Genomic DNA, 57209 nt, shown 5'->3' with positions numbered 1-57209 from the left:
AGGTCCGGCGTCAGACGCTCGCGCGCCGCAGACGGCTCCAGCACGAGGCTTGCGCAGTGGTGCACGACGCGATCGGACGGCCCGAGCACGCGCGTCCCGAAGGGCTGAACCACGAGCTTGAGGATCACCGCGACAAAGCGATTGGGCAGATTGGCGAGGATTTCGGCCAGCCTGATCTCGATGGTCTTGAAGCCGCTCGCCATGCACGATTCCAGCGCGACAAAATCCTCCTTCTGCCGGCCCTCGTCCTCCCAGCGCTTGAGCGCAGCGGAGAGCAAGTACAGCTCGGAGAGGATGTCGCCGAAGCGCGCCGACAGCATCTCCTTGCGCTTGAGCGCGCCACCGAGCGTCAGCAGCGCCATGTCGGCGCAGAGCGCAAACGCCGCGGAATAACGCGAGAGCTGGCGATAGAATGGCGTGGCATCGCCCGCTTCGGGCGCCAGCGCGAAGGCGCCAAAGGTCCAACTCCGGCCGAAGGCCCGGAACAGGGTCTTAAAGCTATGGCCGACATGTTTCCAGAATACCTTATCGAAAGCGGAGAGCCCGCGCTCGCGGTCGGTATCGGCAAGCGCGTTCATTTCCTCCAGCAGATAGGGATGCGCGCGGATCGCGCCTTGCCCGAACACGATGAGATTGCGGGTGAGGATGTTGGCGCCCTCGACCGTGATGCCGACAGGCACGGCGCGGTGCAGATTGCCGAGATAGTTTTGCGGCCCGTCGATCACGGCCTTGCCGCCATGGATGTCCATGGCGTCGTCGACCGCGGTGCGCATCCGTTCGGTCGCATGCAGCTTCATGATGCCTGATATCACGGCGGGGTGGACGCCGGCGTTGAGCGCCGCGCAGGTCAGCCGGCGCGCGGCGTCGAGTTGGTAGGCGGTGGCGACGATGCGGGCGAGCGGCTCCTCGACGCCCTCGAATTTCGAGATGGAGATGCCGAACTGCTCGCGGATGCGGGCATAGGCGCCGGTGGTGCGCGCGGCATAGGCGGCGCCCGCGGCGGAGAGCGACGGCAGCGAGATGCCGCGGCCGGCGGCAAGCGCCGTCATCAGCATCTTCCAGCCCTGCCCGAGCCGCTCCTTGCCGCCGATCACATAATCGAGCGGGATGAAGACGTCGCGACCCCGGTTCGGGCCATTCTGGAATACCTGCATCGAGGGCAGATGGCGATGGCCGATCTCGACGCCGGGCAGGTTGGTCGGGATCAGCGCGACGGTGATACCGAGGTCTTCCCGGTCGCCGACGAGATGATCGGGATCATGGGCCTTGAAGGCGAGACCGAGCAGCGTCGCGACGGGACCGAGCGTGATGTAGCGCTTGTGCCAGTTGAGCCGTAGGCCTGTGACCTCGCGCCCGTCGAAATCGCCTTTGCAGATGATGCCGGTGTCGACCATCGAAGCGGCATCGGAGCCCGCTTCCGGGCTGGTGAGCCCGAAACAGGGAATGTCACGACCGTCGGCGAGACGCGGCAGCCAGCGCTCCTGCTGCTCTTTCGTACCAAACCGCATCAAGAGCTCGCCGGGCCCGAGCGAGTTCGGCACCATCACCGTGACGGCCGCGGCGATCGAGCGGGTCGAGATTTTTCGGACGACTTCCGAATGCGCATAGGGCGAAAAGCCGAGGCCGCCAAACCCCTTCGGGATTATCATGCCGAAGAATTTTTCACGCTTGATGAAATGCCAAACGTCCGGCGGCAGGTCGCGCCATTCCCAGAAGATCTTCCACTCGTCGAGCATGGCGCAGAGTTCGTCGACGGGACCGTTGAGGAAGGCCTCCTCCTCATCGGTCAATTTCGCCTGCGGGATTTTCAGCAGCTTCGACCAATCGGGATTGCCCGTGAAGAGATCGGCATCCCACCAGACATCACCGGCCTCCAGGGCTTCGCGCTCGGTGTCGGACATCGCCGGCAGCACGCCGCGTGCGAGAGCGAAGATCGGCTTTGTGATGGTGTCGCGGCGGAAGCTCATGGCGGACCTCATGCATCGGCGCGGATAGCGGGCATTTTAGCGGAAACTGGCCGGGGGCGGTGAACATCTCACGCGCAAAGTGATGCGAATTGACGCGGCCGGGCGACCGCCCTGGCGACCATAACGGCCGGGGCGTGCTGGCAGTTCCGGGAAGCATGGGGCGCAATCTCTCCCCACGTCATTCCGGGGCGCGCCTCTTGCGCGAGCTAAGATGCGAAATTGCGCATCTGAGAATCCATACTCCCGAGGGTGGTTATGGATTCCGGGCTCGACGCTCACGCGTCGCCCCGGAATGACGGTGGGGAGCGAGGTCGGCTAATCCGGCCGGACCATCTCGAACATGTTTTCCGGCTTGATCTCGAAATAGTCGCCGCGGCGGCCGGCGCGCGTGATCGGGCGGGCAGCGGCGGTCTGGTAGACGCCGTCCTTGATCATCGCCTTGTCGATATGAACGGCGACGACCTCGCCGAGCGTCAGCCAGGCATCGGCCTCCTTGCCGTTGGCGCCCTTGAGACGGATGATATCGGAGACCTTGCATTCGAACGCGACCGGGCTCTCGCCCACCCGCGGCACGTTGACGAGCTTGCCGGGCACGGCGGTCAGCCCCGCGATCTCGAATTCGTCGACCTCGGGCGCAACATGGGCAGCGGTCGCGTTCATGTGCCTGGCGAGATCCATGGTGGCGAGATTCCAGACGAATTCGCCGGTCTGCTGGATGTTCGAGACCGTGTCCTTCCAATTGGTGGAGGAGAAGCCAATGATCGGCGGCACATAAGCAAACGCATTGAAGAAGCTGTAGGGCGCGAGGTTGACGTGGCCCTTGACGTCGCGCGAGGAGATCCAGCCGATCGGCCGCGGCGCGATGATGGCATTGAAGGGATCGTGCTTGAGGCCATGGCCCTTGGCGGGCTCATAGAAGTGCAGGTCTTTCTCGGTCACGCGCTGCTTCCTTGTTCGTCATTGCGAGCGCGGCGAAGCAATCCAGAATCCCACCGCAGAGACTGCCTGGATTGCTTCGCTCCGCTCGCAATGACGGAGTTTGTTGATCCGTCGTCGCATACCGTTAGTCCGGCGCGCTCGACCTGCTTATAAGGGGAAACGCCCGACGCCGTCAGTGGCGCGGCGACAGACCCGCGATGACGAAATCGATCATCTGGTCGATGGTCGGACCCGGCTTGGTGGCGCACTGGGCGATCATCTGGGGGTGGAAGAAACGCATCATGGCCGTGCAGGCACACAGTGCAGCCAGCTGAAGGTCGGGGGCCTCGAACTCGCCGGAGGCCACACCCTGGGCGATCATCTGGCCGACCACGCCGGCGATGCACTCCATATGGTTGACGCAGACCGCCCAATCCTCCTGCATCGCGATCTCGACCATCTCGTGCAGCTTGTTGTCGCCGACATAGCGCTCGGTGTTCATGCGATGGACGGTGGTGAGCAGCTCGCGGAAGCGTTCCTTGACCGGACCGGGCTTCGCCACGATCCGCTGCGCCTCGAGCTCGACCTCGCCCATCAGCCCTCGCGCCACCGCCTGGTGGATCGCCTTCTTCGATTCGAAGAAGCGATAGACGTTGGCGGGGCTCATCCGCAGCTCTTTGGCGATGTCTCCGACCGTGGTCTTCTGATAGCCGATCAGGCGGAACAGCCGCTCGGCCACCTCGAGGATACGCTCCCGGGTGTCGCCTTCGATATGTTCCGAAATCAGGGCCATCAATCAGGACTCGCTCACCAGCACTTCATCTCACTTATTCAGCCGCCTCAGCAAGCGGAATTGCGTGCTCGTCATCGCTCCCATGCTGCGACGCGGCAGGCTGTTCGGGGGTACCGGCCTCATCCAGGCTCTTGCGGAACCAGAGGGCGTAGAGACCCGGCAGGTACAGCAACGTCAGGAAGGTCGCAACGAACAAGCCGCCCATGATGGTGATCGCCATCGGGCCCCAGAAGGCCGAGCGCGACAGCGGGATCATGGCGAGGATTGCCGCCAGCGCCGTCAGCACCACCGGTCGGGCGCGACGGACGGTCGCCTCCACGATCGCCTCCCGGCGCGTCAGACCATGGGACACGTCGGTCTCGATCTGGTCGACCAGGATAACCGTGTTGCGCATGATCATACCCGCGAGCGCGATCAGGCCGAGCAGCGCCACGAAGCCGAACGGGGCATTGGCCACGTTGAGGCCGAACGAGGCGCCGACGATGCCGAGCGGCGCGGTCAGGAACACCAGGAACAGGCGCGAAAAGCTCTGCAGCTGAATCATCAGCAGCGTGAGCATCACCATGACCATCACCGGGAAGAGGACGAAGATCGAGGCATTGCCCTTGGCCGACTCCTCGAACGCACCACCCGGCTCGATGCGGTAGGCCGGCTCGAGGTAGTCCTTGATCTGCTGGAGCTTCGGCGTGATCTGGTTGGTGACATCGGGCGCCTGCACGCCGTCGATGACGTCGGAGCGCACGGTGATCGCCATGTCGCGATTGCGCCGCCACATGATCGGCTCCTCGTGGGAATACTCGATCCTGGCGATCTGCTGCAGCGGCACGGCAACGCCGTTCTTCGAGGTGATGGTGAGATCGCCGACACCGCCGAGGTCGAGGCGTTCGGACGGGATCGCCCGGGCGACCACGGCGACCTTCTCGATGCCGTCACGCACGGTCGTCACCTGCGCGCCGGAGATCAGCATCGACAGCGCCTGCGAGACGTCCTGGGGCGTGAGCCCCATGGCGCGGGCACGATCCTGGTCGACGACAAGCTTGAGGTAGGGCGACTGCTCGTTCCAGTCGAGCTGGACGTCCTTGACGTTCTTGTTCTGACGCATGACGTCGCGGACCTGGTAGGCGATCTCGCGCACCTTGTTGGCGTCGGGGCCGATCACGCGGAACTGGACGGGGAAGCCGACCGGCGGACCGAAGTTGAAGCGGTCGACGCGGACGCGCGCTTCCGTCAGCATGCCATCGGCAACCGCGCCCTCGATCTTGGCCTTGACCCGCTCGCGCGCCTCGACGCCCTTGGCGACGATGACGATCTCGGCAAAAGCCTCGTTCGGAAGTTGCGGGTTGAGGCCGAGCCAGAAGCGCGGCGAGCCCTGGCCGACATAGGACGTATAGGTCTCGATGTCCTTGTCGTCCTTCAGCAGCGTCTCGGCCTGCTTCACCGCCTTTTCGGTGACGTTGAAGGCGGTGCCCTCGGGCAGACGCAGCTGGAGGAACAGTTCGGGCCGCTCAGACAGCGGGAAGAACTGCTGCTGGACATGGCCGAAGCCGACGACGGAGGCGATGAAGATGCCGACGGTCGCGGCCACCACCGTGATGCGGTGATTGACGCACCATTGCACGATCGCGCGCAGGCCCTTGTACATGCGCGTCTCGTAGACCGCGTGCGGATCGTGGTTGTGGTGCACCTTCATCTCGGGCAGCAGCTTGACGCCGATATAGGGCGTGAAGATCACCGCCACGAACCACGAGGCGACCAGCGCGATCGCCACGATCCAGAAGATGCTGCCGGCATATTCGCCGACCGCAGAATTGGCAAAGCCGATGGGGAGGAAGCCAGCGGCCGTGACCAGCGTTCCCGTGAGCATCGGAAACGCAGTTGATTCCCAGGCAAAGGACGCCGCGCGCATGCGGTCCCAGCCCTGCTCCATCTTCACCACCATCATCTCGACCGCGATGATGGCGTCGTCGACGAGAAGGCCGAGCGCGATGATCAGCGCGCCGAGCGTGATGCGGTGCAGGTCCAGCGACATCGTGTTCATCACGATGAAGACGATGCCGAGCACCAGGGGCACGGACAGCGCGACCACGATGCCCGTTCGCCAGCCCAGCGCCAGGAAGGAGACGAACAGCACGATCACGAGCGCTTCCATGAAGGAGTGCACGAACTCGCCGACGGCGTGCTCGACCACCTTGGGCTGGTCGGCGATCATCTTGAAGTCGATGCCCTGCGGCACGGCTTTCATGAACTCGTCCGTGGCCTTCTCGACGTCCTTGCCGAGCTCGAGGATGTTGGCGCCCTTGGCGGTGACGACGCCGATGCCGATCGCCGCCTTGCCTTCCTGGCGCACCACGAAGCTCGGCGGATCGACATAGCCGTGGGTGACGGTGGCGATGTCGCCAAGACGGAACACGCGGCCGTTGCTCTCGACCGGGGTCTCGGCGACGGCCTTGGCGCCGTCGAGCGCGCCGGTGACGCGCAGCGGCACGCGCTGCGAGGAGGTTTCGACCGTGCCGGCCGGCGTCACGTTGTTCTGCTTGGCGAGTGAATCGAACAGTGCCTGCGGCGTGATGCCGAGCGTGGCGAGCTTGGCGTGGCTGAACTCGACGAAGATGCGTTCGTCCTGGTTGCCGTACATGTCGACCTTGGTCACACCAGGCACCTTGAGGAGGCGCTGACGGAAACCTTCGGCGACCTTCTTGAGCTGGGCGTAATCGGCGCCGTCGCCGGTCACCATGTAGAGGATGGAATCGACGTCGGAGAACTCGTCATTGACGACCGGCCCGAGAATGCCCGAGGGCAACTGCCCCTGGACGTCGACGAGCTTCTTGCGCAGCAGATAGAAGAGGTAAGGCACGTCCTTCGGCGGCGTGGAGTCGCGGAAGGTGACCTGAAGCGCGGTGAAGCCGGGCTTGGAATAGGTCTGCACCTTCTCGAAATAGGGCAGCTCCTGGATCTTCTTCTCGATGGGATCGGCGACCTGCTCCTGCATCTCCTGCGCGGTCGCGCCCGGCCACATCACGGAGACGTTGACCACCTTCACCGTGAAGAACGGATCCTCGGCGCGGCCGAGTTTCTGATACGAGAAGAAGCCTGCGACGCCGAGCACGAGCATCAGGAAGAGAACCAGCGTCGGATGACTGACGGCCCAAGCCGAAAGGTTGAAGCGCTTCATCGCACTCTCCGAAAGAGAATCCAGTTGTCCAAAACGACAGCCGCTCTGTTCAAGGCGTCGTCGCGAGGCAGCGAAGCAATCCAGGGGGCTGGGCAGGTTCTGGATCGCTTCGCCGCTTCAGCCTTTGCGTAGGGGCAAGGGCCGAAACTCACCTCACACGACGTAACGCGTAAACTCTAGAAAGACAGCGACGACACGACCCGCACCTTCTGGCCGGGATCGAGCTTCTGCACACCGAGGGCGACGATCTTGGCGCCTTCCTCCACACCACTGGTGATGACGACGTCGTTGCTGTCGTAGGCCTTCACCGCGACCGGCTTCAAGGTGACCTTGCCGTTGTCGTCGACGACGTAGAAGGACGGCTTGCCGCCTTCGTTGAACAGCGCCGATAGCGGCAGCCGGGCGACACGCTCGGTGGCGGCGTCCGACAGCGTCAGCGTCGCGGTCATGCCGAGCGCGACCTTGTCGTCGGCCTCGGGCAGCGAGAATTTTGCAAGGTAAGTCCGCGTGGCGGGGTCGGCAGCCGGCGCGATCTCGCGCAGCTTCGCCGTATATTTCTTGTCCGGTTCGGACCAAAGAGTGACGCTGGCGACGCCCGATTTGGCGCGTCCAACCAGCGTCTCAGGGATCGCGACGACCGCCTCCTTTTCAGCAAAGCGGGCCACACGGATCGAAGCCTGGCCTGCGGCGACCACCTGGCCGGGCTCGATCAGCGTTGCGGTGACGACGCCGCGGGCGTCGGCAACGAGCGTCGCGTAGGAAAGAGAATTCCTGGTGAGTTCGACCGAACGGACGGCGCGGTCGAGGCGCGCACGCGCTTCGTCGGCCGCGGCCCGGCTCGAATCCATCGCAGCATCGGTCGTCCAGCCCTTGGCCTTCAGGTCCTTGGCGCGTTGCTCGGCGGCGGCGGCCTGGGCCAGCACGCCGGTGGCGGCGGTCTGTTCGGCGACCGCCTGCTCGGCCTGGAGCTTCAGGTCGACCTCGTCGAGAGTCGCGAGCGCCTGGCCGACTTCGACGGTCTGGCCGACCTCCACCAGGCGCTTGGCAACCTTGCCCGCGACGCGAAAGCCGAGATCGCTCTCGATGCGGGGCTTGATGGTGCCGACGAAGCTGCGCTCCGGAGTCTCGGCATCATAATGCGCAGTCGCGACCAGAACTGGCCGCGGCGGTTCGGCCTTTTGCGCCACGGTATCGTTGCACCCGGCTAGCGCGACGGCCATCACGGCCAGCGACACGCCCGCCAAGAGCCTGGAATAGCTGGACAAAACGGACCGAACGAACATCGGAGGACACTCCTGCGTCTGCAATGAGAGGAATGTCGACTAATCACTGATAAAAGTCAATAATCGTCAGTCATCAGGAAACCGTGATCGTTAAGGGGTGGTAACCTCTCGTCGTCCCCTTGGCGAAAGCCAAGGCCCTGCGGTCGGTTGATGAAAGAGGACGTCTCCTCGCGTGCCCCAAGAGCAACCGCGAGGCATGGGCTTTGGCTTTCGTCAGGGCGACGTTGGATTACCTCCCCCTTTCGGCAAACTCATGCTTGCTGTCATGACCGCCGATGAAGGCCAGGATACCGGCGATCAGGGGCAGCACAGCGAGCACGAGCAGGCCGGTCGAGGTCTGCCCCGTCGCTTCCTTGACCCAGCCGATCAGGTAGGGGCCGCCGAAGCCCGCGAGATTGCCGATCGAGTTGATCAGAGCGATCGCGCCGGCCGCGGCCGTGCCTGACAGCCAGGCGGTCGGCAGCGTCCAGAACACGCCGAAGCAGCAGAATATGCCGATCGCGGCAACCGTCAGGGCCACCATCGTCATGGTGGGATCGGTGAGGTAGCTGGAGATGGCAAGCGCCAGGGCCGTCAGCAGCAGCGGCGCGCCGACATGCATCACGCGCTCGCGCGTCGTGTCGGAGTGCCGCGCCCACAGGATCATCGCGATGGTGCCGAACAGAAACGGGATCGCAGTGACGAAGCCGGTCTGGGCGTTGGTGAGGCCGAACGCCTTGACGATCTGCGGCAGCCAGAACTGCATGCCATAGAGCGCGCCGACGAAGCCGAAATAGATCAGGCTGAGTGCGATTACCTTCGGCGAGGACAGGGCTTCACCGAGCGAGAAATGCTTCACAGCTTGCTTGGCGGCGATCTCCGAATCGAGCTTGGCCTTGAGCCAGGCCTTCTGCTCGGCCGAGAGCCAGTCCGCCTTCTCCGGCTTGTCGGTGAGATAGAACCAGGTGACGATGCCGAGCAGCACCGAGGGGACGCCCTCGAGGATGAACAGCCACTGCCAGCCCTTCAGACCCATGGCGCCGTCGAGCCCGAGCAGGAGGCCCGAGATCGGCGCGCCGATCACGGTCGAGACCGGCACGGCGATGGCGAAGGCCGCGAGGAAGCGGGCGCGATATTCGGCCGGGTACCAATAAGTGAGATAGAGGATGATGCCGGGGAAGAAGCCGGCCTCGGCGACGCCGAGCAGGAAGCGCAGCACGTAAAAGCTCGTGACACCGCTGGTGAGCGCCATCAGCGCCGAGATGATGCCCCAGGTCACCATGATGCGGGCGATCCAGCGGCTGGCGCCGAACTTCTCCAACGCCAGGTTGCTCGGCACCTCGAAGATGAAATAGCCGATGAAGAAGATGCCGGCGCCCCAGGAGAAGATCAGCGGCGTGAACTTCAGCTCGGCGTTCATGGTCAGCGCGGCGAAGCCGAGATTGACGCGGTCCAGATAAGAGAAGAAGTAGGCCAGCACCAGGAACGGGATCAGGCGCCAGGAGATGGCGCGGATGGTCGAGGTCTCGACGGCGCTTTTCGTACCGGCCGAACCGGTATAGGTCGTGGTCTGGCTCATGGCTTCCCCCGGGTTGTTGCTTTTGTGGGCCAACTGGCGGTTTTGAGCATCGCGGGCAAAGAGTCAATGGAAGCCATGCAGATCGCGCAGCCGGTCAACACCATTGCGCCGCGACGGAGGATGCTGATCCGCGCTGGACTGGCGCTGCTCGTGATCGCCTGCGGGCTGGGCTTGCGCTGGTACGGCTTTCCGCTCGGCCTCCCCGCTCTCGTGGTGAAGTATGGCGGCTCGCTGCTCTGGGCCACGATGGTGTTTCTGCTGGTCGGAGTGTTGCTGCCGCGGCTGACGCGGAGGCAGATCGCGGCCATCGCGATCATGATCGCAGTTTTGGTCGAGTTGTCCCGGCTGGTGCATACTCCATGGCTAGACGCGTTCCGGCTCACCACGGCCGGCGCGTTGCTGCTCGGGCGCATCTTCTCGCTGTGGAATCTGGTGGCGTATGCGGTCGGAATTGCGTTCGGCGTTTGGCTCGATCGGATTGCCGCGATGCGCGGTCTCCTAGGGTGGGCAAAGGCGCGCTAGCGCCGTGCCCACGATGTGTCGCCAATCACGACAGGTGGTGGGCACGCTTCGCTTTGTCCACCCTACGAGACAGCCGTTGCGGCGAACACTCACTCCGCCAATTGAAACCGCTCGAACCGATCGAGCTCATCCTCGATCTTCTGCTTGAGCTCCTTCCGCCCTGCCGTCTTCTTCCCCCGCCCGATCCAGGTCCATTTCTGCATCAAGAGCTTCCTGGCCTTCCGGTCTGTCTTGAGGTCCAGCGCGGCGACGATCTCGTCGCCGACGAGCACGGGCAACGCGAAATAGCCGAGCTTGCGCTTGTGCTTCGGCACGTAGGCCTCGAACAGATGGTTGTAGCCGAAGATGAGATTGGTACGCTTGCGCTGGATGATCAGCGGATCGAACGGCGAGAGGATGTGGACGAGTTCGGGCGGGACTTCGGCAGGCTCGAGCGTCTCAGGCGCGGCCCAATGCTCCTGCTTGCCGGCGCCCTCGATCGCGACGGGAACGAGCTCGCCGCGGCGGACGCGCGCGGCGATCAGGGCGCCGACCGCCTTCTTGCTCGGGGCATCGAGATGACAGACCGAATCCAGGCTCACCACGCCCTGCGAGCGTAGAGCGCGGTCGAGCAGATAGGCCGTGGTCTCCGTGGGCGAGGCCGGCTTCGGCAGCTTGTCCCAGCCGAAGTGCCTGATCATCAGATCATAAGTCTTGAGCATGCCCTGGCGCGCGCTGATGGTCGCGACGCCGGTGTAGAAGGCAAGCTGAAGCGCGCGCTTCGAGGGCTTGCGGCTCTGCCACAGATGCTCTTTCTCGGTGAGCACATCGTCTTCGATATCCCGGATCGTCAGCGGGCCGGCCCGCAACAGCCGCATCACTTTGCGCATGTCGGCCGGGGTCACCGAGGCGTACCATTTGTGTCCCTCGCGCTTGTGCTCCCGCATTGCCGGGAGAAAAAAGCGAAAATCGTTCGCCGGCACGTAAGACAGCGCATGCGTCCAGTACTCGAACACGCTTTTGTCGACGCTCTGGGCGTGGCGCAGATCGGCACGGCGATAGGACGGAATACGGCTGAAGAGGATGTGATGATGGCAGCGCTCGATGACGTTGATGGTGTCGATCTGCACATAGCCGAGATGAGCGGTCGCCTCCGCCACAGCCTGTGCGCCCTCCCCGAACGGCGCGCGCGTGTCGAGCCGCTGGGCGCGCAGCCAGATCTGCCGGGCCTGTTTCGTGGGGAGTGGAAGGGGTTTGGGCGCGCGGGACATTGCGGAAGGCAATGTAGCGGGATTCGCGCCAGGAGAAAGAAAAAGCCGCGCTGCCAACTGCTGACAGCGCGGCTGGACGGTGCGGCCGAGGCCTACTTCATCGACATGGCCTTCTGCGCTTTCATATAGTGCATGCAGCCGCTCTTCATTTTGCCCATGCTCATGTCCGTGTTGGCCATGGCCATTTCCTTGTTCGCCGCCATCTTGGCGGGCGTGTCGGCGGGGCCCGTCATGGCGGCCGTCGACTTCATCAGATTATCGCTGGTGCACGCCATCATCGCGGCGGAGGCGGGCGAAAAGGCGAACGCGACAAAGGCTGCGGCGGTGAGCAAAGTCTTCATCGAGAAGTCTCCTTAAGTAAAAACGAAACCGGCGTCATGCCGGCATTCGCAATTACGTATTGTCCGCCAACAACGTTTCGCGGAGAAGACATTTTTTTGCGGCCGGCGCCATAATGGGACCGGCCGGCCACTTGACCGGCCGACAAAACAGTTTCCGCCTGAACCTCCGCCCGGGTATTTGGATGGACACGACGATGCCAGCGACGCAGAGTCCGGCAAACCATGCAGGCTCGATTCGAAGGCACATCATTTGAGTAGCAAGAAGGCCGGAACGGCGTGGCGGCATGCCAATATCGGCCGCCTGCTCAACAACGCGGTGCGGCGCTTCGAGGCGCGCGTGCTCGAGCTGATGAGCGACAGGGGACATGACGAAACCCGCATCGCGCATGTCAGCCTGACCCGCAATCTCGATGTAGAGGGGACACGGCTGACGGAGCTCGCCCGCCGGGCCTCGATGAGCAAGCAGGCGATGGGCGAGCTGGTCGACCAATGCGCGGACCTCGGCCTCGTGGACCGCATTGCCGATCCCACCGACAAACGCGCGCGCATCGTCATGTTCACCCCCGCCGGACTTGAATGGCTGGATGCGTTCCGGGAAGCGGTCGACATCGCCGAACAGGAGATGCGCAGCGAACTCGGCAAGACAGCCATGGATGCGATCCTGAAGGGCCTCTCAGTCTACGGCGCGAAGTTCGACACCCTCGACGATATGGATTAGTCAGGTAACTTGACGAAGTCGTCAGGCTCCCTTACCATGCAAAATAATGCTGGTAGGGAGAAGCGTCTTGGGAAACGCCTTGGAGACACGTCTGACGGCCTCAGTGCTCATCGTGGGCGGGGGTCCCTGCGGGTTGATGCTGGCCAATGAGCTCGGCCGGCGCGGCGTATCCGCGATCCTGGTCGACGAAAAGCCCGGCACCGCCTTCAATCCGCAAGCCAATGCGACCCAGGCGCGCTCGATGGAGCACTATCGTCGGCTGGGCTTTGCCGACGAGATCAGGCGCGAAGGCCTGCCCGCGGATTATCCGACCGACGTCGCGTATTTCACTCGCTACACCGGCCACGAGCTCGCGCGCTTTTCTTTGCCGTCATCATCACGCGCGGGCGAGCTGATCAAGGGCCTGTCGGGCTCCTGGAGTGCGGCGGAATTGCCGCATCGGGTCTCGCAAAAATATGTCGAGGCCGTGCTGCGCCGCCATGCCGAGGCCCTCCCCGGCATTCAGCTCAACTATGGCCACCGGCTGATGGGCTACGTCGAGAGCGACGAGGGCATCGTCGGCGAGATCGAGCGCCTTGATGATGGCAGCCGCTTTAAGGTGCAGGCCGACTTCCTTGTCGGGGCCGACGGGCCGCGCTCGACAGTTCGGCAATCGCTCGGCATCGTCTATGGAGGCGAGACCGGGACGCAGCGCGATTTCATGGGCGGCCGCATGCTGGCCGTCTATCTCCGTTCGCCGGACTTCTATGCCAGCGTCCCGCACGCCAAAGCCTGGATGTACAATTGCTTCAACGGCGACCGCCGCGCCTTCATGGCCTCGGTGAACGGACGCGACGAGTTCGCGTTTCACACCCAGCTACGGCCGGGCGAAGACGAGAATGCGATTACGACCAACGAGGCCAAGGCCGCATTCCAGCGCGCTTGCGGCGCGCCGATCGAATGCGAAGTGCTGTCCTTCCTGACCTGGACCGCGGGTCACGCCCTGGTTGCAAACGCGATGCAGCGCGGCAGGGTCTTCCTCGGCGGCGACGCCGCACACCTGTTCACGCCGACCGGTGGACTCGGCTACAACACGGCGATCGAGGATGCGGTCAATCTCGGCTGGAAGCTCGCCAGCGTCGTCAAGGGCCTGAGCCCGCCAACGCTGCTGGACAGCTACGAAATCGAACGGCGTCCGGTGGCGCTCCGCAACACCGACTATGCGCGGCGCTTTGCCGATTCCCTCGGCCTGTTCGCACCAGCGCATGACATCGAGCTCGACACGGACGAAGGCCGCGAGGCCCGTCGGATTGCGGGCGCCTATCTCGAGCAGCACGCCCGCGCCGAATTCAACATTCCCGGGGTTACCTTCGGTGGTCGCTACGACGGCTCGCCGATCATCATCTCCGACGGCAGCGCACCGCCGCCGGACGCCGCAAACGTCTACGTTCCGAGCGCCTGCCCGGGCGGCCGTGCGCCACACGCCTGGCTCGAGGATGGCGTGTCCTTGTACGACTTGTTCGGATTCGAGTGGACGCTGCTCCAGTTCGGCGAGGCAGTGTCGACCAGACTGGCGGTTTCGGACGCCGTCCGCACGCTCGGGATCGATGTGAAGCTCGTGACGCTGCCTGAAGCCTTGCACGATCTCTACGAGGCTGACCTCGCCTTGATCCGTCCCGACCAGATCGTGGCCTGGCGCGGTGCCGCGGCCCAGGCCGGAACGATCGAGCGCATCCTTGCGTGCGCACTCGGCCACGACGCGGCCAATTCCGCGCGGCTGGCGAGCTGATCGAAGGCGGCCGCATTCAATCTGCGGTCGCACACAATAACAAAACGACAATGACACCGGAGGAGGACAACATGACGATAGGAGCGTTCGAAGATGGCGGCGACCATGCCGCCGTCTGCGCCGGACAGACAGCGAGCAGCCGCCGGCGCGTCCTGATCGCCGGCACCATCGGCACCGCGATCGAATGGTACGACTTCTTCATCTACGGCCTGATCGCGCCGCTGCTGTTCGACCAGTTGTTCTTTCCAAAGTTCGACCAGCTCGCGGCGAGCATTGCCGTGTTCGCAACTTTTGCCGTTGGATTTCTGGCACGCCCGCTCGGCGGACTCGTGTTCGGCCATTTCGGCGACCGTCTCGGCCGAAAATCCGTCCTGCTGTGCACATTGCTGATGATGGGACTTGCGACCATGTCGATCGGGCTATTGCCGACCTACGCCAATGCGGGCGTTGCAGCGACCATTGCGCTCGTCGCGTTGCGCTTTCTCCAAGGCTTTGCGCTCGGCGGCGAGTCCACCGCGGCGATCTTGATGGCAATCGAGACGGCGCCGGGCCATCGGCGCGGCTTCTCAGCCGCAGTGATCCAGGCCGCAGGCCCCGTTGGCGTCGTGCTCGCCTCGTTCGCCGCACTTGCGATCTCGCGGTTGCCGGAGGCGGATCTGCTGTCATGGGGCTGGCGCGTTCCATTCCTGATCAGCGCGGTGCTCGTCGCGCTCGGCGTCTACATGCGCCTGCGGATCGAGGAGAGCGCGACGTTCCGCGAGGCGGTAGAGTCCGAGGCCGTGCCGGCCGTCGAGGCGATCAGGGGTCACTGGCGACCCATCCTCATCGTGTTCTTCGCCGAGATGGCGCAGACGTCGTATTTCTACCTGACGGCCATCTTCACCATCTCGTTCGCGACACGTCAGCTCGGCGTCCAGAAGGACGTGATCACGCAGGCCGTGCTGTTCGCGAATCTCGTCGGCCTCGTGACCATGCCGCTGATCGGAGCGTGGTCCGACCGGATCGGACGCAAGCGCCTGTTCCTGACGGGCGTCGTGCTGGCGGCCGTCTCGATGTTCGCATTCTACGGTCTGGTCGCAAGCCGCGACACGGTGCTGATCACGAGCGCAGTAGTCCTGGCCGCGGGCATCATTCATCCGCTGATGTTCAGCACCGAAGGGAGCTATTTCCCGGAGCTGTTTCCGACCCGCATCCGCTTCACCGGCGTCTCGATCGGAAAGCAGCTTGGGACTGTGCTCGGCGGGGGCATAGCGCCACTGGTCGCCACCAGCCTGTTCGCGCAGACGGGCACCACTTACGCCATCACGGGCTACTACGTCGCGCTCGCACTCGCCGCAATGATTGCACTCGGCTTTGCCCACGAAACCAGCAAATCGCGGCTGCTCGGTTGAGCCAGTCCAATACATCAGGGAGATTCTCATGGACGTCAGTCTTCTCGTCAACGGGCAGGATCAGGCCGCTTCGAGCGGCGAGATGTTCGAGCGACGCAATCCGCTGTCGCAGGAGGTCGCAAGCCGCGCGGCCGCCGCGACGCTGTCGGACGCAGACGCCGCGGTGGCTGCCGCTTCGGCCGCGTTTCCCGCATGGTCGGCGCTCGGTCCGAACGCAAGGCGGGCTCTGCTACTGAAGGCAGCCGATGCGCTCGATGCCAAGCGCGACTCCTTCATCAAGATCATGATGGCCGAGATCGGCACGACCGAGGTCTGGTCAGCCTTCAACGTCAAGCTCGCATCCGGCATGCTGCGCGAGGCAGCGTCGCTGACGACGCAGATCGCGGGCGAAGTGATCCCATCCGACAAGCCGGGATGCCTCGCAATGTCCGTCCGCCAGCCTGCTGGCGTGTGCCTCGGCATCGCGCCGTGGAATGCGCCGATCATCCTCGGCGTCCGCGCCTTGGCGACGCCGCTCGCCTGCGGCAACACGGTGGTGCTGAAGGCTTCTGAGATTTGCCCGGGAACGCACCGACTGGTCGGCCAAGTGTTCAAGGACGCCGGGTTTCCGCCCGGCGTTGTGAACGTGCTGACCAATGCGCCGGCCGACGCGCCGGCGGTGGTTGAACGTCTCATTGCTAATACCGCCGTGCGGCGGATCAACTTCACCGGCTCGACACGCGTCGGGCGCGTTATCGCTGGACTCGCCGGACGCCACCTCAAGCCGGTGCTGCTCGAGCTCGGCGGCAAGGCGCCGCTGGTCGTGCTCGACGATGCCGATCTCGATGCGGCCGTCGCAGCCGTGGCGTTCGGCGCCTTCATCAACCAGGGCCAGGTCTGTATGTCGACCGAGCGCGTAATCGTCGACGAGGCGGTCGCCTCATCCTTCGTCGAGAAGCTTGCGAAGAAGGCGAGTGCACTCCCCGCCGGTGACCCGCGCTCCGGCCCGGTTGTCGTCGGCTCGATGATCGACGAAGCTCCGGCCAAGCATGTCGGTGCGCTGATCGACGACGCCGTCGGCAAGGGCGCCGTCAAGCTCGCGGGCGGAGAGCGCGCCGGTACAGTCGTTCCAGCAACCGTGCTCGACCGCGTCGTTCCAGGCATGCGCATCTACACCGAGGAGAGCTTTGGTCCCGTCGTGTCGGTGATCCGCGCGAGCGGCATAGACGACGCCGTGCGGCTCGCCAATGACACCGAATATGGCCTGTCGGCCGCCGTGTTCGGCCGCGATGTGGCGCGTGCCTTAACGGTGGCGCAGCGGATCGAAAGCGGCATCTGCCACGTGAACGGCCCGACCGTGCATGACGAGGCGCAGATGCCCTTCGGTGGCGTGAAGGGGTCGGGCTACGGCCGCTTCGGCGGCCAGGCCGGGATCGCCGAGTTCACCGATCTGCGCTGGATCACCATCGAGACGCAGCCTCAGCACTATCCGTTCTGACGGCGCGAGCAGCGAAGCACCCAAGGAAATTTGCCCATGAACTCCAAAGTCCTGACGGTCCGGGAAGCAACCCTCGCTGTGCTTCGCTCCTTCGGCGTCGACCGCGTCTTCGGCAATCCAGGCTCGACCGAGCTCGCTTTTCTCGGCGACTGGCCCGATGACATCGACTACGTGCTTGGTCTGCAGGAAGGCTGCGTCGTCGGCATGGCCGACGGCTATGCGCAGGCGACGGGACGGCCGGCTTTCGTCAACCTGCACTCGGCCGCCGGGCTCGGGCATGCGCTTGGCAACCTCTTCACCGCCTTCCGCAACAAGACGCCGATGGTGGTGACGGCGGGACAGCAGGCGCGCAGCCTGCTGAGGATGCGGCCTTACCTCTTTGCCGAGGATGCCGGGCAGTTTCCAAAGCCGTACGTGAAATGGAGCGCCGAGCCCGCACGCGCCGAGGACGTGCCTGCCGCGATTGCCCAGGCCTTTCTCACCGCCATGCAGCATCCGCGCGGCCCGACATTCGTGTCGGTGCCGTCGGATGATTGGGCTCGGCCTGCTTCGCTCCCGCCCCTCAGGCGCATAGCAACGGAGTTTGCTCCGGATATGGCAGCAATCGGCCGGCTTGGCGCTGCAATCGCTGCCGCGAAAAGCCCAGCTTTCGTGGTTGGTCCTGAGGTCGATCGCAACGGAGCCGTCGACGCGATGGTCGCGGTGGCCGAGCGGGCGAAGGCAGCCGTATGGGCAAGCCCGATGTCGAGCCGGTCGAGCTTTCCGGAACTGCACCCGCAGTTTTCTGGCTTCCTGACCGCCTCGCCTGGCGGCCTCGCCCACGCCTTGCGTGGGGCCGATTTGATCGTCGTGTTCGGCGCCCCCGTCTTCACTTTCCATGTCGAGGGCCAATGCGCGTTGCTCGAGGATGGAACGCCGATCTGGCAGGTGACCGATGATCCGACCGAGGCCGCATCCGCGGCTGCGGGCGACACCATCATCAGCACGCTTCCCAAGGCGCTTTATGCGCTGCTGTCGGCCCTGCCTCACACGAGCGGGCGTGAGGCACCTGCCGGGCGCCCGCATCCGATCATTCCCGCCGCGGCGAATCCAGTTCCTGCGGCCTATGCGTTGAGCCGGCTCGCGACGCTGATGCCGGGAGACGCGATCGTGGTGGAGGAGGCGCCGTCGCACCGTCCCGCCATTCAAAACTTCCTGCCGCGGCCGGGCGCGGACAGCTTTTACACGATGGCAAGCGGCGGGCTTGGCTACAGCGTGCCGGCAGCAATCGGCGTGGCGCTGGCACGCCCCGGCCGCCGCACCGTGTGCCTGGTCGGCGATGGATCAGCGATGTACTGCGTCCAGGCGATCTGGACCGCTGCACAGCGCAAGCTGCCCATCACTTTCGTCATCATGAACAATTCCGGCTACGGTGCGATGCGCGCCTTCAGCCGGCTCATGCAGGCGCAGCGCCCGCCCGGGATCGATCTGCCCGGGATCGATTTCGTGGCGCTGGCCAAGGGACTTGGCTGTCGCGGCAAGCGCGTGACGGAAGTAACGGATCTTGACGGTATCCTCAATGAAGCGCTGGCGTCGGAGGGACCTGCACTGGTCGACGTCACGGTTGATCCGACGATTTCAGATCTATTTGCGTCTGCCGCGCCCCACTAAGTTGGATCTGAGGCAGCCCTATCGCCAATCAAGCTACATAGCACGAGCGCTTAGCGGCTGTTCTTCGGCGCCTTGGGCTGCTCACCGACGCTGCCGGTGGCGATGTCGGCCTCGCAATTGGCCTTGCCGCGCCCCTCCGACTGACAGCGATAGACGGTGCCAGTGAGGCGGTCGACCAGCCACATGTTCTCGTCGGTCGGAGCTTCGAAGCCGACATAGCGGCTGGTCAGCCCCGTGATCAGAGTCGAGAGCAGGATCGCCACCGCAATCATCGCCGCACCGATGTAGATGGGCATGGCGTTCAGAGACACAGTCCGATCAGGCGGGCCGCTGCGATAGATTTGATAGTCACTTGGCCTCGGCACTGGACGGAACTCGGCTCCCCTCATCTGCAATTGTCGGTCGAAGTTGCTTGCTAGGCGCGCATCTGGCCGAAAGCTTGTCCGCGAGCGGACCATGCCGCGACCGCTTTGCGACGAACGGCGTACAGGGGTTTCAGCAATGCTCTCCCGCGTCTGCATGGCGCCGGGAGCAAAAGCACGGGTTCCCCGGGGGGAGGCAGCGTAAGCCGGAAGCCCCGACGACGAACGTGAGGAAGATCACATCCGAGCCTTTGAACCTTCCCTATGCTCGTCGCATCAAACCGCCATCAGGCGTTACAGCGAGGATACGACAATGACCCATTTCAGTAGGTTTTTTGGACCGAAGGCGATCACGCTGACCGCCGTGCTGTCGCTGACGGCCGGCCTGGCTTTCGCCGGCGACAGCAATGTCTCCACCAGCCAGATCCTGGATGCGTTGAAGCCCAAGCCGGTCACCCGCGGTCTGTCCGCCGGTCCGCAGGCCGATCCCACGGCGCAAGCCAAGGAAGCGACCTTCCTGAACACCGTGCGCAACCGGCCGACCCGTTCTCTCTCGATGGGTGAGCGTGACCAGATCGCGGAGCTCGCGGCGACCAAACCGAAAATCGATCTGGAGATCCAGTTCGACTACAACTCGGCCGATATCGCCAAGACCTCCGTGCCCTCGGTGCAGGCGCTCGGCAAGGCGCTGTCCGATCCGTCGCTGAAGGGCTCGACCTTCGTGGTCGCCGGCCATACCGATGCGATCGGCACGGAAGAGTACAATCAGGGCCTGTCGGAGCGCCGCGCAGACACCATCAAGAAGTACCTGGTGCAGAACTACGGCCTCAATGGCAATGATCTCGTCACCGTCGGCTATGGCAAGACCAAGCTGAAGGACGCCGCCAACGGCGCCGACCCGATCAACCGCCGCGTCCAGGTCGTGAACATGGACACCAAGACGGCGTCCAAGTGATTGCAGCAAATCGACAACCGCCTGCCGCGCCAGCGGCGGGCGGTTGTCTGTTGTCAGATCCAGCTCTGAAACAGCATGAGCCTGTTGAACATCTGCATCGACGTGCCGACGAAGGCGGCTGAAATCGGCAGCATCACGACAAAGCCGATCGCGGCAACGCTGACATAGGCCCACAGCACCCAGCGCGGGAGGCCATCTTTGCGCAGCACATAGACCAGCGCGAGCGAGGCCGCGGTGGCGGCCGGCAGATAATAGTAGATGAAGCCCAGCGTGCGCGGCAGCAGCGCCCAGGCAAGCCAGGGCCCGAAATAGAACGCCGCGATCAAGAACGCATCCCAGCGACGCGCGACGATGAAATCGCGCAGCACCACGCCAAGCGCGAGCAGCGCCGGCCACAGCACCAGGGGATTGCCGAGGAAGACGATCGCCGCCACGTCGTCGTCTGTCGTCTTGTCGAACAGGAACCACACCGGCCGCGCCAGCAAGGGCCAGGACGGCCACGAGCTCATATAGGTGTGGCCGGCGATCGCAGTGGTGGTGTTGTCGGCGAAGATCCGGCGCTGTGCCTCGATCAGATCCGGCAGCGACAGGCCATAGAGCGGAACGAAGGCCGCGAGATAGGTCACGGCCGGCAACATCGCGAAGCAGAGCGCGGCATGCCGGGCCTTGAAGGTCGGCCATAGATCGGGGCGGTACCAGTCGCCGGGCTTGGCGTCGGCAAACAGCGTGTGCCAGCCCTGCATCAGGCGGATCACCGCAACGATCACCATGCAGACGGCGAGTGGAAACAATCCGCTCCATTTGCAGGCGGCAGCGAGACCGAACAGACTGCCGGCGAGCGCGAACAGCGCGTGCGGCCGCTCGCGCCGGAAGCCGTGCATGAAGGCGGCGATGGCGAGCAGGCCGAAGCCGAGCGCAAAGATGTCGAGCATTGCGATGCGCGCCTGCACGTAGAGCATCTGGTTGAAGGCCGCGATCAGCGGCGCCGCGATCGCTGGCCCCTGCGCGGAGAACAGCGCAAGACCGCAGAGATAGATCGCAACGATCGCGAGCGCACCGAACAGCGTTGCCGGATAACGCCAGCCGAAGGCATTGTCGCCGAATGCTGCGATCGAAGCCGCGATCAGCTCTTTCGCCAGCGGCGGATGCATTGGATTGAGCATCGGCTGCGACGCCGTGAAGCCCAGCATCTGCCGCGCCGCCGGCACGTAATGCACCTCGTCGAAGACGAATTTGTCCGGTGTCACCAGTCCGATCAGCAGCGCGAAATGAGCGGCTAGGAAGATCGCGACAGCAATCACTGCGCTTCGCGACACCTTCGGAACCGTATGTGCTTCGCGCGACTGCTGTGGGGCTATTTTGCGTGGCAAATCTGCGTCACCGCGAATAAAAAATCACTCGACCGATCCATTGAACGCATTCTGCCGCAACTGTCACTAAGCTAACGCTCGTCCCGCGTCGTTTGTGATAATTCTGCCACAACACGAGCGTGCGCAATCCGGTACGATCAGGGACCTCGATCGGTTACGAAATGAATTTACGTTTTCTGCTTTTCCCCACACTGCTGTCGGCCGTGTTGTGCGCTGCGCCTGGAGCGCAGGCGCAGATGCGCGTCGGCGAAGCCGTCCTGGTCCAGAACGAGGTGGTCCGCGTCGCCGCGACCCCGACACCCATCAGTGTCGGCGACAGCATGCTGCGTGACGAGACCGTCCGCACCGGCGCCGACAGCGCCGCGCGTTTCGTGATGGCCGACAGCACCAATCTGTCGCTCGGGCCGAGCGCGACGCTGAAGCTGGACCGCACCGTCTTCAACGACGAGCACAGCTATCGCGACGTCGCGATCCGCATGGCCACCGGCGCCTTCCGCTTCGTCACCGGCCATTCGCAGAAGACCGCCTACAAGATCACGACGCCGCTTGCGACCATCGGCGTGCGCGGCACCACGCTCGACATCCTGTCGCAGCGCGGCCGCTCGGTCGTGGTACTTCAGGACGGCGCGGCCAGCGTCTGCACGCTGAACTTCCAGTGCATTCAGCTCACCCAGCCGGGTGATACCGCGGTCATCACCTCGACCGGCGGCAAGGTCTCCATCACCAAGACCAACACGCCGCCCTGGACCTTTGCGGCCAACTGCGCCGCCAATGCCGGGCTTTGCGCCGTCAACCAGTACGCTGACGCTTCACCGACCATCGCCCCCGCCGTCCATGACGACGGCATGCTGTGCGGGCGCTGACGATGACGCAGCCCGGCTTCAAGAGGCTTGTCCTGGCCTGCGCCTTGGCCGCAACCGCTACGCTTGCGCTGTTCGCATTTAGCGCGCGTTCGGCGGCCGCCGCCAGCTGCGAGTCCGAATGTGGCGAGCCAACCCCGCATCCGTCGCCGAGCCCATACCCTTCGCCGAGTCCATCGCCCTCGCCGAGTCCCTCTCCGTCGCCGAATCCAATCTCCTCGCCGACAGGTGCCGATTCCAGCGGCAACTCGGTCAACGGGCTCGCGGGCCAGCGCTTCAATCAGATGATCACCAACCGGGTGCTCGGAACAGTGCTGCTCGGTGTCAACGAACAGGTCAATTGCAGCGACTGCGTCAGCGCGTTCGGCTCGGCCGGATCGTTCTCGGCCGGCATCCACGGCCGCAAGGAACTGACGCCCAATCTGTCGCTGCTGGCCGGCCTCGCCTACACGCAATACAGCGAGGGCGGCTATCACATCACCAGCGCACCGATCGGCGCCTTCGCGCTGCGCTATGATTTCACCGATTGGGGCTCGTCGCGTCCGTTCTTCGACGTCGGCACGATCCTGACGCCGTGGGAGAAGGCGCGCTACACCCGCAGTTACAACACCAGCCTCGGCCCGGTGACCGTGACGAGCTCGACCAATGCCGCGAACTACGCGGTCTATGGTCGCGCCGGCTGGATGAGCCGTCTGTCGCCGCGCGACGAGGTCGCGGCCTCGATCGAGATCTGGCAGCTCTGGCAGCGCGTGTCGGGCTATCAGGACAACACGGTCGCATTCAATCCATTCGACGCCTCGATTGCCGATGGCACCGACCGCACGAGCCTAGTCAAGATCGGCGGCCAATGGACCCATCTCTTCGCCGGCAACATCGAAACCAACATCAATGGCGGCTGGGTCCAGTCGTTCGCCAGCCATAGCGGCATCGTCGCCACCGTGACCGGCGACGGCACGGTGGTGCCGACGATGGGCAACCAGGGCTGGTTCGAATATGGCGGACGCCTCGGCTTCCGCGTTCAGAAGGGCTGGGTCGTGGATCTCTTCGCCAACGGCACGCTCGGCCCGCAGCCGGTGGGCAACACCATCCACGGCGGCGTGGGGCTGCGGATCAATTATTAGAGAACGAGCACGGTCGGGTGGGCAAAGCGAAGCGTGCCCACCACCTCTCTCAATCGTGGACGAACCATGGGCACGGCGCTCACGCGCCTTTGCCCACGCTACTGCACCAGCTCACGCCGCCGACTTGCCCTCGAACGCGCGGCGCAGGACATCCACGTCCAGCTTCACCATTTTCATCATGGCCTGCATCGCGCGGGCCGCGGCGGCCCTGTCCGGGCTCGACAGGAACTCGAACATCACCTTCGGCACCACCTGCCAGGCCACGCCCCAACGGTCCCTGAGCCAGCCGCACTGCTCTTCCTTGCCGCCATGAGCCAGGAACGCGTTCCAGACGCTATCGACCTGAACCTGATCGTCACAATGGATCATCAGCGAGATCGCGTGGGTGTATTCCATCTTCATGCCGCCGTTGAGCGCAACCAAGGGCTGACCGGCCACCGTGAACTCGACGACAAGCACCGAGCCCTCCTTGCCGGACGGATTGTCGGCAACATTGCGCTGGACGTGCGTGATCGCCGAATTCGGCACGAGCGAAACGTAGAACTTTGCGGCTTCCTCGGCATCGCCGTTGAACCACATGCAGGGGACCAGCTTGGACATCGTCAATGCTCCTCTCCAGATTTCGATCAGGCGTTCGCCAAAGCGGGCTTCTCGGGGACGGCTGCCATGTCCAGCCAGTTCACACCCCACATATGGCCGTCCGGATCCTCGAAGCTGCGGCCGTACATGAAGCTGTATTCGTCCTTCGGACTGGGATCGGCCACTCCGCCCGCAGCCTCGGCCCGACCGACGATCTCGTCGACCTCGTTCCGGCTATCGGCGGACAGGCAGAACAGCGCCTGGTTCTCGGTCTTTGCGTCCGCGATCGGCTTCGGCGTGAACTGACGGAATTTGTCGTGGGTCGTCAGCATCGCGTAGATGGTCTCGGAAAAGACCATGCAGCTCGCCCTATCGTCACTGAATTGCGGGTTCCTGGTCGCTCCGATCGCCTCGTAGAAGGCAGTCGCACGCTTCAGGTCCGTCACCGGCAGATTGAGGAAAATCATCCTGGGCATCAAAAGCTCCTTGGGCGGGTTCTGCCCAAGGACGGACGGCCGGGCTGCCACCCGACAGGCTTCCGAATATTTTTTGCGCGCCATCTGCGGGGTTCTGTCACACCGAACCCCGCATCTTTGGCCAGCTTACGTCTTCTCGTTGGGATCGCGATGAACAGGGTCGATCCACAGCACCGTCTCGGGCTTCTCGACCGGCTCGATGTCGAGGTTGATCGCGACCGCCTCGCCGTCGCTGCGCACCAGCACGCATTCCAGCACCTCGTCGGGGCTGGCGTTGATCTCCTGGTGCGGCACGTAGGGAGGCACGAAGATGAAATCCCCGGGGCCGGCCTCGGCGGTGAACTGCAGGCTCTCGCCCCAGCGCATCCGCGCCTTGCCCTTCACCACATAGATGACGCTTTCGAGATGGCCGTGATGATGCGCGCCGGTCTTGGCGTCCGGCTTGATGCTGACCGTGCCTGCCCACAGTTTCTGGGCGCCGACGCGGGCGAAATTGATCGCGGCGGCACGGTCCATGCCCGCGGTCGAGGGCACGTTGGTGTCGAGCTGATTGCCGGGGATGACGCGCACGCCGTCATGTTTCCAGCGATCGTCGTGATCGTGGTCATGGTGAGAATGCGAGTAGTCATGGCCGGTCATATCTCGTGCTTTCTGTTGGTTCCGTGCGCGGCAAGCTAGCCTAAAGCTGCATGCGCAAGCCATACCAAAATCGGAACCCTCATAGCCGCCAGACGTTGTCCTTGCGAGCAAACTGCAAGGAGAGTTTCATGGGTAGCACGACCGACAAGATCAAGGGCAACGCCAACGAAGCCATCGGCAAGGCCAAGCAGGGAATCGGGGAAGCGACCGGCTCGGAACGCCTGAAGGGTGAGGGTACGGTCCAGGAGGTGAAGGGCAAAGGCCAGCAGGCCATGGGCGATGCCAAGGACGCCGCCAAGGATGCGATTGATCGCGCTGCTGCGTCGGCACGCCGCGCGACCGAGTAACGCGTGTCAGACTGGACATGAAAAGACCGGTCAAATGGCCGGTCTTTTTTGTGCGCTCACTTCACCGCGAGCAGCTCGACGTCGAACATCAGCGTGGCGTTCGGGGGGATCACGCCGCCGGCGCCGCGCGCGCCGTAGCCGAGCCGCGGCGGGATGATCAGGGTGCGTTTGCCGCCGACCTTCATCGTGGCAACACCCTCGTCCCAGCCGGCGATGACGCGACCCTTGCCGATCGGGAATTCGAACGGCTCGTTGCGATCGACGGACGAGTCGAATTTCTTGCCCTTCTGGCCATTCTCGTAGAGCCAGCCGGTGTAGTGCATCACGCAAATCTGGCCGGGCTTCGGCGAGGCGCCGGTGCCGACGACGCTATCGGTGATCTGCAGTCCTGAGGCTGTGGTCATGGTCTTTCCTGCGGTCTGGGCCGAGGCCGTGGTGGAAACGAATGCCGACACCCCGATCAGCGTGATCGCGAGCGCCGACATGATGGCGAGGAGCATGCGCTGGAAACGCTGCATAAGACACCCTTCCTTTGAGGCGGGAGGTGTCTAGCGCAACGAGCCCACGGTTTCCACCCTTTAGACCTCGATATTTTCGAGCCGCACCGGCAGCTTGCGAATGCGCTGGCCGGTGGCGTGATAGATCGCATTGCAGATCGCCGCATTGGTGCCGACATTGGCGAGCTCGCCGAGCCCCTTCGCGCCAGCCGGATTGATATGATCGTCCTGCTCGGAGAGCAAGATCACCTCGACACCAGGCACATCGGCATTCACCGGCACGAGATAGTCGGCCAAGTTGTCGTTGACGTAGCGCGCGGTGCGTTCGTCGATCTCGGTGGCCTCCAGCAGCGCCGAGGACATGCCCCAGATCAGCCCGCCCATGAGCTGGCTCCGCGCCGTGCGCGGATTCATGATGCGGCCGGCCGCGAAGGCGCCGACCAGCCGGGGGCAGCGGATCTCGTGGGTGAAGCGGTTGACGCGAACCTCGACGAACTCGGCGCCGAACGCATAGGCAATCTTATCCTTCATGGCGGCGCCGCCGACCAGCCGCGCGTGCCCGCTATGCATGGCCTTAAAGGAATCCAGCGGCGCGCCTTCCGGCTTCCACTCGCCATATTCCTCGACCACACCGGCGCCCAGCGCATCAAATGCCTTCTCCAGATCGAGCGGCCGATCGCTCTTCGCCGCCTGCGTCGTCGGCGTCTGGCCGATGCCGACCGTTTCCTTGGCCTTATCCGTGAGACTTTCGTTCGGCATCAACGCCTTGAACAATCTTTGCCGGACCTGGTCGCACACCATCATCACCGCCGAGCACGTGCTCGCCGTGGAATTTGAGCCGCCCGCAACCGGCGCCGGCGGCAGGTCGCTATCGCCGATAAAGACGGAGACCTTCTCCAGGGGAACACCGAGCCGCTCAGAAGCGGTCTGGGCGATGATGGTGTAGGCGCCGGTGCCGATCTCATGGCCGGCGATCTCGACGCGCGTGCGGCCGTCGCGCTGCAGACGCACGCGCGCTGCCGATGGCGCCATCTGCGTCGGATAGCAGGTGGCCGCGCAGCCATAGCCGATCAACCAGTCGCCATCGGACATGGATTTCGGCGCGGCCGAGCGCTGGGCCCAGCCGAAGACTTTGGCCGCTTCGTCGAAACACGCCATCAGCGCACGCGACGTATAGGGCTTGCCGCCGATCGGCTCGTTGGTGGCGTCGTTGACGCGGCGGAGCTCGACCGGATCCATGTTGAGCTTGACTGCGAGCTCATCCATCGCGCTCTCCAGCGCGAACAGATACGGCACCTCCGGTGGCGAGCGCATGAAGCCCGGCGTGTTGCGGTCGGCACGCACGATCGACACGAGACTATCAACATTCGGGCAGGCATAGAGCCGCGTCGTCGTCTTGGTACCGCCGACGCAATAGGGATCGGCGCGCGAGGATATTTCGGCGCCTTCGTGCCTGAGCGCGACCAGCTTGCCGTCGCGACTGGCGCCAAGCTTGATCTCGTGTCGGGTCTCGGCGCGATAGGTCGCGATGGTAAAGCCCTGGTCGCGGGTCGGGACCAGCTTGACCGGCCGGTTCAGGCGCCTGGCGATGCCGGCGATGATGGCGGTGCGCGGCGTCATCGAGCCGCGCGAGCCAAAGCCGCCGCCAACATAGGGATTGACCACTCTCACCTTGTCGGCATCGATGCCGAGCTGTTCGGCGACGCCGTTCTTCAGGCCGTAGACGTATTGGCTGGGCTCGTAGATGACGAGATTATCGCCCATCCAGGCGCAGCTCGTTGAAAACAGCTCCATCGGATTGTGATGCTGTGTCGGAGTCTCGTACGAAGCGGTAAGCTTCACGTCCGCCTCGTCGAATGCTCTGGCGAAATCGCCGACTTGCGGATCTTCCTTGAATTGTGCGTTCTGGCCTTTTGCGGCGGCTTTGGTGGTTCCCGGCGAGTCGAAGCTCGCAGCCGGCGTGATCGCCGTGTAGCTGACCTTGACGCGATTGGCCGCTTCGCGCGCGGCCTCGTAGCTCTCCGCGACGACCACCGCGATGATCTCGCCGTCATGGGCGATATCGGCCGATTTCAGCGGCTGGATCGTGGTGCCGGCATAACCGCCATTGCTGAAGAGTTTCGATTCCTTCAGCTTGGGCGCGTTCTCGTACGTGACAATGTCGATCACGCCACGGACATTTTTGGCGTCGTCGAGATCGAAGCTGTCGATGCGGCCTTTGGAAATCGCGCTGGTGACCAGGAACGCATAGGCCGGATTGTCCAGCGGCATGTCGGAGCCGTAGGTCGCCCGCCCCGTGACCTTTGCGACCGCATCATAGCGCGGCACGGGCCGCCCCATATTCGCCTTCGGCTCGGGTGCTGCAGCAGTCATGGTCAGATCTCCATCGTTACGGCCTGCTGAAGCGCGCGAGCCACCACGCGCTTGCCGAGCGCGATCTTGAAACTGTTGTGCTGACGCCCCCTGGCGTCTGCAAAAGCGGCATCGGCGGCGCGCTGCGCTAGAGCATCGTCAAACCTTTGTCCCTTCAGCAGCGCTTCCGCCTCTCGCGCACGCCAAGGCACGGTGGCCACGCCGCCCAGTGCGACGCGAGCATCCCTGATGGTGCCGTCCTGTACATCCAGCGCGACCGCGGCCGACGAGAGCGCAAATTCATAGGACTGGCGGTCGCGGACCTTCAGATAAACCGAGCGTGGCCAGCGGCCGGAAATGACGAAGGCGGAAATCAACTCGCCCGGCTGAAGCGTGGTCTCGATCTCGGGCGTATTGCCGGGCGCCTTGTGCAGCTCCGCAAACGGCTTGCTGCGGGTGCCGGACCTGCCGGTCACCTCGACCGAGGCATCCAGCGCGATCAATGCCTGGGCGAAATCACCGGGATAGGTCGCGATGCACTGCTCCGATGTGCCGAGGACCGCATGCATGCGATTGACCCCGTCCATCGCAGCGCAGCCGGAACCGGGATTACGCTTGTTGCAATTCTCGTAGGAGACGTCGCGGAAATAGCTGCAACGCGTCCGTTGCATCACGTTGCCGCCGAGCGTCGCCATATTGCGCAGTTGGGCACTCGCCGCGAGTTTCAGGGAATTTGCCACGACGGGATAGTTGCGCTGGATCTCATCATGCCCGGCGACATCGGACATTTTTGCAAGCGCGCCAAGGCGCAGGTTTTCACCGCCGGGATCAATTGCCGACCAGCCCTCCGAAAGCGGATTGATGTCGACGATCGCGGCAGGCCGCATCACGTCGAGCTTCATCAAGTCGATCAGCGTGGTGCCTCCGGCGAGCGGCTGCGCGGACGCCTTTGTCAGCGGATTGTTGGCGGCCGCCGCGGTGCTGAGCGCCTGCACGGCCATATCAGGGTCCATTGCCCTCTGATACGAAAACGGTCGCATGGCCTAACCTTTCATGATCTCGGGCGCGGCCTGCTTCACGGCAGCGACGATGTTCGGATAGGCGGCACAGCGGCAGATGTTGCCGCTCATGTACTCCCGGATGTCGGCATCGCTGCTTGCATGGCCCTCCTTCACGCAGGCAATTGCCGACATGATCTGGCCAGGCGTGCAATAGCCGCATTGGAAGGCATCGTTGTCGATGAAGGCCTGCTGCATCGGATGCAAGTGGTCGTCGGTCGCGAGTCCTTCGATCGTCGTGATCTCCTGCCCTTCGGCCGCAAGCGCCAGCGTCAGGCACGACACCACGCGGCGGTCGCCGACCAGCACGGTACAGGCGCCACATTGTCCGTGGTCGCAGCCCTTCTTGCTGCCGGTGAGCTTGAGATGCTCTCGCAGTGCATCGAGCACCGTGGTGCGTGCGTCCAGGCTCAGGCGCTTGTCCTGGCCATTCACCCGCAATGTGACGTCGACGGGAAGCGAAGGATCTTGTCTGGACGATGAACTCGGATCCTGCGCGGCCGCGCGCGCCGTCATCGGAACAAGCGCGCTGCCGGCGGCACCCGCCATGAAGGCGCGCCTGTCGAATCCGGATGGTCGGGAACTTGAATGGTCGGGCATGGACGGCCTCCGCCGCTGGTCTGCAACAAGCAGCGCACGCCTGCACCGCTCATCGCCCCTTAACTTGGAGCAATGAGCCCAGTTCCGAACGAGAAGGGGCGACGCAGCGAATTGCCGCGTCGCCCCTTCGTCAACTTTTGCTGATGTTGCGGCGGGAACTTCGCGCCTGATCAATAGCCCAGCGCGCAGCCATCCTTGCGCGGATCAGAACCGCCGGTGAGCGTGCCCTTGTCCCAGTCGATCCAGATCGCCTGCGCGCCGCCAAGCGGGCCGACGACGCTGGTGGTCTTGTGGCCGAGCTTCTTGAGGCCTTCCACGACATCGACCGGCACGCTGTCCTCGAGCTGGTACTGGCCCTCGTAGTGCAGGCCGCGCGGCATATCGATCGCCTCCTGCACGTCGCAACCATAGTCGAGGATGTTGGTGAGGAGATGGGTCTGACCGGTCGGCTGGTACTGGCCGCCCATCACCGCGAACGACATCGTCGAACGGCCGCCCTTGGTGAGCAGGCCCGGCATGATGGTATGCAGCGGACGCTTGCCGCCTTCGATGCAGTTCGGATGGCCCGGCTGGATGCGGAAACCACCGGCGCGGTTCTGGAACAACACGCCGGTGTTGTTGGAGACGATGGCCGAGCCGAACGAATGCGCGACCGAGTTGATGAAGGAGCAGACGTTGCGGTCCTTGTCCACCACCGTGATGTAGATGGTCGAGGGATTCATCGGCGGCGCAACATTCGGCAGGTCGAGCATGCCGTCCATGCGGATCTTGCTGATGTACTCGTCGGCAAAGCCTTTTTCGAGCATCTCGGCGACGTTGATCTTCATATGGTCCGGCGAGGCGACATGCATCTCGCGATTCATGTAGGCGATGCGCGCGGCTTCCGCTTCGAGATGGAAGCGCTCGACGCTGATGGGCGCGTACTTGGTCAGGTCGAAGCGCGACAGAATGTTGAGCATCAAGAGCGCGGTGACGCCGGGGCCGTTCGGCGGGCACTGCCAGAAATCGTAGCCCTTGTACATCGTGCCGATCGGCGTCGTGACTTCGGTGGTGTGCGCGGCGAAATCGTCCAGCGTGTGCAGACCACCGATGGCGCGCAGGGTTTCGACCATGTCCTCCGCAATCGCGCCCTTGTAGAAGGCATCGCGGCCGTCCTTTGCAATCGCGCGCAGCGTCTTGCCAAGTTCGGCCTGCCGGATGACGTCGCCGGCAACCGGCGGCTTGCCGCCCGGCAAGAGGTAGCGCACCGTATTGGTGCCGTTCTTCAGCTTCTCGAACTGGTTCTTCCAGTCGAAGGCGATGCGGGGCGCGACGACGTAGCCTTCCTCGGCCGCCTTGATCGCCGGCTGCAGCAGCCGGTCAAAGCCGAACTTGCCGTGGTCGCGCAGCACGGTCGCGAAGGCGTCGATCACGCCGGGGATCGAAACCGCGTGGGCCGAAGTCAGCGGCACCGAGTTGATCTTGCGCTCGAGATACCAGTCGGCGTTCGCCGCCATCGGCGCGCGGCCGGAGCCGTTATAGGCGACGATCTTGCCCTCGCCACGCGGTTGGATCAGCGCAAAGCAGTCGCCGCCGATGCCGGTCGATTGCGGCTCGATCACGCCGAGCAAGGCGGAGCCCGCGACCGCCGCGTCCACCGCCGTGCCGCCCTCGCGCAACACCTCGATGGCAGCCAGCGAGGCCTGCGGATGCGAGGTCGCCACCATTGCATTGGTGGCATGGACGGTGGACCTGCCGGGGAAATGGAAGTTTCTCATCGAATTCTTGCTCTTTCTCAGACCGGGGGCGCGGATGGTGCGGTATCCCGGAAAACAGGCTTACATGACATATTCCGGCCCATGCGGGCAATGTTGGCATACCAGGAAGATGGCTGCCATCCGCTGGGAATAGAGCTGTTGGTTGCGGGTTTTCTGGGCGCCCCCCGCCTGCTAAACGGACGCATGATCTACAAGGTCTGCGCCTTCTACCAATTCGCCGCCGTGCCCGATTACCGCGAGCTGCGTGAGCCGCTGCGCGCGTTCTGCGCCGATCTGTCCCTCAAGGGCAGCATTCTGCTGGCCGAGGAGGGTATCAACGGGACCGTCGCGCGCGCGGGCGAGGCCATCGACGCCTTCGCCCACGAGCTCGCACACGGCGGCATGCTCGGCGGCAGGCTGAACAATCTCGAATTGAAATACTCGACTGCGGAGGCGATGCCGTTCGGCCGGCTCAAGGTGCGGCTGAAGAAGGAAATCGTCACGCTTGGCGATGTGGCCGCTGATCCGACCCGGCAAGTCGGCACCTATGTCGATGCCACCGAATGGAACGCGCTGATCGCCTCGCCCGACACGCTCGTCCTGGACACCCGCAATGCGTTCGAGGTGGCGATGGGAACGTTCGAAGGCGCGGTCGACCCCGAGATCAAGAGCTTCGGCGAGTTCAAGGATTTTGCCGCTGAAAGGCTCGATCCGGCGAAGCACCGGCGGATCGCGATGTTCTGCACCGGCGGCATCCGCTGCGAGAAGGCGAGCGCGCATCTGCTGGCCCGCGGCTTTGCCGAGGTCTATCACCTCAAGGGCGGCATCTTGAAATATCTCGAACAGATTCCCGAGGCGCAGAGCCGCTGGCGCGGCGAATGCTTCGTGTTCGACGAGCGCGTTGCGCTCGGTCACGGATTGCGCGAACGGGATAAGGGGCACCCACGTGACGAATGAGATCAAAGCGCTCGCCGAGCGTATCGACACGCTGGAGACCCGCCTCGCCTATCAGGACGACACGATCGAGACGTTGAACCAGACCATCACCGCGCAATGGAAGCAGATCGACGCGCTGACACGGCAACTCGCGCAGCTCAGCGAGCGCCTGCAGGAGGCCGAGGCCAACGCACCGGGCCCCATCAACGAGCGGCCGCCGCATTATTAGGGATTATTGGCCAGCCGCCTTGGGCAGTAGGTTCGTGACCTCGCCGGACATCACCAACTGGTCGCGGCCGGCATCCTTGGCGGCGTAGAGCGCCCGGTCCGCAGCTTCCACCAGCGATCCCGTGCCCGCGGTGCGTTCGAAGGCCGGCCGGCAGGCCGCACCGCCGACCGAGACGGTGACGCAGGAAGCGGCCGGATTGGAAGCATGGACCAGACCTGCATCGTGAACAGCGCTGCGGATCCGCTCGCCGACCTGGGCGCAGCCGGCGGCATCGGTGTTCGGCAGCAGCATGGCGAATTCCTCACCGCCATAACGCGCCGCGAGATCGCCGACCCGCTGCGTCTCCGCCGCGATGATCTTCGCAACCACACGCAAGCAGACGTCGCCCGCAGGATGGCCATATTCGTCGTTGTAGGCCTTGAAGTGATCGACGTCGATCATCAGGAGGCCGAGGCTGGAACGGTCGCGATAGGCGCGCGCCCACTCTTCATTGAGCCGCTCGTCGAACCGGCGGCGGTTGGCAAGGCCGGTGAGGCTGTCCTCGATCGCGAGCGTCTCGAGCCTGGTCTCCAATTGCTTCTGCTCGGTGATGTCGCGCGAGATTGCCACCACGCCGTCGACGCTGCCATTGTCCTTGCGCGTGACGCGCATGGTCGATTCCAGCCAGACCTCGGACTTCTGCCGATGCACGTTGCGGTACGTGACCCGAGCTTCGTCCGTGTCGCCGCGCTTCATGGCATCGACGACGGCCTGGACGTGCGGCCGGTCCTCCGGATGGATGCCGGCGAGTGCGTCCGTGCCGATCAGCTGATTGGGGCGCCAGCCGACGACGCGGATGGACGAGGGCGAGACGTAGCGTAGCCGCTCGTCGAGCCCGATACGGGTGACCATGTCGCTGGAGCCTTCGGCCAGCAGTCGGAAATGCGCCTCCTTCTCGACTAGGGCCGCGGCCATGCGCTGGCCGCGCTGCAACTGCCGCACCAGCACCGCGCCGATGATCGCGATCAGCATCACCAACGCGACCACGTACAGCATGCGCGAGATCGCCGCGGCCCGCCATGGCGCCAGCAACGCATCCTTGTCGAGGGTGGCGATCAGGACGAGCGGATAGCGGCCGCTGCGCTTGAAGAAGCTGACGCGTTCGGCGCCGTCCAGCGGGGACTTGAAGTGATAAGCGCCGCTCGACTGTCGCAGGCTAATATCGCGAAACAGCGGCCCGTCGCCGACATTGCGGCCGACGAACTTCTCGTTGTTCGGGGTTCGCGCGATGATCATGCCATCGCCGTATGTCAGCGTCACCGAACTGTTGCGACCGATCTCGAACTGCTCGTAGAAATGCGATAGATAGCTGGAGCCGATTGCCGCGAGCACCACGCCGCCGAAGCTGCCGTCAGGCTTGTTGAAGCGGCGCGACAGGGTCACAACCCATTCGCCGTCAACGAGGCTCTTTACCGGACGACCGACAAAGGCCTCGCGATTGGACGAGAGCTGGTGGTGGCGGAAGAAGGCGTCGTCGCTGAGCGTCGAGGCGGTCGTGCCGGGCGAAGTCAGCCAGTTGCCCTGATCGTCGATGATGGCGAGGCTGTGGACGCGCTCCATCGCCTTCTTGCGCGCCTCCAGCAGGGTGCGCAGCTTGGCAATCGTGGCGGGATTCGCGCTGTCCATCTCCAGCCGGCTGACGACGCCGACGACGCCCGAATCCAGTAGATCAAGACTGTCCTCGGCATGCTGCGTGAGCGAGCGCGCGACATTCGCCATCTCGGTCTCGGCGCCCTTGAGCACCGCGTCCCGCGTGGCCCATTCGCGCCAGCCGCTGACGCCGAGGATCGCGACGCAGGTGAGCACGACGAACGCCGCCGCGCGCAACGGCAGGCGGCTCCATCCGGCTCTCTGAGAGGCGATGCTCATGCGGCAGAAAATCTCCAATATCCGGAAATTCTGCCGCTTCTCTTATTGAACCCTGAAGCGCCTGTTGAGATTCGCTATCATCTACGGGTTTTTCCGTACTCCTACGGACCGGCCTCTGCGCAAATCACTAACAAGGTCTTAGCAAGACTGTCGGAAACCGGCGAGCCGCCCGCTAGCTGAAGATCGACTTGACCTTGTCCCAGAGCGAAGGATGGTCGGCCTCCGCGTCAGCCTTCGACGGCGTCGGCTGCGCGGCGCTGACGGGATCGGATGCGGGGAAGGTATCTTCCAACCCGGTATCGAGCTTGGCGTGACGGTCGGCCGCGAGCGCTTCGCGCAAATCGTCTGCGTGCTTGTCGTGGGGCGCGGGATTGAATGTCTGGGCCATGGAATTCCTCCTCCACTGGCAAGGGCAACGCGGCGCTTTTGCGCTGGTTCCCCTGTTCCGCTCCGGCCTCTCACGGTGTATCAGGAACCTTGAACTGCATCAGGATCACTCGTGCCCCAGTCTGCGACAAAACCCCTCATCGACGTGCTCTCCGGCCAGCGGCAAACCATCCCGCCGATGTGGATGATGCGGCAGGCCGGCCGCTATCTGCCTGAGTATCGCGAGGTGCGCGCCAAGGCCGGCGGCTTCCTCGATCTCTGCTTCAATCCGGAGCTGGCCGCCGAAGTCACGCTGCAACCGATCCGCCGGTTCGGTTTCGACGCGGCGATCATCTTCTCCGACATCCTGGTGATCCCCTACGCGCTCGGCCGTTCCGTCCGCTTCGAGGTCGGCGAAGGTCCCCGGCTGGAGCCGTTGGACGATCCGGCGAAAGTCGGAACGCTCGCCGCGCAAGCCGATTTCGCAAAGCTCCAGCCGGTGTTCGAGGCGCTCAAGATCGTGCGCGGCGCGCTCGATCCCAAGATTGCACTGATCGGCTTCTGCGGCGCGCCGTGGACGGTTGCGACCTACATGGTCGCGGGCCAGGGCACGCCGGACCAGGCACCGGCGCGGATGATGGCCTACCGGCATCCCAAGGCATTCTCCAAGATCATCGACGTGCTGGTCGAGAACTCGATCCAATATCTGCTGGCGCAACTCGACGCCGGCGCCAATGCCCTGCAGATCTTCGACACCTGGGCCGGCGTGCTGCCGCCGGCCGAGTTCGCGCGCTGGTCGACCGAGCCGACGCGCCGCATCGTCGAAGGCGTGCGCGCCAAGGTGCCGGATGCCAGGATCGTCGGCTTCCCCCGCGGAGCCGGCGCGCAATTGCCGGGTTACGTCGAGGCGACCGGCGTCAACGGCGTCAGCATCGACTGGACCGCGGAGCCCGCCTTCATCCGCGAGCGCGTGCAGAGCCGCGTCGCGGTGCAGGGCAATCTCGATCCGCTGGTGCTGATCACCGGCGGCGATGCGCTCGACCGCGCGGTGGACGACGTGCTGGCGAATTTTTCGCAAGGGCGCTTCATCTTCAATCTCGGCCACGGCATCCAGCCGGAGACGCCGATCGCCCATGTCGAGCAGATGCTGAAGCGCGTGCGTGGCTAAGAATCCGTCCCCTCAGGGGGTGGACAGAAGACCGCGAAAACAACCCCATGCACAGTACAAATCGTTGAAGAATTTCGCCTCGCGCCCTTATTCGCCCTTTCCGAATATGGTTTGACACGTCGGGCAAAACAGGCGCATATTGCCATCATTACCCGAGTGGCCGTTGGCGTTCGGTCGTGCGGCTCAACGCAGCGAATTTCGAGATGAACTCGGGGATCTTCATCGGACGCGTCAGCGCTCGATGAAGCGGTCCGTGGCAGAGAGCGCGCGACCGGTCTCGTCGCGGGCCGTGAACACGACGTCGCGTTGCTCGGCGTCCGCTGCGGTCAAGGTCACCCGCAGAGATTCCGAGGCGTCGGCGCCGACTTCGATCGGAGAGAGGTCGTCGTTGCCGACGATCGAAAGCTTTCCGTCGATGCCGCTGACGGACAGCGTGTAGCGATGAGCGCTCGACGACTTGTTGAGGAGCTTTACCGTGTAGGCATTGCGCAGGGAGCCGTCCGACAGGCGAACGGCGACGGGATCGCGATCGTGCTGGACCGACAGGGTCGCGGTGGTCTTCGTCGCGAACGCAACGCCGATCGTTCCAGCCAGCGCAAGGCAGGCCGCCGAAAGGCCGAGCGTCTTCGGCCGCAGCAGACGGTTGCGCGGAGGTTCCTTGCTGCGCCCCCGTTCGATGTTGGCCCAGCTTTCGTAATCGATCAGCCCCCGCGGGCGCCCGAGCTTCGCCATCACGCCGTCGCAGGCATCGACGCAGAGGCCGCAATTGATGCAGGCGAAGTTCGGACCCTGCCGGATGTCGATCCCAATCGGACAGACCGCGACGCACTGGCCGCAGTCCACGCAATCGCCTGCCGTCTCGCCCCGGAGGCGCAATTCGGCGGCCTTCTTCGCGGAGGTCCGCTGCTCGCCGCGGTAGTCGCGATAGTTGACGGTATAGGCCTCGGGATCCCAGATCGCGCCCTGCAGGCGCGGCCAGGGGCACATGAAAGTGCAGACCTGCTCGCGCGCAAAACCCGCAAGCCCATACGTCGTGCCCGTGAACACCGCGATCCAGGTCAGGGCGTTGGCCGACACATTGCCGACAGCCAAGTCGCGCAGCAGCTCAGGCGCATCGGTGAAGTAGAAGATCAGCGTGCCGCCCGTCGCTAGCGCGATCAGAAGCCACGCCGCGTGCTTGGCAACGGTCTGGACAACCCGCTTGGGCGTGAGGGGCGCTCCGATATTCTTGAGACGCTGGCGTCTGTCGCCTTCGATCAGGCGCTCGACCAGCAGGAACAGATCGGTCCAGACCGTCTGGGGACATGCGAAGCCGCACCAGAGACGGCCCGCCAGCGCGTTGGTGAGGATCAGGATCGTCGAGGCGAGCACCAACAGGCCCGTGACCAGATAGAGATCCTGAGGCCATATCTCGACGAAGAACGCGTAGAGGCGCCCGTTGGCGAAGTCGAGCAGCACGGCCTGGTCGGGCGCGTTCGGTCCACGATCCCAGCGGACGAACGGCGTGACGTAGTAGATCGACAAGGTCAGCAGCAAGATGGCCCATTTGATCCTTCGGATGGGACCTTTGACGGCCTGCGGTACGACGGGCGAGCCGGCTGCAGCAGCTGCCCTGGCCCGCGTCCTCGCGTGATCGATCTCGATAGTGATGGCCATAACGCGCGATCAATTCACTGCAGCGAAGCCGAGCGAGGCCCGAACGGCCGGCTCGATGAGGTCGGGGGTCCAGGCCGGTTCGAAGGTCATCGCGACGTCGACGGCAGCGACCCCTGGCACGGTCGATGCCGCCGCCTCCACGCCTTCCTTCAGGAAGGACGTCGCGGGACAGCCCCGCGTCGTCGCGGTCATCGTGATGCGGACCGCCCCATCTTCCACCGCGATGTCGTAGACGAAACCGAGATCGACGATGTTCTCGCCCAGTTCGGGATCGATCACGACGCGCAGCGCGCCGCGGATGTCCTCGAGCAACCGGTCCGTCATGATGGCGCCCTCACGGTCAGTTCGTAGGTGGCGCCGTCAGGTCTGAAGCCACCGAGCCAGCGAAAGCCCCGCTTCTCGAGCTGCGGAAACAGGAATACCGGCTCCCGTCGCAGAAGAGACGACAGCGTCTCGCCGGGACCGAGCTTTTCCGCCGCAGCGAGAATCCTGACCATGGGCTCGGGCGGATCGAGGTCGCGGTTGTCGAGTTCCACGACCGGTTCGGGCCAGGGGGCGAAGGGCGAATTGCTTGCGGCGATCGGTGTGGTTTCCCGCTCGGCCCCGACAGGCGTGAACAGCACCTCCCATTCGCCGCCTTCGAGTTCGCTTGCCGAATGAGCAAAACCCTTGTCGGCCATGACGGCGAACAACGGCACCGGCTTGAACGGCGCGTAGAGTCGAAGACCCTGCCCTTGCTGGAGACGACCGACCGCGGCCATGATGACCGAGAACGGCTCGCCACCGGCACGCAGGATCGGACGGGCATCGACATCCAAATAGTCGGTCATTGCGGTCTCCTCAGGTTTTGGCGAACAAAAGATGCGGCGCGACGGCGCCCGCCGGCAGGCGCAGCGGCAAGGCGACGTCTTCCAGACGCCGGATTCGAATGATTTCGTGGATGATGCCGACGACCCCGACGGTCATCGCGGCCGCGGCCATCCGGAACGCGCCCGGCTGTGCCGCCAGCAGAGCAAGCGTCCCCATCCAGACGGAGACGTAGTAGATCGCGAACCACTTGGTCGCCCTGCTTTCCGCGACCAGGTCCTGGACGCGCGGCGTCGGCGCGCGTCCCATCACGGGTCCGTAGGTCTCGAGCCAGGTGAGAAACGCAACGATCTTGTAGAGCTTGGCCAGCACCAGCCCCGACAACCAGCCGAACGCCGCCAGGAAGGCAAAGGCGCCCAGATGCAGCGACAGCGTTCGCGTCGAGACGAGCGCTATTCCCAGCAGCCCCGTTGCCGCCAAGCTGGCGAATGACAGCATCGCCATCCGCATGTTGAGCTCGAGCTGACGCCGCTTGCGGGCACGGAAGATGCCGGCAAGATCCCGACCGTAGAGAGCGGCGCAAGCCAGGCCGAAAACCGCGGCGATCGAGAGCACCATATTCAGCCCCAGTTCGAAGCCGATCGCCGCGGCTCCGCCGCCGACGGTCGCCGCGACCGCGAGCGCGCCGGCGGCGAGCGTCAGGCGGCTCTTCCGATCCTCGACGTCAGGCGCCAGCATGAACATGGACAGCAATCGGTAGCTGACGCCCATCGCCGTCAACGTCAGCCAGCCGCCGAGCCCGGCGATGGCATGCAGCGGGATGCCCCGCGCCAGGACAGCATCGCCGATCCGCCCCGCCCATCCGGCCAATGCGAACGCGAACACCGCGCCGAAAGCGGCCGTCGCGCAAAGAGAGGCGAGGCCAACCAGGACGAATCGTGCCGGTCCCGACGGCCGCTGCCAGGCCGTCAGACCGAGGTCGACCACGATGAGGCCGAAGCCGACAACCAGCAGCACGGCCCCGAGCGGCAGAAGCCATGGCGCGGAAGGCAGGCGGGCGCCTAAAGCCATGAACCCGGCGAGCAGCGAAACCAGTCCCGCCGTCACCAAGGCCAGGGCAGGCAGCGCCCATCGTTCGCAGAACAGAGGCTGAGCCACCAGGACAGGGACGAATTGGAAAAGCGCTCCGCACATCGCGATGCTCAACCAACCGATGCAAACAACATGCACCAGAACGAGCGTGTCCGGTGCTGCGAGATCCGCCGCAGGGTGTCCGATGCCCGCGACCATCAGCGCGAGCGCAGCCAGCAGCCAGGTCAGCGCCGCCGCGAAGTAGGTCATCGTCCATCGGGAAATGCTGCCGCCGATCATGATCGTCTCGTCATCCCAGCGTGAATTGCGACGCGATTAGTCGCGCTCATGCCGCACGTGGGCGTTCCGGGTTCCATGACAAGGAGCCTACCCGGACGGGTCGCCGAGATGTTTGTGATGTCGCAAAGAAACCAACATATCGCAGCGCGATATGGCGGAAGCACCTCTGGAGTCCGGCAAATGCCTGGGCGCGGAGTGATGGTCTATCTTTTCGACGCGACCTTCATTCTCGCGCTGGCGTATCCGCTCCTGATGCTCTTTGCTGGGAAAGGCAGACGGCGAGGCAACTAACGTCCGCTTCGGGTCGGCGGCGTGGTTTGATCAGCGGTGGGGCGCTCCCGCCGGACATCTCGCCGCGACGTCCTACCGGAAGCGATGGGCCATGTGTGGACGTTTGCCTATCAGAATCCGCGTGGTAATCAGAGAAGATGGTTTTGTCGCATTTGCTCGATAGGAGCCAAGCAGACATGGACCGACGCAGTTTTGTCCGCTCCATCGGTTTCGCGACCTTGACCTGGCCGATGGCAGTTCGAGCCGAGACGTCTCGCAGACCGGCGCGGCTCGGCATTGTCAGCATTGGCGGACCAACCGCGGATATGACGGGTCCGCTTCCCCGCAACCGTACGGTGCGCGCATTCTTACGCGGAATGGCGGAGCTAGGTTACGTCTTCGGGCGCGATTTCGTAACCGAAGCGCGCGGCACGGATGCCCTTTCGACGCTGCCCGAGCTTGTCCATCAGGTCGACATGGTCGTCGCCACTGGCGGCGGTACGGTGCTATCCTCTCTCAAAGAGACAACGCACACTATTCCTATCATTATGACGGCCGCACCCGATCCCGTGGCCCAAGGCTACGCGCAGGGACTTGCCCGGCCGGGAGGAAATTTCACCGGCATGAGTCTTCAAACCTTGGAGCTGACCGGCAAGCGTCTGCAGATCCTCAAAGAACTCGCACCAGCCGCGCAAGTTGCGGCGGTCTTTTGGGATCCGACCAATCCCGAATTGTGGCCGGCAGCTCAAGCATTCGGCCAGACGCAGGGTTGGAAAATGGTGTCCGTAGAGATTCGCGATTCGTCGGAGATCGAGAAAGCCTTTAAGGTCGCCCTCGACGCGGGCGTTGGGGCGATCCTAGTTCCGGCCTCCGGAGTTCTCTTCAGCCGCGGTAGCCAAATTGCACAATTCGCGGCGCAGAGCCGCATCCCGGCAATTTACGAGCTGAGGCCTTTTGTTGATGCCGGCGGACTCGCCTCTTACGGAGCCGATATCGAAGATATCTGGCGACGCGCGGCAACTTACGTCGACAAAATCATCAAGGGCGCTCATCCCGCAGAATTGCCAATCGAACAGCCCACCAAGTTCGAGCTGGTGATCAATGCCCGAGCAGCAAGAGCGCTCAGCCTGACGTTGCCGCCCTCTATCCTGATACGCGCCGACGATGTGATCGACTGAAAAGACGCGTGGCATTCCTCGGGTGAACGACCATCCTGTCCTCAATGGCATGTTCTGGTCTCGCCCTCTGGAGCCCCTTGGCGTGATCTGCCCGACATATTTGGTCCGTACGCCACCCGCTACAACCACTCCGTTCGTTGGCGGCGGCCTGGCGTTTGCGGCAGCATCATCGGCGCGCTTGCCGCTGCCCGTGCAGCCTCATCACGCGAGGAAGTCGCTGCGATTGACCCGGCTGAGCGACGTTTCGAGCCTGATATCGTCGCGCCTGATCTCTTCGACGGTCTCGAAGGTGAAACGGATGTGCTCGGCCGCCGCCGCTTCGGCTTCCTTGGTCTTGCCTGCGATCACCGCATCGGCTAGCGCGAGATGTTGCTCCAGCAGCTGGTCGCGGACGCCCTCGCGCAAATAGAGCTGCGCGCGGCTGTAGAAGATGTTGTTCCGCAACAGGTCGGCAAGCGCGCGCATGACGTGGAGCAACACCACATTGTGGAACTGGGCGACGAACGTCCCCGAGCGGGTGGTCGCGAGCAGCCCGCGCCTTTCGAGGATTTGCAGCGCCTCGCGCAGCGAGGGCCGCGAGATCTCCAGCTTTTCGGCGAGATCCCGCTCGGCCGCGAGCTTTTCTCCGGGCCGCAACACGCCCTCGAGGATCAGCTTCTCGATGTGGTCGGCCATCGCTTCCGCGATTTTCGGGGTCCGGACGACGTTGCTCCAATTTTGGTAAAACAATTTTACCATATTACGCATCGGACAATATAGATGCCCAAGACCGTGAACCAGCGCGGCGGCGGATGAGGACAACGTGAGGAGATTTTCGTGGCGTGGACGCAGGTTTACGATCCCTTCAACAACCCATGGCTCTCGACCGCCGCGGCGGCGCTGCCTGTCATCGTGCTGCTCAGCGCGATTGCGATCTTCGAGATCAAGGCGCATTGGGCGGCGGCCATCGGCCTCGCCACCGCACTCGGCGTTGCCGTGTTCGGGTTCGGCATGCCGGCGGGCATGGCCGGAATGGCCGCGATCTACGGCGCAGGCTTCGGGCTGCTGCCGATCGGCTGGATCATCATCAACATCATCTTCCTCTATCAGCTTCTGAACGAGAAGGGCGAGTTCGCGGTGCTGCAGCGTTCGGTCTCCTCGATCAGTGACGATCGCCGCCTGCAGCTGCTCTTCATCGCGTTTTCGTTGGGTGCGTTCTTCGAAGGCGCCGCCGGGTTCGGCACGCCGGTTGCGGTCACCGCCGCAATGCTCATCGCACTTGGCTTTTCACCGCTCGCCGCATCCGGCCTGTCGCTGATCGCCAATACCGCGCCGGTCGCCTATGGCGCGCTCGGCACGCCCGTGATCGCGCTCAGCGCGGTGACCGGGCTCGATCTCCAGCAACTGAGCGGAATGATTGGGCGGCAGCTGCCGTTCTTCTCGCTGCTGTTGCCGTTCTGGCTGATCTGGGCCTTCGTCGGCTTCCGCCGGATGCTCGAGATCTGGCCGGCGATCCTGGTGGCCGGCGTCTCGTTCGCCGTTCCGCAATATCTGGTGTCGAACTTCCATGGCCCGTGGCTGGTCGACGTGATCGCCGCGGTGGTGTCCATGGCAAGCCTCGCGCTGTTCCTGCGGATATGGCGGCCGATGCATGTGATGAAGGAGATGCCGGCGCGCTATGGCGCCCCCCTGTCGGACGAAGCTCCCGCCGGCAAGAGCACGAAGGCGGCGGTCGCCAAGGCATGGACGCCCTGGCTGATCTTCTCGGCCTTCGTCTTCGCCTGGGGCACGCCGCAGGTGAAGACCTGGCTCGACGGCATCTGGGTCGCCAAGTTTCCCGTCCTCGGGCTGCACAACCTGGTGCAGAAGGCGCCGCCCGTCGTCGCCAAGCCGGTCGCGGAGGGGGCGGTCTATGTGCTCAATCTGCTCTCGGCGGCCGGCACCGGCATCCTGCTGTCGGCGATCATCTCGGGCCTCTTGGTCGGCTACGGCCCGTTCAGCCTGATCCGGATGTATGCGCGCACGCTCTATCTGACACGCTATTCGCTCGCGACCATCGCCTGCATGCTGGCGCTCGGTTTCGTCACCCGCTACTCCGGCACGGATGCCACGCTCGGGCTCGCCTTCGCCAAGACCGGAACGCTCTATCCGTTCTTCGGCGCGCTGATCGGCTGGCTCGGCGTTGCGCTGACGGGGTCGGACACGTCCTCGAATGTGCTGTTCGGGGGACTCCAGCGCATCAGCGCCGAACAGATCGGCGTGAGCCCGGTGCTGATGGCCGCCGCCAACAGCTCCGGCGGCGTCATGGGCAAGATGATCGATGCGCAGAGCATCGTGGTCGCGTCCACGGCGACCAAATGGTACGGCCACGAGGGCACGATCCTGCGCTTCGTCTTCTTCCACAGCTTCGCGCTCGTCGTTCTCGTCGGCATCCTGGTGCTGGGCCAGGCCTATCTCTGGCCGCTCAAACTGCTCGTGCCCTGAACGGAGACCGCGATGCGCTTGTCACAGTGTCACAATTTTCATGACTTCCGTCGGCTGGCGCGTCACCGGCTGCCGGGGCCGATCTTCGACTACATCGACGGTGGGGCGGACGATGAGGTCACCCACCGCCGCAACACGGCGAGCTTCGAGCAATGCGACCTCGTGCCGAACGTGCTGCGCGGCGTGCAGGAGGTCGACCTCTCCGTCACCGTCATGGGTCAGAAGCTTGCGCTGCCGTTCTATTGCTCGCCGACGGCCCTACAGCGCCTGTTTCATCATCGGGGCGAGCGCGCCGTCGCCGCGGCGGCGGCGCGCTACGGCACCATGTTCGGCGTCTCCTCGCTCGGCACGGTCAGCCTCGAGGAGCTGCGCAAGGCCCATGATACGCCGCAGATCTATCAGTTCTATTTCCACAGGGATCGCGGCCTCAATCGTGCGATGATGCAGCGCGCAAAGGACGCCGGCGTCGAGGTGATGATGCTGACGGTGGACAGCATCACCGGCGGAAACCGCGAGCGCGACTTAAGGACAGGATTCAGCATCCCCTTCCGTCTGACGCTCGCCGGCATGCTCCAGTTCGTGATCAAGCCGCAATGGGGCATCCAGTATGTGACGCACGAGAGGTTCAGGCTGCCGCAGCTCGAAGAGCATGTCGACATGAGCGGCGGCGCGGTGTCGATCGGCCGCTATTTCACCGAGATGCTGGATCCGTCGATGAATTGGGACGACGTCGCCGAGATGGTGCGAAGCTGGAACGGCCCGTTCTGCCTGAAGGGGATCATGTCGCCCGCCGATGCGCGCCGCGCGGTCGAGATCGGCTGCGCCGGGATCGTCCTGTCGAACCATGGCGGCCGGCAGCTCGACGGCTCCCGCTCGGCGTTCGATCAGCTCGCGGAGATCGTCGACGCCGTCGGCGATCGCATCGACGTGATGATGGATGGCGGCATTCAGCGCGGAACCCACATCCTCAAGGCGCTCTCGCTCGGCGCCAAGGCTGTCGGCCTTGGGCGATCCTATCTCTATCCGCTGGCAGCGGCCGGACAGCCCGGGGTCGAGCGGGCGCTCGGCCTGTTGCGGGCCGAGCTCGAGCGCGACATGAAGCTGATGGGATGCACCTCGCTCGGCCAACTCTCGCGCGCCAATTTGCGCTTCAAGTCAGCAGCGTGAAACGCCGGCGCCCACAGGAGGGGTAGGGTCATCGATTTGAGCGGCGCGCGGGCTCAGACCGTTCGTCTCGTGGGCTTGTTGTTTGCGCATGATCTTTTCGGAAAACCGCCGCGCACTTTGCGCTAACGCGGCCCTCCGGGTCCGGATCCTGCTTTAGCGCGGCCGGCTGCGCTCAATGATCTCGGCGGCGCCCTTGCCGAGCAGATCCAGTCCCACGGCACGGCCGAGCTCGCGCGGGCGATCGGCGGGACCTGCGCGCGAAGCTTCGATGATGGTGTTGCCGGACAGGTCGAGCACGGAGGCGGTGAGCGACATCTGATCGCCCGAGATGGTCGAGAAACCGGCCACGGGCGAATTGCAGTGGCCGTTGAGCACCCACAGCACCTCGCGCTCGGCATCGGCGCAGGCATGCGCCGTGGGATCGTCGATCGACGACAGGATCTTTCGTGTTTGCCAATCCTGCGCGGCGCATTCGACCGCGACGATGCCCTGCCCTGCCGCTGGCAGCATCTCCGTCGCGGTGAATTCGTAGGCGATGCGGCTGGCGAGCCCGACGCGATCGAGACCCGAGCGCGCCATGATCAGCGCGTCCGCGGGACCCACCGCGCCGCCATCCGGCAGGCGCTGCATCTCGCGATTGTCCAGCTTGCGCACCCGCGTGTCGGCGGCGCCGCGGAAGTGGATCACCTCGACATCCGGAAACAACCGCCGCGCGTAGGCGGCGCGTCGCACCGCGTTGGTGCCGATCTTGAAACCCTTGCCCTTCGACTGGCGCAGCGCCTCCAGCGTGACGCCTTCGCGCAGCACCAGTGCATCGCTGGGCGGATCGCGCGACAGGGTCGCGCCGATGACCAGGCCGGGCGTGTCCTCATTCCCAGGCATGTCCTTCAGCGAATGCATCGCCGCCTGCAGTTCGCCCGCAATCACCGCGGCGCGGATCTGCGCCACGAAGGCGCCGCCCTTGCCGCCATGGGGCAACAGCTTGCTGGTCTGGTCGAGATCCCCCGTGGTGTCGAACTTGACGATCTCGACGTCGAGACCTGATACCGCTGATGTCAGGCGGCGCGCAATCTCTTCCGTCTGGGCCAGCGCCATCGCGCTCTTGCGGGTGCCGATCTTGAATCGTGGTGCCAAGTCGAGAGTCCTTTTCGAAACGCGCGCCGCTTTGTTGAGCACGATCTTGTCGGAAAACCGCTTCGCACTTTGCGCTAACGCGGCCCTCCGGGTCCGGATCATGCTTTACCGCGCATCCTCCAATATCATGTCGGAGGCCTTTTCGGCGATCATGATGATCGGCGCGTTGGTGTTCCCCGAGACGAGGTCCGGCATGACGGAGCCGTCGACGACACGAAGGCCGTCGAGCCCCCTCACCTTCAGCCGCTGGTCCACCACCGCGAGCGCGTCGTTGCCCATACGACAGGTCGAGGTCGGATGATAGATGGTGCTGCCACGGTCGCGGCAATAATCCAGGATCTCGGCGTCCGTCGATACCTTCGCGCCGGGATCGTATTCGCCGGCCACGAACGGCTTCAGCGCCGGCGCATTCAGGATCCTGCGCAGGATCTTGATGCCTTCGACATTGGTGGTGCGGTCGGTCTCGGTGGACATGTAGTTGATCCGGATCTCCGGCGGCACGGTCGGGTCCGCGCTCCGGATGCGCAGGGAGCCGCGGCTCTCGGGGCGGAGCTGGCAGACCGAGGCGGTGAAGCCGGAGAAGTCATGCAGCCGTTCGCCCATCTTGTCGGTCGAGAACGGCAGGAAGTGGACCTGGATGTCGGGTGACGCCAGCCGCGGATTGGTCTTGAAGAACGCGCCCGCGGTGCCGGCGGCGATCGTCAGCCAGCCTTTCCGGAACAGCGCATAGCGCGCGCCGGCGAGCGTACGGCGCAGCGGATGATTGACGGTGTCGTTCAGCGTGATCCTCTGCGAGCAGCGCATCACGATGCGGACCTGCATGTGGTCCTGGAGATCGTGGCCGACGCCTTGTGCATCCAGCACCACGTCGATGCCGTGCTTGCGCAAGAGGTCGGCGGGGCCAACGCCGGAGAGCTGCAACAGCTGCGGCGAGTTGTAGGCGCCGCTCGACAGCACGACCTCCTTCCGTGCCCGCACGCGGCGCACGATTGCGCCCTGGCGGTACGCGACGCCAACCGCGCGGCGCCCCTCGAACAGCACGCGCTGGCCGAGCGCCCCGGTCTCGATCTTGAGATTGCTGCGTGTCTTCGCGGGGCCGAGATAGGCCACCGCCGTCGAGGCGCGGCGGCCGTTGCGCGTCGTGGTCTGGAACAGGCCGACGCCCTCCTGCGTGGCGCCGTTGAAATCGGGATTGTAGGGCAAGCCGGTCTCGACGGCGGCATCGATGAAGGCCTTCGACAGCGGATCGGTCACCACCATGTTGGAGACCGGCAGCGGCCCGCCGGTGCCGTGATATTGGTCGGCGCCGCGGGCCTGGTTCTCGGCCTTCTTGAAATAGGGCAGCACGTCGTCATAGCCCCAGCCGGCATTGCCGCGCTGGCGCCAGCGATCGTAATCCTCGTGCTGACCGCGCACGTAAAGCAGGCCGTTGATCGAGCTCGATCCGCCCAGCGTCTTGCCGCGCGGCTGGAACACTTGCCGTCCCTTCAGCTCGGGCTCCGGCTCGGTCTGGTACATCCAGTTGACGGTCTTCTCCTTGAACAGCTTGCCGTAGCCGAGCGGCACGTGGATCCAGATGTTGGAATCCTTCGGGCCGGCCTCGAGCAGCAGCACGCTGTGCTTGCCGCCCGCCGACAGGCGGTTGGCGAGCACGCAGCCGGCCGAGCCGGCGCCGACGATGACGTAGTCGAACTCGGGATCATCAGGCGTGAGGGAGGAGGTTGCGGTCATGCGCGGCTGTTCTTCTTGTTGGGTCGTGGGCGTTTCCGGTCTGTGACTAGCACAATCATGCGCGCAGGCGCAGGGCTTCGACCAGCGACTTGAACGCACGGGCATATTCCGCGCCCGCCCTTGCGATATCAGCGCGCCCGGCGCAGGCCACCGCGGCCTCCGTCACCGCGCCGAGCAGCAAGCGCGCCAGCGGCTCGACCGGCTGCTTGGCGATCAGGCCGGCCTCCATGGCTATCGAAAGCGCGCGCGGCATCTTGCCGCCAAAGTGCCTGGCGTCGATCTCGCGCCAGCGCTCCCAGCCGAGCACCGCCGGTCCGTCGCGCAGGATGATCCGGCCGGTCGGCCCCTTGGCGGTCGCGGCAAAGTAATGCTGCGTGCCGGCGACCATCGCGGCCAGTACGTCCTTCTCGGTGCGCGCGGCGCTGTCGATCTCGGCAACGAGATCGCGCGAGACGGAATCGAACACGGCTTCGAACACCGCCTCCTTGGTCTTGAAGTGATGATAGACCGCGCCCTTGGCGATGCCGGCGCCTTCGGCGATCTCGTCCATGGTGGAGGCGGCAAAGCCCTGGGTTCCGAACAGCCGGCGCGCCGCCGTCAGGATCGCCTCCGATGTCGCCGCCCGCCGTTCCGCCTGTTTTGCCATGGCTTCCGTCTAATCCAATTCGGCGCGAGCGACCAGTTGACTTTTCGACCATCAGTCGGTATTTACCGACCAACAGTCGGTTTTAATCGTGAGGTCCGCCATGCCAAGTCGTGACATCGTCGAAGCGTTTGCGAGGCACCTGGAAGCCGGAGATTTCGTCGGCGCGATCGAACGATTCTATACGCCTGACGCCGCTACGTACGAGAACAACGCCGTACCGACGGTCGGACGGGATAAGCTCGCAGCCAAGGAGCGCGGCGTGCTGGCCGCGTTCAAGGAGGTCAGGGCCGTGCGCATCGGGCCGAGCCTGATCGAGGGCGACAACGTCGCCTCACGCTGGGTCTTCAGCTTCACCAATGCGGAAGGCATCACGCGCACGCTGGAGGAGATCGCCTGGCAGACCTGGCGCGGCGACGAGCTGATCGAGGAGCGGTTTTACTACGACCCGAAGCAGCTCGGGCGATAACTCCCGTTACGGTCGTTCAGACCGCATCCGCGCGCAGCAGCGTATCCACCGTGATCGTGCCCCGTGCGCGGGAGACGCAGGCGCAGATCTTCTGGTTGGTCTCCTTCTGGTGATCGCTGAAGAAGACGTCGCGATGGTCGATCTCGCCGTCGACGGCAACGACATCGATGGCGCAGAGGCCGCATTCGCCGCGCTTGCAGTCGGAGATCACCTCGAAGCCGCTGGCGTTGAGCACGTCCAGCATCGAACGCTCGCGCGGGATCTCGAGCTCGACGCCGGCATCCTTCAGGCGCACACGAAAGGTTTCGGTCGGCAGCGTGCCGCTGGAGCCGAAGGTCTCGTAGCGAAGGTCCGTCAGCGGATGGCCGGCACCGATCCAGGCGTGGCGCGCGGCATCGAGCATCCCCATCGGGCCGCAGAACAGCGTCAGCGTGCCCTCAGGCAGCGAGGCAAACAAAGCGCCGAGATCGAGCCGCTTGCCTTCATCGCCGGCGTGAACGACCATGCGCGCGCCGAGCGCCTCATTGAGATCATCGAGATAGGCGGCATCCGCGCGACTGCGCACGGCATAGTGCAGCGAGACATTGGCGCCGCGGCGCGCCAGCACCTGCGCGGCGCCGAGGATCGGGGTGATGCCGATGCCGCCGGCGATCAGGCAATAATTGTCGCGTGCCCAGTCCATTGCGAGAAGCGAGGCCGGCCGGGTGATGTCGAGCCGCGCGCCCGGCTGCAAAGACCACATGTAACGCGAGCCGCCGCGGGAATCCTCGGCACGGCGGACCGCGATCCGGTAGCCTTGCGGCGAGGCTTCGCCGACCAGCGAATAGGACCGCGTCTCCGGCTGCCCGTCGATGGTGACGCTGACATTGATGTGGCTGCCGACCGGATAGGCTGTGCCATCGAACCGGTCGGGTTTGATCAGGAATTCACGGATGCCGGGCGACAGGTCGCGGGTCGACACCAGCGTTGCCGGAATCCAGGTTTCGATGAAGCGCATGGCGTTGCCCTCAATCGGTTGCGGTCTTGATCAGCGCGAGCGCCGGCAAGAGGTCGAGATGGGTGCGGTTGCGTAGCGCGAGGCGCAAATTGCGCACCGCGAGCCGCGCATGCTCGCGCATCACCGCTTCCGCGCGCGCCCCCTCGCGGTTCTCGATCGCGTCGATCACGACACGGTGATGCTCCTGCCCGATGATCAGGATCTGCTGCGCCTCGGGCAGCGCCGATTGCGCCATCACGAAGCCGCTTGGCGAGGCGAACGGCAGGGCGGAGGCGCGGTCGATCTGCCGGATCAAGGGCGGACTGCGCGACAGTTCGGTGAGCAGCGCGTGGAAGCGCGCGTTCAGCGTAACGTAGGACGAGAAAGCCTCGATCGAGATCGGCACCTGGTCCAGCAGCTCGTCGATGGCAGCGAGGCACTCCTTCAGCGGCTCGAGGTCGCGCGCGGAGACGCCGCGCTCGGCGGCGAAGCGTGCGGCGAGGCCTTCCAGCGTACCGCGCAGCTCGATGGAATCGGAGATGTCGCGCTCGGAAAAGGCCTTCACCATGAAGCCGCCGGAAGGGATCGCTTCCAGCAGCCCCTCCTCCTCCAGCCGCACCAGCGCCATGCGCACTGGCGTGCGCGAGGCGCCTGTCGTCTCCACGGCCTGGAGCTCGGAGATGCGTTCGCCCGGACGCAAGGAGCCATCCAGGATCTGTTCGCGCAACGCCAGTTGCGCCTTCACCGTCTGCGAGACGGAGCGGTCGACCTCACGTTCGGCCATGTCCCTACTCCGCGGCCTGGAGGTGCTTCGGCGGGTTTTCCTTCGCCACCATCTTGTCGATCAACCTGCGCGTCCACATCGCGCCGGCGTCGATGTTGAGATTGTAGAAGATGCGATCCGGATTCTCGTCCATCGCGCGCTGCTGCGCCTCGAGGATGAGCTCGTCCTCGCGGAAGATGCCGGAGACGCCTTCGCGGATTTCGGTGGTGATGCGCTGCTCGCCGATCTGGTAGTTGCGAACGAATGCCCAGAAATAATGGCAGGTCTTCTCGGTCTCCGGCGTGATGGTGTTGAGCACGAAGCCGTTGACGCCCTGCGAGCGGTCGCCTTCGGGCGCGCCGGTGCCCGCCGGGGCCACGCCGACGTCGATGGCGATGGTGCATGGCGCCTCGAAGCGGATGATCTGCCAGCGGTCGACGGGGCCGGGCTTGCCGAGCTGCTTGGCCCAGAACGGCGGCGGCTCGATGTTGCGCATCCAGCGCGTCACAGTCACGGTCTTCTCGCCGTGGGTCACGTCGAACGGCGCTTCGGCGACCGCGTCATTGCCGATCGAGGAGCCGTGCACGAAGGTTTCGTGGGTGAGGTCCATGAGATTGTCGAGCACGAGGCGATAGTCGCAATTGACGTGAATGGTCTTGCCGTCGCCCGCCCACGCCGGATCGTGGTTCCAGTGCATGTCGGGGACGAGCGCGGGATCGGCCAGCGCAGGATCGCCCATCCAGAGCCAGATATAACGATGACGCTCGACCACCGGATAGGCGCGCACGCAGGCCGACGGATTGATGGTCTCCTGCGAGGGCATGAAGGTGCAGCGGCCCTGCGCATTGAATTTCAGGCCGTGATAGCCGCAGACGACGGTGTCGCCTTCGAGCCGGCCCTTGGACAGCGGCACCAGCCGATGCCAGCAGGCATCCTCCAGCGCGGTCACCGAGCCGTCGGCCTTGCGGTACATCACGATGTGCTTGCCGCAGATCGTCCGCGGCAACAGCGCCGGCTTCACCTCCGCGTCCCAGGCCGCGGCGTACCAGGCATTCATGGGAAAGGGTTTTGTCACTGGCGATCTCCCGCGGCTCATGTATGCGTTATGTATACAATAACGGAAGGAAAGGATTGTTCAAGCCGGATTCGTGACGTATCTAAATACCGATTGCCGGTCGAATGTATACATGAATAGCTGAGGATCGTTCCCCGCGAAAGCGGGGAATCCAGTACTCCGCGACGCTCATTGGGTTCACAATTGGAGCCGCGGCGTACTGGATCACCCGCTTTCGCGGGTGATGACACCTTTTGATGCGGCGAGTCCTCCTTTGGAGGCAGTCCCGGTGCTTCGGCTCGAGCCCTACGCCCCGAACACCTTCCCCAGCCCGGCCTGAGCCTCTTCCTGAATCTTCTTCAGGTGATCGGTGCTGCGAAAACTTTCCGCGTAGATCTTGTACACATCCTCCGTCCCCGACGGCCGCGCCGCGAACCAGCCGAAGTCGGTCTCGACCTTGATGCCGCCGAACGGCTGCCCATTGCCGGGCGCCTTGCTGAGCGTCGAACGGACCGGGTCACCGGCGAGGTCCTTCAAGCCGAGTTGCTCCGGCGTGACGGATTTCAAGATGGTCTTCTGCGGCCCGGTCGCGGCGACGTCGATGCGGGCGTAATGCGGCATGCCGAACTCGGCCGTCAATTCATTGAAGAGCTGGCTCGGATCACGGCCGGTCTTGGCCATGATCTCGGCAGCGAGCAGGCCGAGAATGATCCCGTCCTTGTCGGTGGTCCACACCGTGCCGTCGCGGCGCAGGAAGGATGCCCCTGCACTCTCCTCGCCGCCAAAGCCGAAGCTGCCCGTGAGGAGGCCATCGACGAACCATTTGAAGCCGACCGGCGTCTCTACCAGCTTTCGGCCGAGTTTTTTCGCGACCCGATCGATGATCGAGCTCGACACCACGGTCTTGCCAATCGCGGCATCCCTGCTCCAGTTCGGACGGTGCGCGAACAGATATGAGATCGCGGTCGCCAGATAGTGGTTGGGGTTCATCAGCCCGCCGGTGCGCGTGACGATGCCGTGACGATCGGCGTCGGTGTCGTTGGCAAAGGCGACGTCGAAGCGGTCGCGCATCGCGATCAGGCTCGCCATCGCGTAAGGCGAGGAGCAGTCCATGCGGATCTTGCCGTCCCAGTCCACCGTCATGAAGCGGAAGGTCGGATCGATCGCCTCGTTCACAACGGTGGCCTTGAGGCCGTAGCGCTCGATGATCGGATGCCAGTAGTGTACGGCGGCGCCGCCGAGCGGATCAATGCCGATATTGACGCCGGCGGATTTGACCAGATCGAGGTCGACGACGCTGCCGAGATCGGCAACATAAGGCGTGATGTAGTCATAGGCGTGGACGTTCGACGATTTCAGCGCCTTGCCATAGTCGATGCGCTTCACGCCCTTGAGGCCGTCCGCAAGATAGGCGTTGGCGCGCTTTTCGACCACACCGGTCACGTCGGTATCGGCCGGGCCCCCATGCGGCGGATTGTATTTGTAGCCGCCATCCTCGGGCGGATTGTGCGAGGGCGTGACGACGACGCCGTCGGCGAGGCCGCTTGCGCGGCCCTTGTTGTAAGTGAGGATCGCGTGCGAGATCACAGGCGTCGGCGTGTAGCCGCCGTCCTTGTCGATCATGATGTCGACGCCATTTGCAGCGAACACCTCGACCGCGCTGGCGAGCGCCGGCTCGGCCAGCGCATGGGTGTCGATGCCGATGAAGAGCGGACCGGTCAGCCCCTTCTCTTTCCTGTAATCACAGATGGCCTGCGTGGTGGCGAGGATATGGCCTTCGTTGAAGCTGTTCTTGATCGAGGTGCCGCGATGGCCCGAGGTCCCGAACGCCACCCGCTGCGCCGGGTCCGATGCATCCGGCCTGCCAGCGAAATAGGCGGTCACCAGCCTTGGAACATTGGCCAGCAGGCTCGGTGCAACCGGCTTACCCGCCGCGGGATCGACTTCTGCCACTTCAACTCTCCGTGCCTTCAAACGACAGTCTGGAGCACCATACCATCGGCCGGCCCGTCGCCAAGCGGCATGCCCGGCCGGACCGATGTCACACTCCGGTCAACAATCAACGCCGATCCCGCATCGGATGATCCATGGGCTCTCGTACTTTGGTCCCGGATATCGGTTGATACAGGACAAAGACGCCACCGCGCAGCGTGGGCACGCTGCATGCCGTTTGATCAAGCAGGCCGGGGGTTTGCAGGCATGCCTGCCGTCCCAGCGGGGGAGTGGATTTGAGATGACCGGACGTCTGATCTTCGTGCTGATGCTGTCCGTCGCCAATGCGATGTTGACCACCTCACCCGGCTTCGCCGCCGATGGCGATCCGGCCGCGGGCAAGGACATCTTCGCGCGAACTTGCGAGAACTGCCATGCGGTGGTGATCGGGGTGAACAAGGTCGGCCCAAGCCTCTGGAATGTCGTCGACCGCAAGCCCGCCGCCGTTCCCGACTTCGCCTATTCTGACGCCATGAAGGCCAACAAGCAGCCATGGACGGTGGCGGCGCTCGACACCTATCTCGCCGACCCCCGCGGCGACGTCCACGGCGTCAAGATGTTCTTCAAGGGGCTGCCGAACTCGACAGATCGGGCTAACGTCATCGCCTATCTTCAGACGCTGAAGTGAGCTGTCGTAGCCTGCGAGCGGGCCTCTGGCGGCGCCCGTTCGCCGACCACGCGGTCCGCAATGATCCACATCGCCCCGAGAATCATCCGGCGTAAAGCCTGATTAACGTAAAGAAAGGCTTCCGCTTCGGTTTGGCCAGTGCCGCCTCTATTCTTTTGCATCGCAAGCGCGAGAGAAACGCGAACACGGAGCGGCGTGATGCAAGGGCAGGCCCGGTTGGTTGCCGGACGAACCGATACGGGCGCCACGCCGTTCGGACGTTCGCACAGCCTCGACTTTCTGCGCGGCCTTGCCATCGTCGGCGTGATGGCGATCCATGTTTCACAATCCTTTCCGTCAAACATCCACGCCGTCGATTACGCCTTCATGTGCGGCTGGACCGGCGTCAACGTGTTCTACTTCGTCAGCGCCATGACGATGTGCCTGATGTGGACGCAGCGCACCGAGGCGAACCCGACGCGCAAATTCTACATCCGCCGCTTCCTGCGCATCGCCCCGCTGTTCTGGCTCGCGATCCCGGTCTATCTCGTCATCAACGGCACGGGGCCGAGCTACAATGCGCCCAACGGGATCGGCCCCCTCCAGGTGATCCTGACCGCGACGTTCTTGCATGGCTTCTGGCCCGACAGCGTCAACAGTGTCGTGCCGGGCGACTGGTCGATCGCAGCCGAGATGATGTTCTATCTCGTCTTCCCGCTCGTGATTTCAGCGTTCGGATCGCGACGGCGCCTGTATCTCGGACTGGCGATCGTGCTGCATCTTGTCAACGTCTGCCTGTTCAAGCCGTTCGCCTTCGCGCTGTTCTCGGCCTATTACGGCCCCGGCCACGAGGCGTTCGTCTGGAACGCGCTGCACATCAGCTTCCTGAACCAGCTGCCTGTCTTCCTGGTCGGCTGCGCGCTGTTCTTCGCCTTGCGCGACGGCTTTGCGAAGTCGGACGCTGCGATCCTGGCCGGCTTCATCGCGCTCTCGTTCATCGCCAATCGCGCGACCGGCTCGCATGAGTTCAACTATCTCGTGATCAACCTCGTGCTCGGCGCATGCGTGTTCTGGTGCATCCGTCTTGCAGCCCGCTTCCGACCGCTCGAGGCGCTCGGCCGCAACTCCTATTCGATGTACCTGTCGCATTTCGCGGTGATCTTTGGCCTGCGCCAGATCTGGCCGTTCGTGGACGGGTTCGCGTCTCTGCTGCTCGCCTATGTCGTCACCGCTGCGCTGAGCTATCTCGTCGCGCGCGCGACCTGGCATCTGGTCGAGCGGCACGCGCTGGATCTGGCGCATCGCCTGACATCTTCCGGCTCGAGCCGCTCGCCCTCGCAACCAATCATCGTGGCGCCCGCGACAGGCATGCGCTGAGACCTATTCGGGTCGCCTCACCATCGGCGAGGACCTCACACCGACCGCGGTGCGGGAACCTAAGACGTCCCCACCTCGATCCGAAACGACAATTGCTCTTCGGCACCGGGCGCGATGTGCATCAGGCCCGGCTTGTCGCTGAACTCGCCGTCGAATCCTTTGGGGCTCGCATAGCCGCGCCAGGGCTCGATGCAGAGGAACGGCGCGCCTGTTGGTTTTGACCAGACGCCGAGTTCGCGAAAGCCGCGCCAGGACATTTCGAGCCAGGGACCGGTGCCGTCTGTGGCGGCATAGCGAACCCCGTGGCTGTTGACGGGGTCGAGGATGACGGCATCGCTCGCGAACAGGGCTTCGGACAACGGCAATACGGTGCCTCGGACTGGGCTCGGATCCGTTGCCGCGAGCAGGAGGCCATCTTCGACACGCCGAACCGGCGAGGGCTCCTCGTCCGTGAACGTCAGAGCGTAGCTCTCTTTCGGCACACCACCCTGAATCGGCCAGTTGAAAGCGGGATGGCCACCGAGCGACACGGGCAATGTCTCGCCGCCGGTGTTGACGACCCGAAGCGAGAGATCGAGCCCCGCATCTTCAAGCACATAGGCCGCCGTCAGCCGAAACGCGAACGGGTAGAGCGCGCGCGTCGCATCGCTGTCCTCCAGCACGAGCGAGCAGCGGCTTTCGCCACGCTCTGCCCACGCAAAGCGGCAATCGCGGGCAAAGCCGTGCTGGGTCATCCGGTAGGTCTTGCCGAGGTGCCGCATCTCGTCCTTGGCAAGGCGCCCGACGATCGGAAATAGCAGAGGCGCATGGCGCGGCCAGGCCGGGCCGGCCTGCCAGACGAACTCCGTGCCGTCCTTGTGCTTGAGCGAACACATCTCGGCGCCTTGCGCCTTGATGGTCGCGGTGAGATCACCACTGCGGAGCATGTGCGTGTCGTCGGTCATGGCAGTCTCCATCGGGGCCATCGCGACCGGATCATATCGCATCAAAAACGATTTCGCCCGCCTCGCGAAGAGGCGGGCGACGATCCATGCCGCAGAAGCTCAGGCCTGGGGCGACCGCCCCACGCTCTCATAGGTGAAGCCGGCGGCAGCCATGTCTTCGGGCCGGTAGATGTTGCGCAGGTCGACGATGATGGGCTGCGCCATGGTGGTCTTCAGCCGGTCGAGATCGAGCGCGCGGAA

Annotated in this window: 52 protein-coding genes and 2 pseudogenes (1 of these 54 running past the window's edge); 20 read left to right on the top strand and 34 right to left on the bottom strand. The window is 64.4% G+C overall.

Going from position 1 to position 57209, the window contains the following annotated elements:
- The 6 genes from IF809_RS16145 to IF809_RS16120 all read right to left on the bottom strand — a co-directional run.
- Positions 1 to 1967, bottom strand: the 5' portion of a protein-coding gene (locus tag IF809_RS16145; RefSeq protein ID WP_462837999.1) for an acyl-CoA dehydrogenase. It extends 301 nt beyond the left edge of the window; 1967 of the gene's 2268 nt are visible here — the first part of the coding sequence; the start codon lies at positions 1965 to 1967; its stop codon lies off the left edge, out of view.
- 315 nt (positions 1968 to 2282) lie between these two features.
- Entirely contained in the window at positions 2283 to 2906 is a 624-nt protein-coding gene (locus tag IF809_RS16140) for a flavin reductase family protein (RefSeq protein ID WP_128967915.1), read from the bottom strand.
- A gap of 172 nt (positions 2907 to 3078) precedes the next feature.
- Positions 3079 to 3678, bottom strand: coding sequence for a TetR/AcrR family transcriptional regulator (locus IF809_RS16135; protein WP_128967916.1), 600 nt, complete (start codon positions 3676 to 3678; stop codon positions 3079 to 3081).
- Between the two features lie 34 nt (positions 3679 to 3712).
- The gene (locus tag IF809_RS16130; protein ID WP_128967917.1) at positions 3713 to 6850 is read right to left on the bottom strand and encodes an efflux RND transporter permease subunit; all 3138 of its coding nucleotides are present in this window, start codon (positions 6848 to 6850) and stop codon (positions 3713 to 3715) included.
- Positions 6851 to 7026: 176 nt separating this feature from the next.
- Positions 7027 to 8133, bottom strand: coding sequence for an efflux RND transporter periplasmic adaptor subunit (locus tag IF809_RS16125; RefSeq protein ID WP_128967918.1), 1107 nt, complete (start codon positions 8131 to 8133; stop codon positions 7027 to 7029).
- Positions 8134 to 8362: 229 nt separating this feature from the next.
- Positions 8363 to 9691 (bottom strand): MFS transporter, encoded by a 1329-nt coding sequence (locus IF809_RS16120; protein ID WP_128967919.1) that lies wholly within the window; start codon positions 9689 to 9691, stop codon positions 8363 to 8365.
- 75 nt (positions 9692 to 9766) lie between these two features.
- Here IF809_RS16120 and IF809_RS16115 point away from each other — a divergent pair, with 75 nt between their 5' ends.
- Positions 9767 to 10213, top strand: coding sequence for a ribosomal maturation YjgA family protein (locus tag IF809_RS16115; protein ID WP_164939058.1), 447 nt, complete (start codon positions 9767 to 9769; stop codon positions 10211 to 10213).
- Positions 10214 to 10302: 89 nt separating this feature from the next.
- On the opposite strand, the gene IF809_RS16110 is transcribed toward IF809_RS16115, so the two are convergent.
- Both IF809_RS16110 and IF809_RS16105 read right to left on the bottom strand, forming a co-directional pair.
- A complete protein-coding gene (locus IF809_RS16110; RefSeq protein ID WP_128967921.1) occupies positions 10303 to 11463 on the bottom strand; it encodes a winged helix-turn-helix domain-containing protein in 1161 nt (386 codons plus the stop codon).
- 92 nt (positions 11464 to 11555) lie between these two features.
- On the bottom strand, positions 11556 to 11804 hold the full coding sequence (locus IF809_RS16105) for a hypothetical protein (RefSeq protein ID WP_128967922.1): 249 nt from the start codon (positions 11802 to 11804) through the stop codon (positions 11556 to 11558).
- Between the two features lie 250 nt (positions 11805 to 12054).
- Here IF809_RS16105 and IF809_RS16100 point away from each other — a divergent pair, with 250 nt between their 5' ends.
- The 5 genes from IF809_RS16100 (at position 12055) to mdlC (ending at position 18808) form a co-directional block, all read left to right on the top strand.
- Entirely contained in the window at positions 12055 to 12522 is a 468-nt protein-coding gene (locus tag IF809_RS16100; RefSeq protein ID WP_164938839.1) for a MarR family winged helix-turn-helix transcriptional regulator, read from the top strand.
- Between the two features lie 46 nt (positions 12523 to 12568).
- Positions 12569 to 14290: an FAD-dependent oxidoreductase gene (locus tag IF809_RS16095; RefSeq protein WP_128967923.1), complete on the top strand. Its 1722-nt coding sequence runs from the start codon at positions 12569 to 12571 to the stop codon at positions 14288 to 14290.
- A gap of 71 nt (positions 14291 to 14361) precedes the next feature.
- On the top strand, positions 14362 to 15681 hold the full coding sequence (locus IF809_RS16090) for an MFS transporter (protein WP_128967924.1): 1320 nt from the start codon (positions 14362 to 14364) through the stop codon (positions 15679 to 15681).
- A 28-nt stretch (positions 15682 to 15709) separates the two neighbouring features.
- On the top strand, positions 15710 to 17158 hold the full coding sequence (locus IF809_RS16085) for an aldehyde dehydrogenase (protein ID WP_462837998.1): 1449 nt from the start codon (positions 15710 to 15712) through the stop codon (positions 17156 to 17158).
- Positions 17159 to 17194: 36 nt separating this feature from the next.
- Positions 17195 to 18808: a benzoylformate decarboxylase gene (mdlC, locus tag IF809_RS16080; protein ID WP_462837997.1), complete on the top strand. Its 1614-nt coding sequence runs from the start codon at positions 17195 to 17197 to the stop codon at positions 18806 to 18808.
- 50 nt (positions 18809 to 18858) lie between these two features.
- On the opposite strand, the gene IF809_RS16075 is transcribed toward mdlC, so the two are convergent.
- Positions 18859 to 19104, bottom strand: a complete 246-nt coding sequence (locus IF809_RS16075) for a hypothetical protein (RefSeq protein WP_128967927.1) — start codon at positions 19102 to 19104, stop codon at positions 18859 to 18861.
- Between the two features lie 379 nt (positions 19105 to 19483).
- Here IF809_RS16075 and IF809_RS16070 point away from each other — a divergent pair, with 379 nt between their 5' ends.
- Positions 19484 to 20125, top strand: a complete 642-nt coding sequence (locus IF809_RS16070) for an OmpA family protein (RefSeq protein WP_128967928.1) — start codon at positions 19484 to 19486, stop codon at positions 20123 to 20125.
- 53 nt (positions 20126 to 20178) lie between these two features.
- Here IF809_RS16070 and IF809_RS16065 read toward each other — a convergent pair whose 3' ends face one another.
- Entirely contained in the window at positions 20179 to 21483 is a 1305-nt protein-coding gene (locus IF809_RS16065) for a phospholipid carrier-dependent glycosyltransferase (protein WP_462838012.1), read from the bottom strand.
- Positions 21484 to 21656: 173 nt separating this feature from the next.
- On the opposite strand from IF809_RS16065, the gene IF809_RS16060 reads away from it, so the two are divergent.
- Together IF809_RS16060 and IF809_RS16055 are read left to right on the top strand one after the other, a co-directional pair.
- On the top strand, positions 21657 to 22358 hold the full coding sequence (locus IF809_RS16060) for a FecR family protein (RefSeq protein WP_128967929.1): 702 nt from the start codon (positions 21657 to 21659) through the stop codon (positions 22356 to 22358).
- A gap of 2 nt (positions 22359 to 22360) precedes the next feature.
- Positions 22361 to 23476: a hypothetical protein gene (locus IF809_RS16055; RefSeq protein ID WP_462837996.1), complete on the top strand. Its 1116-nt coding sequence runs from the start codon at positions 22361 to 22363 to the stop codon at positions 23474 to 23476.
- Positions 23477 to 23587: 111 nt separating this feature from the next.
- On the opposite strand, the gene IF809_RS16050 is transcribed toward IF809_RS16055, so the two are convergent.
- The 3 genes from IF809_RS16050 to IF809_RS16040 form a co-directional block, all read right to left on the bottom strand.
- On the bottom strand, positions 23588 to 24076 hold the full coding sequence (locus IF809_RS16050; protein ID WP_128967931.1) for a VOC family protein: 489 nt from the start codon (positions 24074 to 24076) through the stop codon (positions 23588 to 23590).
- A 26-nt stretch (positions 24077 to 24102) separates the two neighbouring features.
- Entirely contained in the window at positions 24103 to 24531 is a 429-nt protein-coding gene (locus tag IF809_RS16045; protein ID WP_462837995.1) for a VOC family protein, read from the bottom strand.
- A 126-nt stretch (positions 24532 to 24657) separates the two neighbouring features.
- Complete coding sequence (locus tag IF809_RS16040; protein WP_128967933.1) at positions 24658 to 25170, bottom strand: cupin domain-containing protein; 513 nt, start codon at positions 25168 to 25170, stop codon at positions 24658 to 24660.
- Between the two features lie 128 nt (positions 25171 to 25298).
- Between IF809_RS16040 and IF809_RS16035 the strand changes: the two genes are divergently transcribed.
- Positions 25299 to 25517 carry a CsbD family protein gene (locus IF809_RS16035; protein WP_128967934.1) on the top strand — a complete coding sequence of 73 codons (219 nt, stop codon included), beginning with the start codon at positions 25299 to 25301 and terminating at the stop codon, positions 25515 to 25517.
- A gap of 56 nt (positions 25518 to 25573) precedes the next feature.
- Here IF809_RS16035 and IF809_RS16030 read toward each other — a convergent pair whose 3' ends face one another.
- The 5 genes from IF809_RS16030 to ggt all read right to left on the bottom strand — a co-directional run bounded on the left by IF809_RS16030 (position 25574) and on the right by ggt (position 31781).
- A complete protein-coding gene (locus tag IF809_RS16030; RefSeq protein WP_128967935.1) occupies positions 25574 to 26035 on the bottom strand; it encodes an FKBP-type peptidyl-prolyl cis-trans isomerase in 462 nt (153 codons plus the stop codon).
- A gap of 60 nt (positions 26036 to 26095) precedes the next feature.
- Positions 26096 to 28387: a xanthine dehydrogenase family protein molybdopterin-binding subunit gene (locus IF809_RS16025; protein ID WP_453992648.1), complete on the bottom strand. Its 2292-nt coding sequence runs from the start codon at positions 28385 to 28387 to the stop codon at positions 26096 to 26098.
- A gap of 2 nt (positions 28388 to 28389) precedes the next feature.
- The gene (locus IF809_RS16020) at positions 28390 to 29406 is read right to left on the bottom strand and encodes an FAD binding domain-containing protein (protein ID WP_462837994.1); all 1017 of its coding nucleotides are present in this window, start codon (positions 29404 to 29406) and stop codon (positions 28390 to 28392) included.
- Positions 29407 to 29409: 3 nt separating this feature from the next.
- Positions 29410 to 29973, bottom strand: a complete 564-nt coding sequence (locus tag IF809_RS16015) for a (2Fe-2S)-binding protein (protein ID WP_453997724.1) — start codon at positions 29971 to 29973, stop codon at positions 29410 to 29412.
- Between the two features lie 221 nt (positions 29974 to 30194).
- A complete protein-coding gene (ggt, locus tag IF809_RS16010; RefSeq protein WP_453992652.1) occupies positions 30195 to 31781 on the bottom strand; it encodes a gamma-glutamyltransferase in 1587 nt (528 codons plus the stop codon).
- A 183-nt stretch (positions 31782 to 31964) separates the two neighbouring features.
- Here ggt and trhO point away from each other — a divergent pair, with 183 nt between their 5' ends.
- Entirely contained in the window at positions 31965 to 32717 is a 753-nt protein-coding gene (gene trhO, locus IF809_RS16005; protein WP_462838011.1) for an oxygen-dependent tRNA uridine(34) hydroxylase TrhO, read from the top strand.
- Complete coding sequence (locus IF809_RS16000; RefSeq protein ID WP_462837993.1) at positions 32707 to 32925, top strand: SlyX family protein; 219 nt, start codon at positions 32707 to 32709, stop codon at positions 32923 to 32925. The genes trhO and IF809_RS16000 overlap by 11 nt, the downstream gene beginning before the upstream one ends.
- A gap of 3 nt (positions 32926 to 32928) precedes the next feature.
- Here the strand turns inward: IF809_RS16000 and IF809_RS15995 are convergent, their stop codons facing one another.
- Both IF809_RS15995 and IF809_RS15990 read right to left on the bottom strand, forming a co-directional pair.
- Complete coding sequence (locus IF809_RS15995) at positions 32929 to 34833, bottom strand: diguanylate cyclase (RefSeq protein ID WP_462837992.1); 1905 nt, start codon at positions 34831 to 34833, stop codon at positions 32929 to 32931.
- Between the two features lie 172 nt (positions 34834 to 35005).
- On the bottom strand, positions 35006 to 35221 hold the full coding sequence (locus tag IF809_RS15990) for a hypothetical protein (protein WP_128967942.1): 216 nt from the start codon (positions 35219 to 35221) through the stop codon (positions 35006 to 35008).
- A 111-nt stretch (positions 35222 to 35332) separates the two neighbouring features.
- On the opposite strand from IF809_RS15990, the gene hemE reads away from it, so the two are divergent.
- Positions 35333 to 36367 carry a uroporphyrinogen decarboxylase gene (hemE, locus tag IF809_RS15985; RefSeq protein WP_462837991.1) on the top strand — a complete coding sequence of 345 codons (1035 nt, stop codon included), beginning with the start codon at positions 35333 to 35335 and terminating at the stop codon, positions 36365 to 36367.
- A gap of 231 nt (positions 36368 to 36598) precedes the next feature.
- Here the strand turns inward: hemE and ccoG are convergent, their stop codons facing one another.
- The 4 genes from ccoG to IF809_RS15965 are packed head-to-tail and all read right to left on the bottom strand — an operon-like array spanning position 36599 to position 40201.
- Positions 36599 to 38023, bottom strand: a complete 1425-nt coding sequence (gene ccoG, locus IF809_RS15980) for a cytochrome c oxidase accessory protein CcoG (protein WP_462837990.1) — start codon at positions 38021 to 38023, stop codon at positions 36599 to 36601.
- A 9-nt stretch (positions 38024 to 38032) separates the two neighbouring features.
- A complete protein-coding gene (locus IF809_RS15975; RefSeq protein WP_462837989.1) occupies positions 38033 to 38347 on the bottom strand; it encodes a metal-sulfur cluster assembly factor in 315 nt (104 codons plus the stop codon).
- A complete protein-coding gene (locus IF809_RS15970) occupies positions 38344 to 38853 on the bottom strand; it encodes a DUF2249 domain-containing protein (RefSeq protein WP_462837988.1) in 510 nt (169 codons plus the stop codon). The genes IF809_RS15975 and IF809_RS15970 overlap by 4 nt, the downstream gene beginning before the upstream one ends.
- Before the next feature lie 10 nt (positions 38854 to 38863).
- Complete coding sequence (locus tag IF809_RS15965) at positions 38864 to 40201, bottom strand: hypothetical protein (RefSeq protein WP_462837987.1); 1338 nt, start codon at positions 40199 to 40201, stop codon at positions 38864 to 38866.
- Between the two features lie 467 nt (positions 40202 to 40668).
- Between IF809_RS15965 and IF809_RS15960 the strand changes: the two genes are divergently transcribed.
- Positions 40669 to 41649 carry an ABC transporter substrate-binding protein gene (locus IF809_RS15960; protein WP_462837986.1) on the top strand — a complete coding sequence of 327 codons (981 nt, stop codon included), beginning with the start codon at positions 40669 to 40671 and terminating at the stop codon, positions 41647 to 41649.
- Position 41650: 1 nt separating this feature from the next.
- Positions 41651 to 41850 (top strand): annotated as a pseudogene (locus IF809_RS15955) (transposase); the annotation flags it as partial.
- Here the strand turns inward: IF809_RS15955 and IF809_RS15950 are convergent.
- Positions 41851 to 42324 carry a GntR family transcriptional regulator gene (locus tag IF809_RS15950; RefSeq protein WP_462837985.1) on the bottom strand — a complete coding sequence of 158 codons (474 nt, stop codon included), beginning with the start codon at positions 42322 to 42324 and terminating at the stop codon, positions 41851 to 41853.
- Between the two features lie 141 nt (positions 42325 to 42465).
- On the opposite strand from IF809_RS15950, the gene IF809_RS15945 reads away from it, so the two are divergent.
- Positions 42466 to 44112 carry an L-lactate permease gene (locus IF809_RS15945; RefSeq protein WP_462837984.1) on the top strand — a complete coding sequence of 549 codons (1647 nt, stop codon included), beginning with the start codon at positions 42466 to 42468 and terminating at the stop codon, positions 44110 to 44112.
- Between the two features lie 12 nt (positions 44113 to 44124).
- Positions 44125 to 45279 (top strand): alpha-hydroxy acid oxidase, encoded by a 1155-nt coding sequence (locus IF809_RS15940; protein WP_462837983.1) that lies wholly within the window; start codon positions 44125 to 44127, stop codon positions 45277 to 45279.
- Positions 45280 to 45432: 153 nt separating this feature from the next.
- Here the strand turns inward: IF809_RS15940 and hemC are convergent, their stop codons facing one another.
- The 3 genes from hemC to IF809_RS15925 all read right to left on the bottom strand — a co-directional run bounded on the left by hemC (position 45433) and on the right by IF809_RS15925 (position 48790).
- A complete protein-coding gene (hemC, locus tag IF809_RS15935) occupies positions 45433 to 46413 on the bottom strand; it encodes a hydroxymethylbilane synthase (RefSeq protein ID WP_462837982.1) in 981 nt (326 codons plus the stop codon).
- Between the two features lie 105 nt (positions 46414 to 46518).
- Positions 46519 to 48144 (bottom strand): GMC family oxidoreductase, encoded by a 1626-nt coding sequence (locus IF809_RS15930; protein ID WP_462837981.1) that lies wholly within the window; start codon positions 48142 to 48144, stop codon positions 46519 to 46521.
- 55 nt (positions 48145 to 48199) lie between these two features.
- On the bottom strand, positions 48200 to 48790 hold the full coding sequence (locus tag IF809_RS15925; protein ID WP_462837980.1) for a TetR/AcrR family transcriptional regulator: 591 nt from the start codon (positions 48788 to 48790) through the stop codon (positions 48200 to 48202).
- A 100-nt stretch (positions 48791 to 48890) separates the two neighbouring features.
- On the opposite strand from IF809_RS15925, the gene IF809_RS15920 reads away from it, so the two are divergent.
- A complete protein-coding gene (locus IF809_RS15920) occupies positions 48891 to 49256 on the top strand; it encodes a nuclear transport factor 2 family protein (RefSeq protein WP_453980211.1) in 366 nt (121 codons plus the stop codon).
- Positions 49257 to 49272: 16 nt separating this feature from the next.
- On the opposite strand, the gene IF809_RS15915 is transcribed toward IF809_RS15920, so the two are convergent.
- From IF809_RS15915 to pgm, 4 genes are all read right to left on the bottom strand, one after another.
- Positions 49273 to 50253 carry a PDR/VanB family oxidoreductase gene (locus tag IF809_RS15915; protein ID WP_462837979.1) on the bottom strand — a complete coding sequence of 327 codons (981 nt, stop codon included), beginning with the start codon at positions 50251 to 50253 and terminating at the stop codon, positions 49273 to 49275.
- 10 nt (positions 50254 to 50263) lie between these two features.
- A complete protein-coding gene (locus IF809_RS15910; RefSeq protein ID WP_128967956.1) occupies positions 50264 to 51016 on the bottom strand; it encodes a GntR family transcriptional regulator in 753 nt (250 codons plus the stop codon).
- A gap of 4 nt (positions 51017 to 51020) precedes the next feature.
- Positions 51021 to 52070, bottom strand: a complete 1050-nt coding sequence (locus IF809_RS15905) for an aromatic ring-hydroxylating dioxygenase subunit alpha (protein ID WP_164938841.1) — start codon at positions 52068 to 52070, stop codon at positions 51021 to 51023.
- Positions 52071 to 52355: 285 nt separating this feature from the next.
- Positions 52356 to 54002: a phosphoglucomutase (alpha-D-glucose-1,6-bisphosphate-dependent) gene (pgm, locus tag IF809_RS15900; protein ID WP_462837978.1), complete on the bottom strand. Its 1647-nt coding sequence runs from the start codon at positions 54000 to 54002 to the stop codon at positions 52356 to 52358.
- A 280-nt stretch (positions 54003 to 54282) separates the two neighbouring features.
- Here pgm and IF809_RS15895 point away from each other — a divergent pair, with 280 nt between their 5' ends.
- Both IF809_RS15895 and IF809_RS15890 read left to right on the top strand, forming a co-directional pair.
- Positions 54283 to 54669 (top strand): c-type cytochrome, encoded by a 387-nt coding sequence (locus tag IF809_RS15895; protein WP_128967958.1) that lies wholly within the window; start codon positions 54283 to 54285, stop codon positions 54667 to 54669.
- A gap of 198 nt (positions 54670 to 54867) precedes the next feature.
- Complete coding sequence (locus IF809_RS15890) at positions 54868 to 56025, top strand: acyltransferase family protein (RefSeq protein WP_462837977.1); 1158 nt, start codon at positions 54868 to 54870, stop codon at positions 56023 to 56025.
- A 59-nt stretch (positions 56026 to 56084) separates the two neighbouring features.
- Here IF809_RS15890 and IF809_RS15885 read toward each other — a convergent pair whose 3' ends face one another.
- Positions 56085 to 56969: an aldose 1-epimerase family protein gene (locus IF809_RS15885; RefSeq protein ID WP_462837976.1), complete on the bottom strand. Its 885-nt coding sequence runs from the start codon at positions 56967 to 56969 to the stop codon at positions 56085 to 56087.
- Positions 56970 to 57068: 99 nt separating this feature from the next.
- Positions 57069 to 57209 (bottom strand): annotated as a pseudogene (locus IF809_RS15880) (UDP binding domain-containing protein); the annotation flags it as partial.

The organism is Bradyrhizobium sp. UFLA06-24 (genome assembly GCF_054967145.1).
Note: the sequence above shows the minus strand (reverse complement) of the source record. Positions and strands in the feature narration are given on the sequence as shown.

Bases quoted from the DNA above. Each gene is read 5' to 3' on its own strand.
- IF809_RS16135 (WP_128967916.1), bottom strand. From the start codon at position 3,678: ATGGCCCTGATTTCGGAACATATCGAAGGCGACACCCGGGAGCGTATC.
- IF809_RS16130 (WP_128967917.1), bottom strand. From the start codon at position 6,850: ATGAAGCGCTTCAACCTTTCGGCTTGGGCCGTCAGTCATCCGACGCTG.
- IF809_RS16125 (WP_128967918.1), bottom strand. From the start codon at position 8,133: ATGTTCGTTCGGTCCGTTTTGTCCAGCTATTCCAGGCTCTTGGCGGGC.
- IF809_RS16120 (WP_128967919.1), bottom strand. From the start codon at position 9,691: ATGAGCCAGACCACGACCTATACCGGTTCGGCCGGTACGAAAAGCGCC.
- IF809_RS16115 (WP_164939058.1), top strand. From the start codon at position 9,767: ATGCAGATCGCGCAGCCGGTCAACACCATTGCGCCGCGACGGAGGATG.
- IF809_RS16110 (WP_128967921.1), bottom strand. From the start codon at position 11,463: ATGTCCCGCGCGCCCAAACCCCTTCCACTCCCCACGAAACAGGCCCGG.
- IF809_RS16105 (WP_128967922.1), bottom strand. From the start codon at position 11,804: ATGAAGACTTTGCTCACCGCCGCAGCCTTTGTCGCGTTCGCCTTTTCG.
- IF809_RS16095 (WP_128967923.1), top strand. From the start codon at position 12,569: ATGCTGGTAGGGAGAAGCGTCTTGGGAAACGCCTTGGAGACACGTCTG.
- IF809_RS16090 (WP_128967924.1), top strand. From the start codon at position 14,362: ATGACGATAGGAGCGTTCGAAGATGGCGGCGACCATGCCGCCGTCTGC.
- IF809_RS16085 (WP_462837998.1), top strand. From the start codon at position 15,710: ATGGACGTCAGTCTTCTCGTCAACGGGCAGGATCAGGCCGCTTCGAGC.
- mdlC (WP_462837997.1), top strand. From the start codon at position 17,195: ATGAACTCCAAAGTCCTGACGGTCCGGGAAGCAACCCTCGCTGTGCTT.
- IF809_RS16075 (WP_128967927.1), bottom strand. From the start codon at position 19,104: ATGCCCATCTACATCGGTGCGGCGATGATTGCGGTGGCGATCCTGCTC.
- IF809_RS16070 (WP_128967928.1), top strand. From the start codon at position 19,484: ATGACCCATTTCAGTAGGTTTTTTGGACCGAAGGCGATCACGCTGACC.
- IF809_RS16060 (WP_128967929.1), top strand. From the start codon at position 21,657: ATGAATTTACGTTTTCTGCTTTTCCCCACACTGCTGTCGGCCGTGTTG.
- IF809_RS16055 (WP_462837996.1), top strand. From the start codon at position 22,361: ATGACGCAGCCCGGCTTCAAGAGGCTTGTCCTGGCCTGCGCCTTGGCC.
- IF809_RS16050 (WP_128967931.1), bottom strand. From the start codon at position 24,076: ATGTCCAAGCTGGTCCCCTGCATGTGGTTCAACGGCGATGCCGAGGAA.
- IF809_RS16045 (WP_462837995.1), bottom strand. From the start codon at position 24,531: ATGCCCAGGATGATTTTCCTCAATCTGCCGGTGACGGACCTGAAGCGT.
- IF809_RS16040 (WP_128967933.1), bottom strand. From the start codon at position 25,170: ATGACCGGCCATGACTACTCGCATTCTCACCATGACCACGATCACGAC.
- IF809_RS16035 (WP_128967934.1), top strand. From the start codon at position 25,299: ATGGGTAGCACGACCGACAAGATCAAGGGCAACGCCAACGAAGCCATC.
- IF809_RS16030 (WP_128967935.1), bottom strand. From the start codon at position 26,035: ATGCAGCGTTTCCAGCGCATGCTCCTCGCCATCATGTCGGCGCTCGCG.
- IF809_RS16025 (WP_453992648.1), bottom strand. From the start codon at position 28,387: ATGACTGCTGCAGCACCCGAGCCGAAGGCGAATATGGGGCGGCCCGTG.
- IF809_RS16020 (WP_462837994.1), bottom strand. From the start codon at position 29,406: ATGCGACCGTTTTCGTATCAGAGGGCAATGGACCCTGATATGGCCGTG.
- IF809_RS16015 (WP_453997724.1), bottom strand. From the start codon at position 29,973: ATGGCGGGTGCCGCCGGCAGCGCGCTTGTTCCGATGACGGCGCGCGCG.
- ggt (WP_453992652.1), bottom strand. From the start codon at position 31,781: ATGAGAAACTTCCATTTCCCCGGCAGGTCCACCGTCCATGCCACCAAT.
- trhO (WP_462838011.1), top strand. From the start codon at position 31,965: ATGATCTACAAGGTCTGCGCCTTCTACCAATTCGCCGCCGTGCCCGAT.
- IF809_RS15995 (WP_462837992.1), bottom strand. From the start codon at position 34,833: ATGAGCATCGCCTCTCAGAGAGCCGGATGGAGCCGCCTGCCGTTGCGC.
- IF809_RS15990 (WP_128967942.1), bottom strand. From the start codon at position 35,221: ATGGCCCAGACATTCAATCCCGCGCCCCACGACAAGCACGCAGACGAT.
- ccoG (WP_462837990.1), bottom strand. From the start codon at position 38,023: ATGGCCATCACTATCGAGATCGATCACGCGAGGACGCGGGCCAGGGCA.
- IF809_RS15975 (WP_462837989.1), bottom strand. From the start codon at position 38,347: ATGACGGACCGGTTGCTCGAGGACATCCGCGGCGCGCTGCGCGTCGTG.
- IF809_RS15970 (WP_462837988.1), bottom strand. From the start codon at position 38,853: ATGACCGACTATTTGGATGTCGATGCCCGTCCGATCCTGCGTGCCGGT.
- IF809_RS15965 (WP_462837987.1), bottom strand. From the start codon at position 40,201: ATGATCGGCGGCAGCATTTCCCGATGGACGATGACCTACTTCGCGGCG.
- IF809_RS15960 (WP_462837986.1), top strand. From the start codon at position 40,669: ATGGACCGACGCAGTTTTGTCCGCTCCATCGGTTTCGCGACCTTGACC.
- IF809_RS15950 (WP_462837985.1), bottom strand. From the start codon at position 42,324: ATGGCCGACCACATCGAGAAGCTGATCCTCGAGGGCGTGTTGCGGCCC.
- IF809_RS15940 (WP_462837983.1), top strand. From the start codon at position 44,125: ATGCGCTTGTCACAGTGTCACAATTTTCATGACTTCCGTCGGCTGGCG.
- IF809_RS15930 (WP_462837981.1), bottom strand. From the start codon at position 48,144: ATGACCGCAACCTCCTCCCTCACGCCTGATGATCCCGAGTTCGACTAC.
- IF809_RS15925 (WP_462837980.1), bottom strand. From the start codon at position 48,790: ATGGCAAAACAGGCGGAACGGCGGGCGGCGACATCGGAGGCGATCCTG.
- IF809_RS15920 (WP_453980211.1), top strand. From the start codon at position 48,891: ATGCCAAGTCGTGACATCGTCGAAGCGTTTGCGAGGCACCTGGAAGCC.
- IF809_RS15915 (WP_462837979.1), bottom strand. From the start codon at position 50,253: ATGCGCTTCATCGAAACCTGGATTCCGGCAACGCTGGTGTCGACCCGC.
- IF809_RS15910 (WP_128967956.1), bottom strand. From the start codon at position 51,016: ATGGCCGAACGTGAGGTCGACCGCTCCGTCTCGCAGACGGTGAAGGCG.
- IF809_RS15895 (WP_128967958.1), top strand. From the start codon at position 54,283: ATGACCGGACGTCTGATCTTCGTGCTGATGCTGTCCGTCGCCAATGCG.
- IF809_RS15890 (WP_462837977.1), top strand. From the start codon at position 54,868: ATGCAAGGGCAGGCCCGGTTGGTTGCCGGACGAACCGATACGGGCGCC.
- IF809_RS15885 (WP_462837976.1), bottom strand. From the start codon at position 56,969: ATGACCGACGACACGCACATGCTCCGCAGTGGTGATCTCACCGCGACC.